This window comes from Streptomyces toyocaensis (assembly GCF_000725125.1).
Taxonomy (GTDB): domain Bacteria; phylum Actinomycetota; class Actinomycetes; order Streptomycetales; family Streptomycetaceae; genus Streptomyces; species Streptomyces toyocaensis.
This window is the reverse complement of sequence record NZ_JFCB01000043.1, coordinates 1-50214: the sequence shown is the minus strand read 5'-3', so window position 1 is coordinate 50214 and position 50214 is coordinate 1. Positions and strand designations below refer to the sequence as shown.

The 50214-nt window shown below is 68.9% G+C and carries 48 protein-coding genes, 2 pseudogenes and 2 CRISPR repeat arrays; of the genes and pseudogenes, 20 read left to right on the top strand and 30 right to left on the bottom strand.

The window, feature by feature from the left end:
* The first annotated feature begins 526 nt into the window (after window positions 1–526).
* The 3 genes from BU52_RS36630 (at window position 527) to BU52_RS36040 (ending at window position 2011) form a co-directional block, all read left to right on the top strand.
* Window positions 527–763, top strand: coding sequence for a hypothetical protein (locus BU52_RS36630; RefSeq protein ID WP_037940401.1), 237 nt, complete (start codon window positions 527–529; stop codon window positions 761–763).
* A 6-nt stretch (window positions 764–769) separates the two neighbouring features.
* Window positions 770–943: a hypothetical protein gene (locus BU52_RS36625; RefSeq protein ID WP_157847933.1), complete on the top strand. Its 174-nt coding sequence runs from the start codon at window positions 770–772 to the stop codon at window positions 941–943.
* Between the two features lie 480 nt (window positions 944–1423).
* Window positions 1424–2011, top strand: coding sequence for a hypothetical protein (locus BU52_RS36040; protein ID WP_200881347.1), 588 nt, complete (start codon window positions 1424–1426; stop codon window positions 2009–2011).
* A 780-nt stretch (window positions 2012–2791) separates the two neighbouring features.
* Here the strand turns inward: BU52_RS36040 and BU52_RS29965 are convergent.
* A complete protein-coding gene (locus BU52_RS29965) occupies window positions 2792–6412 on the bottom strand; it encodes an NACHT domain-containing protein (protein WP_051858714.1) in 3621 nt (1206 codons plus the stop codon).
* Between the two features lie 434 nt (window positions 6413–6846).
* Between BU52_RS29965 and BU52_RS29960 the strand changes: the two genes are divergently transcribed.
* The gene (locus tag BU52_RS29960; protein ID WP_037940396.1) at window positions 6847–7755 is read left to right on the top strand and encodes a replication-relaxation family protein; all 909 of its coding nucleotides are present in this window, start codon (window positions 6847–6849) and stop codon (window positions 7753–7755) included.
* A 1094-nt stretch (window positions 7756–8849) separates the two neighbouring features.
* On the opposite strand, the gene BU52_RS29955 is transcribed toward BU52_RS29960, so the two are convergent.
* On the bottom strand, window positions 8850–9887 hold the full coding sequence (locus BU52_RS29955) for a methyltransferase domain-containing protein (protein ID WP_037940394.1): 1038 nt from the start codon (window positions 9885–9887) through the stop codon (window positions 8850–8852).
* A 235-nt stretch (window positions 9888–10122) separates the two neighbouring features.
* On the opposite strand from BU52_RS29955, the gene BU52_RS29950 reads away from it, so the two are divergent.
* Entirely contained in the window at window positions 10123–10899 is a 777-nt protein-coding gene (locus tag BU52_RS29950; protein WP_037940392.1) for an isoprenyl transferase, read from the top strand.
* A gap of 43 nt (window positions 10900–10942) precedes the next feature.
* Here BU52_RS29950 and BU52_RS36620 read toward each other — a convergent pair.
* The 7 genes and pseudogenes from BU52_RS36620 to BU52_RS29915 form a co-directional block, all read right to left on the bottom strand.
* Window positions 10943–11490 (bottom strand): annotated as a pseudogene (locus tag BU52_RS36620) (site-specific integrase); the annotation flags it as partial.
* A 138-nt stretch (window positions 11491–11628) separates the two neighbouring features.
* Window positions 11629–12483, bottom strand: a complete 855-nt coding sequence (locus BU52_RS29940; protein WP_037940390.1) for a hypothetical protein — start codon at window positions 12481–12483, stop codon at window positions 11629–11631.
* A 26-nt stretch (window positions 12484–12509) separates the two neighbouring features.
* On the bottom strand, window positions 12510–13700 hold the full coding sequence (locus BU52_RS29935; protein WP_051858713.1) for a hypothetical protein: 1191 nt from the start codon (window positions 13698–13700) through the stop codon (window positions 12510–12512).
* A gap of 304 nt (window positions 13701–14004) precedes the next feature.
* Window positions 14005–14865: a hypothetical protein gene (locus tag BU52_RS32935; protein ID WP_051858712.1), complete on the bottom strand. Its 861-nt coding sequence runs from the start codon at window positions 14863–14865 to the stop codon at window positions 14005–14007.
* 750 nt (window positions 14866–15615) lie between these two features.
* The gene (locus tag BU52_RS29925) at window positions 15616–15840 is read right to left on the bottom strand and encodes a hypothetical protein (protein ID WP_037940389.1); all 225 of its coding nucleotides are present in this window, start codon (window positions 15838–15840) and stop codon (window positions 15616–15618) included.
* Window positions 15841–15959: 119 nt separating this feature from the next.
* Window positions 15960–16184 carry a hypothetical protein gene (locus BU52_RS29920; protein ID WP_037940387.1) on the bottom strand — a complete coding sequence of 75 codons (225 nt, stop codon included), beginning with the start codon at window positions 16182–16184 and terminating at the stop codon, window positions 15960–15962.
* 126 nt (window positions 16185–16310) lie between these two features.
* Window positions 16311–16760 carry a hypothetical protein gene (locus tag BU52_RS29915; RefSeq protein WP_157847932.1) on the bottom strand — a complete coding sequence of 150 codons (450 nt, stop codon included), beginning with the start codon at window positions 16758–16760 and terminating at the stop codon, window positions 16311–16313.
* A gap of 326 nt (window positions 16761–17086) precedes the next feature.
* On the opposite strand from BU52_RS29915, the gene BU52_RS29910 reads away from it, so the two are divergent.
* Together BU52_RS29910 and BU52_RS29905 are read left to right on the top strand one after the other, a co-directional pair.
* Window positions 17087–17887 (top strand): ParA family protein, encoded by an 801-nt coding sequence (locus BU52_RS29910; RefSeq protein WP_037940383.1) that lies wholly within the window; start codon window positions 17087–17089, stop codon window positions 17885–17887.
* Window positions 17884–18813: a hypothetical protein gene (locus BU52_RS29905; RefSeq protein WP_037940380.1), complete on the top strand. Its 930-nt coding sequence runs from the start codon at window positions 17884–17886 to the stop codon at window positions 18811–18813. The genes BU52_RS29910 and BU52_RS29905 overlap by 4 nt, the downstream gene beginning before the upstream one ends.
* Window positions 18814–18954: 141 nt before the next feature.
* Here the strand turns inward: BU52_RS29905 and BU52_RS29900 are convergent, their stop codons facing one another.
* From BU52_RS29900 to BU52_RS29885, 4 genes are all read right to left on the bottom strand, one after another.
* Window positions 18955–19206, bottom strand: coding sequence for a hypothetical protein (locus BU52_RS29900; RefSeq protein ID WP_037940378.1), 252 nt, complete (start codon window positions 19204–19206; stop codon window positions 18955–18957).
* 56 nt (window positions 19207–19262) lie between these two features.
* Window positions 19263–19940: a GGDEF domain-containing protein gene (locus tag BU52_RS29895; protein ID WP_235216457.1), complete on the bottom strand. Its 678-nt coding sequence runs from the start codon at window positions 19938–19940 to the stop codon at window positions 19263–19265.
* 198 nt (window positions 19941–20138) lie between these two features.
* Window positions 20139–20600, bottom strand: coding sequence for a Pycsar system effector family protein (locus tag BU52_RS29890; RefSeq protein WP_037940375.1), 462 nt, complete (start codon window positions 20598–20600; stop codon window positions 20139–20141).
* A gap of 19 nt (window positions 20601–20619) precedes the next feature.
* A complete protein-coding gene (locus tag BU52_RS29885; protein ID WP_037940371.1) occupies window positions 20620–21063 on the bottom strand; it encodes an RRQRL motif-containing zinc-binding protein in 444 nt (147 codons plus the stop codon).
* Window positions 21064–21371: 308 nt separating this feature from the next.
* Between BU52_RS29885 and BU52_RS29880 the strand changes: the two genes are divergently transcribed.
* Window positions 21372–21578 carry a hypothetical protein gene (locus tag BU52_RS29880; RefSeq protein WP_037940369.1) on the top strand — a complete coding sequence of 69 codons (207 nt, stop codon included), beginning with the start codon at window positions 21372–21374 and terminating at the stop codon, window positions 21576–21578.
* Between the two features lie 21 nt (window positions 21579–21599).
* On the opposite strand, the gene BU52_RS29875 is transcribed toward BU52_RS29880, so the two are convergent.
* The 13 genes from BU52_RS29875 to BU52_RS29820 form a co-directional block, all read right to left on the bottom strand.
* Window positions 21600–22151, bottom strand: a complete 552-nt coding sequence (locus BU52_RS29875) for a DUF6197 family protein (protein WP_037940365.1) — start codon at window positions 22149–22151, stop codon at window positions 21600–21602.
* A gap of 12 nt (window positions 22152–22163) precedes the next feature.
* Window positions 22164–22352, bottom strand: a complete 189-nt coding sequence (locus tag BU52_RS29870; protein ID WP_037940363.1) for a hypothetical protein — start codon at window positions 22350–22352, stop codon at window positions 22164–22166.
* Window positions 22353–22460: 108 nt separating this feature from the next.
* On the bottom strand, window positions 22461–24920 hold the full coding sequence (locus BU52_RS36615) for a DNA translocase FtsK (RefSeq protein WP_037940361.1): 2460 nt from the start codon (window positions 24918–24920) through the stop codon (window positions 22461–22463).
* Window positions 24921–25084: 164 nt separating this feature from the next.
* Window positions 25085–25489 carry a hypothetical protein gene (locus tag BU52_RS29860; protein ID WP_037940359.1) on the bottom strand — a complete coding sequence of 135 codons (405 nt, stop codon included), beginning with the start codon at window positions 25487–25489 and terminating at the stop codon, window positions 25085–25087.
* An 11-nt stretch (window positions 25490–25500) separates the two neighbouring features.
* Window positions 25501–27594 carry a hypothetical protein gene (locus BU52_RS35100; protein WP_157847931.1) on the bottom strand — a complete coding sequence of 698 codons (2094 nt, stop codon included), beginning with the start codon at window positions 27592–27594 and terminating at the stop codon, window positions 25501–25503.
* A 121-nt stretch (window positions 27595–27715) separates the two neighbouring features.
* Entirely contained in the window at window positions 27716–27934 is a 219-nt protein-coding gene (locus tag BU52_RS29850; RefSeq protein WP_157847930.1) for a hypothetical protein, read from the bottom strand.
* On the bottom strand, window positions 27934–28434 hold the full coding sequence (locus BU52_RS29845) for a hypothetical protein (protein ID WP_037940351.1): 501 nt from the start codon (window positions 28432–28434) through the stop codon (window positions 27934–27936). Before BU52_RS29845 ends, BU52_RS29850 begins: the two co-directional genes overlap by 1 nt.
* Before the next feature lie 142 nt (window positions 28435–28576).
* Window positions 28577–30097, bottom strand: coding sequence for a DUF2637 domain-containing protein (locus tag BU52_RS29840; RefSeq protein WP_037940350.1), 1521 nt, complete (start codon window positions 30095–30097; stop codon window positions 28577–28579).
* A gap of 332 nt (window positions 30098–30429) precedes the next feature.
* Window positions 30430–30624 (bottom strand): hypothetical protein, encoded by a 195-nt coding sequence (locus BU52_RS29835; protein ID WP_037940349.1) that lies wholly within the window; start codon window positions 30622–30624, stop codon window positions 30430–30432.
* A gap of 140 nt (window positions 30625–30764) precedes the next feature.
* Complete coding sequence (locus tag BU52_RS35840; protein ID WP_167343552.1) at window positions 30765–30941, bottom strand: hypothetical protein; 177 nt, start codon at window positions 30939–30941, stop codon at window positions 30765–30767.
* A 192-nt stretch (window positions 30942–31133) separates the two neighbouring features.
* On the bottom strand, window positions 31134–31589 hold the full coding sequence (locus tag BU52_RS36030; RefSeq protein ID WP_200881345.1) for a hypothetical protein: 456 nt from the start codon (window positions 31587–31589) through the stop codon (window positions 31134–31136).
* A gap of 160 nt (window positions 31590–31749) precedes the next feature.
* Window positions 31750–32103, bottom strand: coding sequence for a hypothetical protein (locus BU52_RS29825; protein ID WP_235216456.1), 354 nt, complete (start codon window positions 32101–32103; stop codon window positions 31750–31752).
* Window positions 32104–32283: 180 nt separating this feature from the next.
* Window positions 32284–32889 (bottom strand): hypothetical protein, encoded by a 606-nt coding sequence (locus tag BU52_RS29820; RefSeq protein WP_037940347.1) that lies wholly within the window; start codon window positions 32887–32889, stop codon window positions 32284–32286.
* A gap of 396 nt (window positions 32890–33285) precedes the next feature.
* On the opposite strand from BU52_RS29820, the gene BU52_RS29815 reads away from it, so the two are divergent.
* From BU52_RS29815 to BU52_RS29805, 3 genes are all read left to right on the top strand, one after another.
* Window positions 33286–34077: a GntR family transcriptional regulator gene (locus BU52_RS29815; RefSeq protein ID WP_037940345.1), complete on the top strand. Its 792-nt coding sequence runs from the start codon at window positions 33286–33288 to the stop codon at window positions 34075–34077.
* A gap of 164 nt (window positions 34078–34241) precedes the next feature.
* The gene (locus BU52_RS29810; protein ID WP_037940338.1) at window positions 34242–35279 is read left to right on the top strand and encodes an AAA family ATPase; all 1038 of its coding nucleotides are present in this window, start codon (window positions 34242–34244) and stop codon (window positions 35277–35279) included.
* The gene (locus BU52_RS29805; protein WP_107061302.1) at window positions 35276–35845 is read left to right on the top strand and encodes a phosphotransferase-like protein; all 570 of its coding nucleotides are present in this window, start codon (window positions 35276–35278) and stop codon (window positions 35843–35845) included. Before BU52_RS29810 ends, BU52_RS29805 begins: the two co-directional genes overlap by 4 nt.
* A gap of 7 nt (window positions 35846–35852) precedes the next feature.
* Here the strand turns inward: BU52_RS29805 and BU52_RS29800 are convergent, their stop codons facing one another.
* Both BU52_RS29800 and BU52_RS29795 read right to left on the bottom strand, forming a co-directional pair.
* Complete coding sequence (locus tag BU52_RS29800; protein WP_051858707.1) at window positions 35853–36692, bottom strand: NAD(P)-dependent oxidoreductase; 840 nt, start codon at window positions 36690–36692, stop codon at window positions 35853–35855.
* Between the two features lie 4 nt (window positions 36693–36696).
* Window positions 36697–37341 (bottom strand): HAD family hydrolase, encoded by a 645-nt coding sequence (locus BU52_RS29795; protein WP_037940415.1) that lies wholly within the window; start codon window positions 37339–37341, stop codon window positions 36697–36699.
* Between the two features lie 87 nt (window positions 37342–37428).
* Between BU52_RS29795 and BU52_RS36905 the strand changes: the two genes are divergently transcribed.
* The 8 genes from BU52_RS36905 to BU52_RS37200 all read left to right on the top strand — a co-directional run bounded on the left by BU52_RS36905 (window position 37429) and on the right by BU52_RS37200 (window position 46347).
* Window positions 37429–37722 (top strand): helix-turn-helix domain-containing protein, encoded by a 294-nt coding sequence (locus BU52_RS36905; protein ID WP_327151304.1) that lies wholly within the window; start codon window positions 37429–37431, stop codon window positions 37720–37722.
* 262 nt (window positions 37723–37984) lie between these two features.
* Window positions 37985–39043, top strand: a complete 1059-nt coding sequence (locus BU52_RS29790; protein WP_037940337.1) for a hypothetical protein — start codon at window positions 37985–37987, stop codon at window positions 39041–39043.
* An 83-nt stretch (window positions 39044–39126) separates the two neighbouring features.
* Window positions 39127–40521 carry a replicative DNA helicase gene (locus tag BU52_RS29785; protein ID WP_051858706.1) on the top strand — a complete coding sequence of 465 codons (1395 nt, stop codon included), beginning with the start codon at window positions 39127–39129 and terminating at the stop codon, window positions 40519–40521.
* Between the two features lie 139 nt (window positions 40522–40660).
* Window positions 40661–41215, top strand: coding sequence for a telomere-protecting terminal protein Tpg (tpg, locus tag BU52_RS29780; protein WP_037940335.1), 555 nt, complete (start codon window positions 40661–40663; stop codon window positions 41213–41215).
* 1273 nt (window positions 41216–42488) lie between these two features.
* Window positions 42489–42791, top strand: a complete 303-nt coding sequence (locus BU52_RS35420; protein WP_051858705.1) for a hypothetical protein — start codon at window positions 42489–42491, stop codon at window positions 42789–42791.
* Between the two features lie 333 nt (window positions 42792–43124).
* Window positions 43125–44492, top strand: a complete 1368-nt coding sequence (locus BU52_RS36605; RefSeq protein WP_235216455.1) for a hypothetical protein — start codon at window positions 43125–43127, stop codon at window positions 44490–44492.
* A gap of 779 nt (window positions 44493–45271) precedes the next feature.
* Window positions 45272–45406: a hypothetical protein gene (locus tag BU52_RS36900; protein ID WP_268747632.1), complete on the top strand. Its 135-nt coding sequence runs from the start codon at window positions 45272–45274 to the stop codon at window positions 45404–45406.
* A 5-nt stretch (window positions 45407–45411) separates the two neighbouring features.
* Entirely contained in the window at window positions 45412–46347 is a 936-nt protein-coding gene (locus BU52_RS37200) for a helix-turn-helix domain-containing protein (RefSeq protein WP_078903513.1), read from the top strand.
* Between the two features lie 65 nt (window positions 46348–46412).
* Here the strand turns inward: BU52_RS37200 and BU52_RS36895 are convergent, their stop codons facing one another.
* Window positions 46413–46547, bottom strand: coding sequence for a hypothetical protein (locus BU52_RS36895; RefSeq protein ID WP_268747631.1), 135 nt, complete (start codon window positions 46545–46547; stop codon window positions 46413–46415).
* Window positions 46548–47885: 1338 nt separating this feature from the next.
* Here BU52_RS36895 and BU52_RS29765 point away from each other — a divergent pair.
* The gene (locus BU52_RS29765) at window positions 47886–48359 is read left to right on the top strand and encodes a hypothetical protein (RefSeq protein ID WP_037940406.1); all 474 of its coding nucleotides are present in this window, start codon (window positions 47886–47888) and stop codon (window positions 48357–48359) included.
* Window position 48360: 1 nt separating this feature from the next.
* Here the strand turns inward: BU52_RS29765 and BU52_RS29760 are convergent.
* Window positions 48361–48654: pseudogene (locus BU52_RS29760) on the bottom strand (transposase); the annotation flags it as partial.
* A gap of 821 nt (window positions 48655–49475) precedes the next feature.
* Window positions 49476–49750: a CRISPR direct-repeat array (repeat unit 29 nt; unit sequence CGGAACACCCCCGCGTCGGCGGGGAGGAC).
* A gap of 91 nt (window positions 49751–49841) precedes the next feature.
* A CRISPR array of direct repeats spans window positions 49842–50176; the repeat unit is 29 nt; unit sequence CGGAACACCCCCGCGTCGGCGGGGAGGAC.
* Between the last annotated feature and the right edge of the window lie 38 nt (window positions 50177–50214).

Sequence of the window (50214 nt, the reverse complement as noted above, 5' to 3'; positions counted from 1 at the left end):
TGCGCAAGGCGGGTGACGCTCCGTTCGCTGCGCTCCCGGAGCTGCGGGGACTACGTCCCCGCGAGGTGGCTTTCGCTGCGCTCCAGCCACCCGGGGCGCTGCGCGCCCAGGAGGCCGGCCCCGCTGCGCGGGGCGGCCAACGGGCCTTCGGCCCGGGCAGCAAGGGGGAGGGGTGGCCTGGGTTGGTGAGTCTGCATCAGGTGATGCAGCATGTAGCTTTGGCAGAACCGGGCCACATCCGTGCTTCACATTGGAACCTGGATCAACTCTGGAGCCGGTCCACGCCCCCGCCCTGCGTGGATCACCTGTGTCCCTGCGCCGAGAAGTTCTCTTCGAGTTGTGGGTGTTTTTGGGTTTCATCGGGCCTGCTGTTGATTAGAATTACGGTGTCGGGAAGGGCGGCAACCCTTCCCCTCAGTGAATTCTCTGGTGAAACGAAGGGAAAACAGAATGCAGCTCAAGCCAGGTTTCTCTGGACGTCATCGCCGAGGCGCGCGAGGAAGCGCACGCGGTCCTGGCGACCCTCATGGCGCGGCTGGCGCCGGGTGAGCACGTGGTGCGGCTCGGGGTGGACATGGAGGGGCAGGAGCGTCCGCTGAGTGCGACTCTGCCGGTCACGGTGGAGGGTGACGGCGGCGCTGACGACCTGGTCGGCGCGGAGCCGAAGTGGCTGGACAACTTCGTCTTCCTGCTGACGTGCGGTCTGGCTCAGACGCTGTGCTCGGGGGTGATGTACCTGCGCTCCACCGACAGCGAGGGGTAGGCCACCGTGCGGGCCTGGCACCTGTGCTGGGGGGAGCTGAGCGAGTGCCCGGCCGCTGAGGCGGCCGAGCTGCTGGACGGCCGTGAGCCGGGCGTCTACGTGGACGCCTTCGGGCTCCACGCCCCCGAGGACGACGGGTGCGAGGCAGTGTTCCCGCCGGTCGCCTACACCGTCCTGTAAGCCCTGCGGGCCCCGGGGTGGCTCCCCGGGGCCCGCCTCCCGCCCCGCTGGCCCGCCCGGGGCGCGGCACGGTGTGTACGTGGATGGCGACCCGGCATCCCGTGCCGCACACAGCTCCCCTCCCCGGCGGTCAACCTGGGGAGGGGAGCGCAGCGGACCGTGCCCCAGTTGGGCGGGGAGCGCAGCGGACCGCCCACACCTCCTGCGGGTGGCGCAGCCACCCGCTTTTCACTTCCCCAGGGCGCGCAGCGCCCCGGGACACCCGCTCCGCGGGGGAGGAGGAAGAAAGAGAAAAGCAAATTACTGCTCATGGGTACATTGCTGCGCCCTGCTCGAATTGCTTTTCCGGTGGCTCGACTTTTTGGTAAATTGCTGAGGAAATGAGAACTGGCGGAGAATGTGGATGCAAGCGGGTCGGCAAACCCTCTCCGGCATTCTCCGCCAGCTGTTCTCTGGTGGAACTGTTCTAGTCTACGGGAGTTGGTGGTCATGATGCTGCGCTGCGCACAGGGCGAGGGAGTGTCGGTGATGGGCGAGGTGGGCGCGCCGCGTCGGATTGAGGGCGGCCGGTGGGTGGTGAGCCGGGCGTGGGTCATGGAGTTCACCGGGGCGTCGGCCGCCACCGTGCACCGCTGGTACATCCAGCGTGATCGGTACCCCGAGGAGCGGCGGTTCCCGGAGGTGGCGTGCACGGTGGACCGCACTCACTTCTACGACCAGGAGGCCGTGGAAGCGTGGTGGAGCGCCTGGCGGGAGGACGTCGGTACCGGCCGTCTCCGGGCCGCTGGACGGCGCCCAGGAGACGGGCGCGGCAACCAAGGCGGCGGGCACGGCCGCGCGCAGCGGGACCGTGCCGTCGCGATCGTCCTCGCCGAGCTCCGGCAGGCCGGCGGGTACCGGCGCGGCATGGCCGCACGACTGGCACGCGAGCACGGCGGCAGTGAGCGCAGCTGGCAACGCGCCATGACCGAGGCCCGCGCCCAGTACGAGGACGAGCACGGCCAGGACCCGGGCGGCCAGGACGACGGCCAAGACGGCGCCGAGCCCGTGCTGCAGCCCTCGCTCTGACATCCCGCGCAGCCGCGCCCCGGCCGGCGCCTGCTGGTGCGCCACCTCGTACAGCGCCGGAACGCGGAGGCCCCGGCCGACGCGCAACAAAATTCACGCCCGCCCGATCCCCCGGCCGCACACCGCACCACCGCCCGCCCGTCCCTCCCTTCCCTTTCTTCTTTCCGGTCCAGGACCAGCGCAGGGGTGTGCAGAGGGGGATGTCGGGCTGCCGACCATGCCAGCACAGGTGTGGTGACCTGCTGGTTCGGTACGCGAGGCCTTGCCGCCGGGGAACAGTTGTCGGCGGGGTTGTCGGTGGGGTTGGGGGCCTGGTCGGGGGCGGCGTTATCGCATCGTGACCGTGGTCGGGCTCTGGTGGTCGGCGTACTGGTCGGGGCCGGCTGATGCCCTGCCTCGTACCCGCGGCACCCGGACAAGGGGGTGGGACGGGACGGAGCCTTGCACCAGCTCCGGGGCTTTCATGTGTGTAGGGCAGCGAGGCGCTACGGTTCCACCCATGGAGATCTCAAGATGAGTCGGCCGCATCACGGCCGCAGTGGTCATGGGTGCGGCGTTGATCATTGGGCGCGCGCTCCAAGATGCTGCGTCGCGGTCGGATGTCTAGGACAACGGTTGCCGCAATGAGATGAATTGGCACTGGCAGTGCGAGTGCGGCGCTCAATCTCGTGGCGGCGATATCAAAGCCGACATGGTGTACAACGCCCAGCGGCACCAGCGGCGCACTGGTACGGGACACTCGATGCCGGAGGTCTATCCGGAGCCCTCGTAGGTCGAGTGTCAAGCCTGGAACCACCCGGCCTGAGCAGCCACATCCGCTAGATACGTTGCGGTGTCACCCCCGACACGCCTGTCCGCTGCGGTCACGGCCGACATCGGATATTCGAACGGGGAGTCGAGGATCGCAGCAGCGTCGTTCTCGGTGAGGGCGGGCGGGCTTGCGCATGCTTTGCTGCCAGGGCCGAGCGCCGTAAGCGCGCTGAAATCGAAGCCTTCGGGATCGCGGTACATGCGCGCCGAGAGGACCAGCTGCGCTGGCCAGGCGGCTGTCGAGTACTGAGCCATAACTGTCAGTGTCTCGATGGGCAGACAGGGCAGGTCCTGCTCCGTGATCTCACCGTGAGGCTGGCACACGTACTGGGCTACTGCCAGTGCCGTGTGCGGGGAGAGGGCGGCCGCCGCGGAGACCACGTCGAGGCTTAGAGACCGGGCGATGGTGGCACCCAGCCGGCTAGAGCTCATGAGCAGAGCCCGTCGCATGTTCTCTGGTAGAGCATTGAGGGTTTCATCCACGCGTGGCAGTTGTTGCATGACTACGCGCAGCTCTGCGACCGCGAGCAGGCCAAGTACCCACGTTGCGCGCGAGAGTGGGTCAGCGTGGGCGTCGTACTGTTCACTCCACCAGGAGACATCGGTGCGGTTGCGCCGGAGTTCGGCCAGGAGACGACCGTGATCGATGGCCGGTCCCAGAGGTTGAGAGCCCGGGGTGAGGTCCCCGCCAGTGGTGTAGTCGATAGCTGCAGCGCCGATCACCGTGATCTCTGCCGCCAGCCAGGACGGGCCCAGGATGGCGGTGAGAGCGCGGGCGGTGTTACTCCACGGAGAGGTGGTGCGCCTCTGGCCCTTACGGAATGTTAACGCGGTCTGCAGGTCGGCGAAGCGCGGATCGCGGTCCTTCAGTCGTGTAAGCGCTGTTTGACGCTGCTTGGCAGGAGTATCTGGGAGGAAGTGACCAACAAGATCGAGGTTTACTACATCAGCGCCGTCCGCCATCCTGAGAAAGTTCTGCGGACGGAGCACCCGCATCAAGTTCGCCGCATATGTATTAGCGGAACAGGGCAATTCGGATGCGTGCCCATTGAGCACAGCTTGGATCATCAGGAGTTCTTGGCGAGATCCCCGATCAGGTGACAAGCCGGCGTCCAGGGCTGCAGCGGCCGCGGTTTCGTCGGCAAGGGTGAGATTTGCGATCTCTGACCGCGTGAGCCGACTGGCACTGTGGTATGCAGTCCCCATGCGCAGCCATTCGGCCTCCCAACTACTGCCGATGGCACGTTCCATGTGCGGATGCCACCACTCATGGAAGGCGTCTGCGTCATCGAGGAGATATAGGGCCAGATCCAGTCGCTCTGGGGTGGCACGCGATACAGGGTTGTGGCTGACAAGCTCGAGAAGCTTGTCAGCCAGATACTGTGCGCCGCGGTCGCGCGTCGGGACGGGCAGGTCGTCCTGTGTCGTCAGCGCCCGGTGGATGAAGCGGACGCTAAGATCGTCCAGGAACATGTCCGCGGCCCTGTGCTGAGTCCTGGAGCGGCCGCTGAACACGCCGTCGGCAAGGAGCACCCAGGCGGACAGTCGCAGTTGCCGCGGTCGAGCACCTGCGTCACGCTCCTCTTCGAGGGCCTCTACCAGCCCAGCGAGCTCGTTGGGCCGGGAAAAGCCAGCGAAGAAGCGGCTTGTGTTGAGCCAGTAGCTGCGGCGAACGAGGTGCCGCAGGATCTCGGAGCGGTCGAAGGTCCGCTGGTCTGCGCCAGCAAACTCATACATGTAGCGCGCCGCAAAGTACTCGCGCAGAGGTTGTACGTCGAACTCGAAGGTTCCTTGCGCTTTGCTCGTCAGTGCCCACACTCGGTCGGTGACGCCGGTGAACAGATCGTCGACAAGCGTGACGTGCTTCTCGACGCTGAATAGATAGTTGAGGATCAGGCGCTTCAGCTCCCGAATGGGTAACTGACCGTTGCTGCTTTCCTTCTCCGCATCGGCCTGGAGCCTCCAGCCGAGGAAGGCGGTCACTTCTTCCAGATCGGTGCGGTGCTCGTCGACCGCTGGAGTCTTAGCGGCTTCCCGATCAAGAAACGTCTCCATGTAGGAGGTGTAGAGGTCGGTTCGATTGGCGGGGACAGAGTTGCCGCGCTTGTGCATCAGGTACAGCAGGATCGTCAGCTGCATCGGGTTGTTGGCAAGCTGAGCGATGTGAGGTTCAGCCGACCGCTGGTGAAAGATGCGTTCTAGGCTGCGACGCTCCTTCTCCGGGATGGACCGTGCGCTTGCCCATTTGTGCAGGTAGGCGGTGCGCAGGTCATCGCTGAGCCGGTCCAGGGCGATCGTTTCGAAACGATCTGGCGTGGGCTCGGCTAAGCCGCCGACATTGGGGCGGGTGGTGACGATCACCTGTGGTTTGTAGGTGTTGTGAAGCCGGGCGGTGAAACGGTCGATCTCATCGACAACGCGCTGGCGCGTTTCAGCGCGTGCGACTTCGTCCAAGCCGTCCAGAACGACGAGTACCGGCAACCGCTCGAGAATGTCGGCGACGGTAGCCGCTGTTGCCGACAGGCCGCCGCTGTGGGAGGTGAGAACGTGGGCAAGGAACTCCTCCACGGTCCCCTGACGACGCAGCGCCTTGCGGGGCTTTTGGACCACGGTGTCGAAGGGGTCGATTCCTGCGAGCCAGGCCGCGTAGTCATGCAGGTCAACCCGCAGGGGCAGCCGTGGGTCGCTGGCCGGCACGCCGTCAACCGGGACCCCGGCCGCGGCCGTGTGTCCGAGATAGGCGGCACGGTGAAGCTGGCATACATACTGGCCAAGGGTGGACTTGCCTTGCCCAGGCTCGCCTCTGATCAGGGTGAAAGGCTGTCGTGTGCTCAGCAGGTAGCTGGCTGCTCCGCCCAAATTGGCCATTTCGGTCTGCTCAAAGACGCGGTGCTTGGGCACGGCGCTGGGTGTGGCCAGACGGACAGCCTCAACGTCAATGAAAAGGTCTTCCAGGCGGTGTGAGGTGAGTTCCGCCTGCTTGAACTTGACCTTCGAGTCGTCCTCCCACTGGGTAGCGATCACGTTCATGGCCAGCTTCCGCAGAGCGTGGTCATGCGCTGCTGCTTCCGCCCCGTTGATGAGGTACCGGACCAGGTCGTGGCCAGCAAGCATATCGGAGTAGGCCCACTTGAGCCCGTCAGGGGCCGCATCCACGCGCGCATCGATGTCGGCGCGCCACCAGATGCGGATGGGTATCCCGAAATGGGCCTCGTGCTTGGCCAGCTCCTTGTCCAGGGTATCCATCGATCCGCGCTTCGGCACGGCTGTTCCGGTCACTGAGGTCAGAAGGTAGTAGGCCTTAGCGCCTTCGCTAACAAGTCGGCGGATGTTGTCGGCTTCGCCAGCGATGGCTTCGTTAAGCCAGGTCACCGGCTTCTGCTGCGGCTTGCTGGTCCACTTCACCTGGTAGATGACGAGCTTGCCGCCCACCTCACGGGTGGCGTCGCGGCCTCCGTCGGAATGCCCGACCGGGTAGCAGCGTGTGTCGGGGAAGACGTGGGCCAGCAGTGCATTGCACAGCTGCTGGAACGTCTTCTCATGCAGCCGTTCGTAGAGGTAGCGCCCATCAGCCTGCACCAATCCGCTCATGCGCCCCACCCTCTGTTCTGCCAGTCTGATCAGCGATCCACTCTAGGTGACGGCACTGACACAACGGCTCGGCGAGAGCGACCGTTGCTCGCGAAATGGAAACCAACCCGTGTTTCCTCTTCGTCGCCGTGCAGCTTGCCCCGGCCGGCGCGGCCGCCGGCCGGGCCACCCAGTTGCGGCCCGAACGTAGACGGTTGCCATGACCAGGAACAGGCCGGTACCAGCGTGGTGACCTGCTGGTTCGCTGGTCAGCCGCCGGTGGGGTGGGAACAGTTGTCGGCGGGGTTGTGGGCCTGGTCGGGGGCGGTGTTGTCGCATCGTGACCATGGTCGAGCCCTGGTGGTCGGTGTTGTGGTCGGGGCTGGCTGATGCCCTGCCTCGTACGCGCGGCACCCGGACAAAGGGGTGGGTGCCGCTGTACGAGGGAGTACGTCATGGCGGACGTCGACACGGGCAGCCGGGACCGGCTGGCGGTTGCGGTGCTCGCGCAGTACCGGATGGCGACCACTGAGCAGATGCACCTCATCCTGTCGCCCGATGTGCGGATCGAGCAGACACGGCGCCGGCTGATGAAGTTACGCGGGGAGGGCCTCATCGACCGGGTGACGCTGCCTCAGGCCGGCCGTACTCGCGTGTGGTTCGCCACCCGGTACGGGGCGCAGGTGGCGTCGGAATGGCCCGAGCTGCGCGGGCGGCGGCCGCCGCGGGGTGCGCACGACCGGACGGCGGTGCGGCTGGGTGTCGGGCACGGGCTCGCGGTCACGGAGACTGGGCTGGCGTTCCTGCAGGACGCCCGGCGCCGCGGCGACCTGTGCCAGCCCCTCGACTGGATCCCCGAGGTCCACCACCCCCTCGGTGGCGGCGAGGCCGTCATCCCCGACGCCCTCCTGTACTACCGAAGCCGCGGCACCCGCAGGACGGGCAGCGGCGAGGACGGCGGATTGATGCTGCGGGCCTTCGTCGAGGTCGACCGGGCCACCATGGGTCCTGAGCGCCTCGCCGCCAAACTCGGCGCCTACGCCCGCCTCCACCAGTACGTGCCCGCACCCCCGCCCGGCGCCCGCCGGCCCCTGGCCGTCCAGGAAGAGACCTGGCGGCGGCAGTACCCGCTGTTCCCACGACTGCTGTTCATCCTCGACGGCACCGGTCCCACTGGCATCCACACCCGCCTCCAGGCACTGGGCGCGGCCGCCCGCGACCTGGCGCTGACCGGCTTCCTTCGCGAAGTTCCCGTCCTGGCGGCAGCGATGACCGACCTGCTCCAGCACGGCCCCTCAGCACCTATCTGGCGGCCCGTCCAGAACCCCGAACAGCGGGTCAGCTGGACGCACTCACGCGGCTGACCACCCCGCCCACCACCCCCGAGCGCCGAGCCGGGCAAAGCCCCTGCTGGTAGGCAAACGGCACTGCTGGACCCATTCGGCCGTCGCCTACTGGCATAGGGATGCACTGTTGATCAATCTGAACGGGCGGGGCTCACCGGCTCACCTGTCGCCGACGCCGATCAGCCCCCTGGGTACCGCCCCCCGGCTGACAGGACCAGGGGCGGTACCCAAGAAGAAGAGCCTGCGCATGCGGACATTCCGACGGGGACGGCACGAAGAAGGCTGGCAGCTACGCATCCCAGCCCTCATTGATCTTCATCAGGTTAGGTAATGCCATTGCGCGGGCCATCGCCTGTGTTCCCCCGACCATGGACTGCACAGCCCCGACCATGGACCCGACCATCGCAGGTCACAGCGTTGCGCAGCCCCTGCGGCCGGATTGTGCAGACTGCCGTCGCGGTGCACAGTACGCATCCCGCGTCATCGCTGCACAGCCGGTTGCACTGGCAAGACGCAACAGTCAGAGATCACCTGCACAGAGGGGGCGAGGTTACGTGCCGAACAGCGGCACCGCCTCTGGGGACAGGTCAGGGCGTGATCGGTGAAGGCGTACGGGGTGACGCCACCGGCCGGCCCCGTCGCGGGCGACGTCCACTGCCACCTCCACCTTCACCGCCGGGTGGGGTGCGGCCGGTCCACGGATACCCGCCCACCGCCGGCGCTGGCACCTCCGCGAGCACGTCGGCCGCAGAGCGGGCGAGCGGGACAGTCCGGCCGGTGTAGCGCAGCGCGCCCATGCGGTCGTGGCGTCCGAGTAGGAGCGTGCCGGGGGCGGAGAGAGGGCCGGTGACAGCGCCGACGATGGCCTCAGTGGTCGCGCGGATCTACTGGCGAAGAGGCAGTGTTCCGACCTTGCACTATTCGATTCATGTGTCGGTTATGCCCACCAAGCCGGACGTCCCAGAGGGCTGACTTATCGGACCGCACGACTGAACCACGAGGGCGAACTCCAACTGACTGAGGGCATATCGAACCCGTTGGAGACCGAGCGCGTGTCGAAGGCCCGGGCAGCAGTCCCGTCCGCAGTGGAGGCGGTCGGCCAGCACCCACGACTACGAGGTGGCTTCCGCTACGACGACGTACAACGTCACTGTGGCGAAGAAGGGCCCCGTAGCGAGATGGTGAAGCCACCTCTGCGATGCCAGGGCGGGCAGGTAGCCCGCTGACACGGCGCGCTCGGTATTGCGCTGAAGGCCGAGGACCTGGTCGGCGGCCTGAACATCACGAAAGACCGAGGTGATCGGGACGACGGTCGGCACGGCGAATCCCGCATCCAGCGCGAGCCGGGCCAGCTGACGACCGATGACCCCGTTGCGTACGACCTTGTCCGTCACGTGGCGGGTGTAGGCACGCGAGATCTCGAGGTCGGGGTAGTCGATGGTCAGCGAATCCCAGTCGGGTTCGCCCATGACGAGTCTGCCGCCTGGGCGCAGGACACGCCGGGCCTCTGCAAGTGCCTGGGCCGGGTCCGCCACGTGCTGGAGCACGCGGTCGGTCCGGGCACGGTCGATGCTGCCATCCTCGTGCGGGAGAGTGTGGATGTCGCCCAGCTCTACCTCGACCGCGGGCAGATTCTCCGTACGCCTGCGTGCTTGCTCAACCATCTCCTGGCTGGAGTCGATGCCGATCACCCTGCCCGACGGGCTGACCGCCTTGGCGAGAGTGCTGAGATCTGTGCCCGGTCCGCAGCCCAGATCAAGTGCAGTCTCACCGGGCCGGGCATCCAGTGCATCGAGCATGACGCTCTTGTAAGAACGCGCCGCGTCCGTCGCGGCCAGTTGGTCGAGGTAGCCGACCTCGTCAGGAACAGCGCTTTCGAATACACGCACAGACAGGCGGGCCATGGAGTGCGCCTCTCGCTCAAGCAGCTCCCGCCCCGCGGGCGTGAGGCAGAACGGGCGTTGGCGGCCCTTTTCCTCCAGGGGCTTCACCAGCTGCTTCGCCTCCAGACGGGCCAAGGCTCCATACAGACTCCCGGGCCCGAGGCGGTGACCGGAGACCTGCTCGATGGCCGCGTTGATGGCGTACCCGTGCAGCGGCCCGTCGGCCAGTGCGCACAGCACGAGCATCTGGGCGTCGTGGGTGCGCATGACTTCTCCCGCTGTGGTCGGCCTCCGGAATGCGTTCCCATGATGCTACACAGCGCGTAGTACACGCCGCGTAGTATTCCGTAGCGGTGAAACGACGGACGCCGACTGCGCGAGTGCCCGCCCTGGTTCCTCCGGGCCGGTATCACAGGCGACGCCGGAGACCGCGACGAACCGACCTTTGCAGCGCCCCAAGAACTTCCGTCTTTGCCCTGGACACCATGCGAAAGGCCTCCCGATGCGCACCGCTGATCTCTTCTACGCCCTGTACGCCCGTCGGCTGCGGCGGCAGACGGCAGAGGGGCCGCTGCCCAAGCACATCGGCCTGATCATGGACGGGAACCGCAGATGGGCCCGCCAGATGGGCATGGCCAACCCAAGCATCGGCCATCGATACGGTGCCGAACACGTGGAGAACGTGCTGTCCTGGTGCGAGACGGCCGGCATCAAGCACGTGACCGTCTTCGTCTGCTCCACGGAGAACTTGCAGCGCCGCGGCGACACCGAGGTGTCCTTTCTCATGCAGGTGATTGAGCAGGTGGTGGCAGTTCATCTCGCTCGTCCTGACGCCCGCTGGCAGGTGCGCATAGCAGGAACCCTCGACGCCCTGCCTGACTCCACGGCCCACGCCCTCAAGGAAGCGGTGGAGGCGACCCGCGGCTGCACCACCGGATCACAAGTGACCCTTGCCATCGGCTACGGCGGAAGGCAGGAAGTCATCGACGCCATGCGCGAACTGCTCCACGAACAGGCAGCCGCCGGAACCACCCTCGAAGACCTCGCAGCACGCCTGACGATGGACGACATCACCCGTCACCTCTACACGGCAGGACAACCTGACCCAGACCTCGTCATCCGCACCAGCGGAGAACAGCGCATGTCGAACTTCCTGCTGTGGCAGAGCGCCTACTCAGAGCTGTACTTCTGCGAGGCCTACTGGCCCGCCTTCCGAGAGATCGACTTTCTGCGGGCCCTGCGCAGCTATTCGGCCCGGCAACGCCGATACGGCGCATGAGACAGGCACACAGCCTCGCCCGGACCCGAGCGAGAACTAACGTTCACCTGCTGCTGCCCGGAGCAGACACGCTCGTGAGCTCGGCGATCGCCTCCAGGGAGGGCTTGAAGTAGCGGCGGACATTCTCCGGCTTCTTGTGCCGAGACTTCGCCATCAGCATCAGCAGGCTCGCCTTGCTCACCGAGATGGGTCAGAGCGGAATGGGCACTCGTGCAGGTCTCAGCCCGCGCCCGCTCCGCGCACCGCAGTGTGGTGGTCCAGCAGCGCGCGGGCCTGCCCGTACGACAGCCGGGCGAAGCCGGTGTCCGGGCAGATGTCACATGGGCTGACGACCTTCCCCCGGGCCGGGGCGACGGTGGGTGACGAACACCGGCCCGCGGGTGCGGCCCTTGAGCAGCCGGGGCAGGAGCCGGGCGGTGCAGGCGTCCCAGTACACCTTCTCCAGCACGAAGTCCTCGCGGACCTGGCCTCAGCGGCGGGACTTCGACTTCGCCCCCTTGGCCTTACCAGGCAGCGGCGACCGGCGAAGTCCAGATCCTCGATGTTCACACCCAGGATCTCCTCCGAGCGCCCGGCGGTCCCGTAGAGCCGGGAGGCGTCCACCCTGGCCAAGTGGCTGGCGAAGCGCCCTGGAATCGAGGTCGTCTGTCGGGATCGAGCTCCGTTCTTCGCAGAAGGTGCAACGGCCGCGGTGTCGTCTTCGCCGCGATGGACGTATCGGTCAGCCGTTCACGGGCTGAGAGCATCAACGAAGGCAGGCATGAGGCCGCGGATTCGGTCCGCGGGTACATCACCGGCGAGCGCCTGGACGGCGAGGTTCGTTCCAGGCGTGGCGGCCGCGCCGAAGAGGGTTCGCAGAAGTTTCAGGCCCTGTTGTGCGGTGTCGCCGACCCGGGGGTCAGTGCTCAGTTCCGCGAACCTCTGGGCGAGGTCGTCGGCCAAGGCGGTGGTCATGATGCGGTAGACGTCGCCTGCGTCTTTGTTGCTGAGCCGGTCCGGCCGTTTCGCGGCGTCCTTGATCCGTTCGTCGATCTTGATGGCTTTGGCGACGAGCAGCGCAGCAGGTCCGGCGACGTAGGCGTCGACCTGCCGGGCGTCACCGGGGGTGAGGCTGGTGACGGTCATGATTGAGCGGTCCACGGCAGCAACTTCGAGGCCGGCGACTTTCTTGGTTGCCCATTCGTTGTGGGGTGGTAGTTCCGTGCGCCGTTTGGTGTTGGGGCGCGGTGCCAGCTGGTGCGGAACAAGCAGGTCGACCTCAACCGGGACGGTGAGGGCGCCGACCTGCTGGGGCCTCTCCCACAGACCGGACTGGTGGTCTCTGAGGGAGAATCCGGCGCCGCGCATGGCCTGCTCGATGAGCGGGTTTTCCCCCAGGCGCTGCGGATCGATGCTGATGTCGCCGTCGGCGGTGTAGGGAGCGCTGCGGATGGTGGCGTTCTGGGTGCGGAGGTAGACGGCCTGGGCGCCCACGACAGTCGTGGCGTCACGGTGGTTCTCCAGGGCGACCAGGGCGTCCAGCAGGGCGCTGCGTGCGGCCTGGTTGAGTTCGTCCTCGTCGACGCCGGCTGGTGCCTGAGACATACCGCCCCCTTGATCGTGGGGCGATCCTAGAACAGCGACGGGTCTCCTGCGCCGGAATGCGACGTTCTGTGACGGCCTGCTTCCTTGAGCTCGTTCAGGCGCCACGTTCCTTCCTTCTCGGCCATGTACTCGAGCACCTTCTCGCCCTCTGCCGGCATGCGTCCCGGTCCGGACAGGCAGTCCAGGGCGAGCTGGCTGAGGCCGACCTGCCAGTACCGGTCGAACCTGACGGGGCGATGGCTCACGCTCAGGTCCCAAGGAGCAAGGAGCAGGACGTCTGCTCCTTCGGACACAGGCATCAGGCCGAGGTGCTTGGCGATACGCACGCTTACTGCGTCGTCAGGGGCCGTGTAGAGCATGAGCTGTCCGCCGACGGCGACCGGGGCAACAGTGCGGGCCGCGTACGACCCAGTGACGAGTACCTCGTAGTCCGCAACGTAGCCGTCGAGCTTGACCAGGCGGTCGATGACCGCCGGGATACCCATCGGCGCGATCATGCCGAGCGGGTGCGTGTGATGCATCAGGTCCAGGCTGCTTGCGCGAGTGCGGAGCAACTGTTGCCAGTCGACGTGCACGACGACCTTGCCGTCGCGTTCGATGAGCAGCTGGTCCTCAAGAGAGTCCAACAGCTTGGACACGTAGGGAACGCTCAGGCCAGCACTCTTGGCGAGGTCGGTGGCCCGGTACGGGGGCTTCACGTCCGCGAGCAGGCGCACGAGCCGGCCAGCTCGCGGCCCGGTCAGCATGGGCTTGCTGCTGGAAGGCCGGTGGCTGGCAGGGGCCCGCTCCGCGCCCTGCGTGTGGACGATGATGGCCGGCCGGGTGACACGCAAGGACACGTTGCCCGTCAGATCAAGGTAGTCGATCTCCCGGCGCCGCAGCTCTTCCTGTGTCCGCGGGCTGATCCATGGCGCGAACACCATCAGGCGCGTGTTGTGGTTCACCCGGCGCACCAACATGGCCGTCGAGGCGATGTGCCCGGCGGCATCCTTCGGAGTGATGCGGGTACGCACATCGACCAGGAGTTCGGTGAACATGCTGTCGTGTCGCGAGGCGAGACGGACGACCGCATCCCAGCCCGGATCCCCTGTGTGCGGCGCAGGCGCTTGCTCGGGCTGGACAGTGACCTCCCAGTCCTCACCGAGCATGTCCCGCAGTGCTGCGGTCCCCAGCTCGAGGACGGTGGCAGCTTCAGCAACGGTCGTAAGGTCGTCCACGCACCGATCCTGCCACGGCAAGTCAAGCAACTCCAAGAGAACTTGCCGATTTCCGAAAGTTTCCAACCTGTGGAAAGTTATCCATATCGGCAAGATTTCTTGGGTGTGTAGCTTTCCAACGTTTGGAAACATCCCGATACCAGCAACAAAACAAGGGCAGAGACCGTCTGTGCCGCCCGATGCCGGCCGCCAGCCATCGAGCTCTGGGAGCTCCCTGTCCCGGCTGCTGCCCCGTCACCCGGCCGTGTGGCGTTTCTGCGGCACCCTTGATGACGGGCGGCGGCGATGAGTGCGTTCTGCTCGGTCAGGCGTGGCCTGACCGTCTGCTGGCTCCACGACGACCCTTTGCGGCCTGCTGGCAGTCGTTGTAGATGTCGAAGGTCGCATCGGCCAGGTCTGGGAGGTCAGTCAGGTCGATGTTTCTCGGGTTTGCGGCGTAGCCGATCAGGCCCAACAGGCGGTGCACGATGTCGGCCTCTTGCTGCTGGCGCTGATAGTCGGGGTCGTGGAGTCCGTCGTCGACCAGGAGCGGGGGCGTCCTGCGGAAGCGCTCGTCCTCGTCTACGCACTCCCGCAGGGCTTTGGGCCACACGAGCGGTTCCTGCGGCGGTTCCTGCGGCGGCGCGTCCTTACCATGGCGGATGGCATGCATGATCTGGGCCTCGTGTGAGCCGTCCACCCGCTGTTGCAGGTTGTCGATGGCTGCCAGTTGCGCGGCCACGCGGCGGATCCGCGCAGCATTGTTCAGTGCCCACTGCCGTTCGGCTCGGCGGCTGCGGAGGCCGCGTGCGTACTCCACCCGCTCGCTCTGTGTGGCGGGCACGGTGCCGTCGGGGTGGGTATAGGCACGTCCGAGCTGGAGGTGCCGTCGCTCGGCTGCTTGGCGCCCGCTCAACTCCTGCCATTCAGCGATGCGTGCCCATGTGATCCGCTTTGTGCGCGCCAGGGTGGTGAGTTTCAGCTCGTCATGGTCCAGCTTCTCCCGGAGAATGCGGATGGCCAGTAGCGCGGCCAGGACCTCGGTTTCCGTGGCGTCAGGGTGCAAGAGCCCCTCGGCCCGCCGACAGATGCGGTCATAGTTGCGAGCAATGTCCACCAGGCGAGCCGGTGAACTGCTGTTGTAGGACGCGAGTCGGCGGGCGCCCGACGGCTTCTCAGTCAGCAAGGCCCAAGCACGAGCTCGGTTGTGCTCCTTGTCAGTGTTCTTACGGCCGCCGGAGTTTCCTGTCGTCCTCATGACGACACCTGGCGTCGTCCTTCAGACGACGTTCCCGGAACCTGCGTCGTCCTGGTCACGTCGAGGTCGCCTTCAGATACGGCCGGCTCCCCAGGCCCGCCATCCAAAGCAGCAGTCGTTTCCTGGCCGTGACGACGGCTCCTACGCGTCCAGACCGCCCGCAGCCCGCCAGCAGCAAGCACTGTTAGAGCGAACAGCACCGAAGCCACGTACTGGGCACTGACGTCATGAATGAGGGATGTGGACATCGTGGTATTGGCACACGTCAAACGTGCGCGCGACGCCTCCTAACGAAAGTCGCTGGTACACAGAGCGGCCCACCCAAACGGTTCCTCGAAGTGAACACCGGTGAGGTACACGCCTCCAGGCGGAACAGCTAGCAACGGAGGCATGACGCTCCGTCTGCTACGGAAGTGTGCCGGGCGTACGCCACACTCGTATGCGCTCTCGATGGACCTTCGACAAGCGCCACCTCGCGCCACCCACCATTAAGGGGTGATACGCCGCATACAGACTCAGCGAACTGCAAAAGGAATGTCGTCGTCCGGCTGCACACCAAGCCGTCCGGCCCCGTAACAGCCGCACCTATCAACTCTCCCAGCAGATATGGCCTGCCTGCGGGACACCATCACCAAACGCGGTGGACCGCACCTGGCCCAGCTCTGGCCGACGGGCGCCTCAGTCGGGAGTGTCGGCAGGTTCGGTGTCCGGATAACCACCCGTGCAGAGTGCGCGGCGGGGGGCCGGTGGGCCAGCAGTGCGGGCGCCGAGTACTCCCCTGGCGCGCAGTTCGGCCAGGTCCGGCAGGCGGACGCCCGGGAGGTCGTCCAGCAGATCGGCCTGGGCTGCGCCGATGGGCGCGGACCTTTCGGGGCCGGAGCCGAGGGTGCGGCGGGCGGTCACGTGATCATCGTACGGGCCCCCTGCCCTGCCGTGCACAACTCACTGAGCCTGGCTGTCCAACCAAGTCAAGGCCGCGTTCTTTGACCAATTTCCGCAACTGCGTCGCGCGCCTCGCGTGCTTAAGCGGCGCTGAAGTCGTGGGCGGGGCCGTCGCGCCACTCCACCCACTGCGGCTGGTCCAAGAGATCTTCGGCATTGGCGATGCCGGCGCGCTCGAGGAACACCACCAGGTCGTGGTCGCTGTAGGCGGTGCCGAGGATCTCATCGCGCCCGTGACGATGCACTGTGACTCTCCGGCCGCCGGTGAGCGAGGGCCGGTGCACGACAATCGGCACACTGGTCACACCTCCCAGCGTGCACCGCCAGGCACCGTGAGGCGAGTGAAGGGAGCCGGGCAGGGAGCCGGGCCTGGACACTCTGCATGGCCTCCCTGACCGCCGCCACCGCTCTGGTCGCCTTCCTGGCCTGGGTCACCCAGGCAGGTGCGCTATCTGAAGGAGCCGGTCCGGCAGCCCAGGAATACCGACCGTGCGGACAGGGCGCTGACCTGCCGTGGTCGGGTCCATGGTCGGGTGCCGACGGCACGTGGCCGGGCCGGTCGGGGCCGGAGGCGACTGCGGGCGGCACCCCCCATGGCGGGGGTGCCGCCCGCAGGGCGGTGTCGTCTCGTCAGCGGTCGCTCTGGGGCCATAGGCGGTGGTCGGGGCGTAGCCGTCGGCCAGCAACTCTTGTGCCTCCTCGCGGATGTCCCCGGCCACGGTCCGGCCGACCGCCACCGCGGCCTCGATGTCCGACAGTGCGACGACGTCCACGTAGTCGGCGTGGCCACCGGAGGTCACGCCCATGCCTGCCACCTTGCGCGCCTTGCGCTGGCGCGGGGTGAGGCTGGCGTAGTCATCCGCCGTAGCCGCCTCCGCCATCGAAGCTAGCCGGGGAGTGGTCTCGTCCGTCGTCATGCCCAGCCCAACGAGGCATCCGTGCGATAGGACGTGCAGCTTCTTTCCAGGCTGTGCAGACGCGCCTGGCGTCAGCCATATCCGCGTGGAACAAGGCGCAGGTGGGCCGGTCGGCTGGGTGGTGCTTCGGGCTGCGGGGCGCGTGCCCAGCCGTGGGCGTGCCCTACGTGGCATACCGCCTCAGTCGTTTGCCGTCCGTGACGGTTCTCGCGTCGGTCGCCCCTGGCTATCGAGCCGCTTGTCGATACTCTTCCATCCGTGACTTGGGCGTTTCGACTGAGGGTTCTGACATGAGCAGAGTGCTGGCTGTGTACAGCGAGAAGGGCGGCGTGGGCAAAAGCGCCCTGTCTGCGGGGCTAGTGGCAGCCGCACGCAAACGGAAGCTTCCTGTCATCGCCGGGGATCTCGACCCTCGGGGGACCTTTACGGCGGAGCTGGGCATTCCTGAGGATGAGGCGCCGGCGTTCACGATGAACGACCTGCTGGCGCTCGATCCGCAGGGAGAAACTGGCCTTGCTGCGGATGCGTTCGCTGAGGCAGGCAAGGCCTGGTCCGGGGTGCAGGTCATCGCCGCGGAGCGGGCTCTTGCCAACCGGGAGACCGACAACGTGGCTGTCGGCCTGGAGTTCCGTCTGCGCCTGGGTCTCAAGGGTGCTGTCGGTCCCGGGGCGGTCGGCATTCTGGACCTTCCGCCCCGGGCGGGCGGGAAGCTGGTCACGTCCGCTCTCGTTGCAGCCACGGACGTGCTCATCCCTGCGACGCTCGATGAGGACGGCCGGATCGGCGCGAAGGAGGCGCTGAGTACGATCAAGCTCGTCAAGGATCTGGGCATGAACCCTGACTTGAGGGTGGTCGGGATCATCCCGTCGATAGTGCCGGGCGGGCGCAGCACGCTGAAGGACGCCATAGGGGAGTACCTGGCGGACACGTACGGCTCGCTGTATCGACATGACCTGGCGATCCCTCGCCACTCGGTGCGCCAGCAGACGCGGTTCGCCTGTGTACCGATCACCGACGCGCCGGGCCGTGAGGCGCAGGCGCTCACCGACGCGTACGACCGGATTCTTACGGCATCGGGAGTGGAAGCGTGAGCGGCAACAAGTTGATCGCGGCAGGCAGCAGTCGACTGCGGAAGGCTGCAGACTCGTCTGTCGACCCTGCGGTCCCGGCCGAGCTGCAGAAGAACGTAACCGTCCCCACGGCGCAGCAGGCATCGGTTGATGGCTCTGGGGCCAGCGTCTTTGCTCGTGGCCGGGTGCTGAGCGCCGACGACATCAAAGGCACTCCCGAGGAGCAGCTGGCCTTTGTCACAGAGCGGCTGCACGAAATCGACCTCGCTGGCAAGCGCGCCGAGGACTTCACCGTCCTGAACAAGGCGGTGCTGCTGGAGGTAGCGCAGCAGCGGGAGCTGCACCGTGTAGCTGGGCACACCAACTTCGCTGTATGGGCCGCGGGCGTGCTCGACATCGAGCCGAAGTATGTCTTCGAGCTGCTGCAGGATGCGGCTCGCATTCGGGCGATTGGCGAGCTGGGGCCAGACCTCGCACAGCATCTGACCCGGGCGTCAGCCCGCAAGGTGATGGCTGACGTGATCGCCGGCCAAGGGCTGGAGGCCGCCCAGGTTGTGATGACCGAAGGCCTTGCTCAGGCCGCGCAGCAGGGCAAGAGGCGGCCTACGGCGTCGCTCCTCGCGTCGATTGCGAAGGAGCTGACCAAGCCCTCCATTCCCGAGCAGGAGACGAGGTCAGAAATTTCTGACCCGCCTGCCGAGCCGCCCGCGCCTGTCACGCCCGCTGCTGTGGCGGCCCTGGAGCGGGCAGTCTCATCGCTCAAGGAGCGGGTCTACTCGCCACTGGCGCCCGGGGCGGTACAGGCCGCTCTGGACGCGGACCCGGTATCCACGCAGAACCACTTGGAGCAGTTGGAGAAGGACGTGCGGCGCGTGATGAAGCGGCTGACTGCAGCCACGCGGGCAGCTGCCGCAGCGACCGAGCGCTCCGAGGCACCAGCAGGCTGAATCGAGAGGGGTCAGAAATTTCTGACCCACCGCTCCCGAACGACGAAAGGCCCGCATTCCACGCTGCGGAGCGTGGAGTACGGGCCTTTGCTCTACCTCTGTGTGGTCGGTCTGGCCCCAGGCGACACCCAAGGACAGCACTCATGCGTGGTCGTCGTCGTCCTTGCCCTTGGGGCGCAGGTCAGAGGCGAACCTGCCCAGTCGAGCCTCGACGGGGTGGGCGGTGATCCAGGCTTCGGCGCACGTCTTGTGTACGGGCTCTCCGTGGTGGGAGCGCATTGGTGTGGGGTGCTCGCACAGCACGCAGGGCAGGTCTCGGAAGCGGTCGAAGTGCCGGGCGTCCCGCCAGTCCAGGAGCTGGCAGGCAGTGGGGATGAGGCCCGGTTCCCACAACGGTTTCCTGCGGGAGCGACCCGCACTGTGTGCGCGGGCTTGTGCCGGGTGCGAGCTCATGCGGCGGGCAGGTGGGTGCCGGGGCGGCCGGCGCGGCGGCCGTTGACGGTGCTGGTGTGCGCGTCGGCGTGGGTGGCCAGGTAGGGGAACACCTCGGTACCGGTTTTGATCTTGTACATGGCGGTGTCGGCGGCGCGCAGGAGGCGGGTGATGTCTCCGCCGGGCAGGTCGGTGGCGCGGGCGATGCCGACTGACATGCCCAGATGCAGGATCTGCCCGTCGTGGGTGAGGGGCTGTTGCAACTGGTCACGCAGTGCGGTGATGTCCGACAGTGCTGTTGCCGTGGGCAGGACGGCGGCGACGGCGAATTCGTCGCCTCCGAGTCGGGCGGCCAGGGCCTGTCGTCGCGTGGTCCAGGTGGCGAGGCGCCGGCCGGTGGCGGCGATGACGGCGTCACCGGCGGCGTGGCCGTAGGTGTCGTTGATGACCTTGAAGCCGTTGCCGTCCAGCAGCATCACGTATACGCGGTCGCGGCGGCCGGTGCGGAGCAGGCGGTCGCCGTAGGCGGTCAGGTCGTCGCGGCCGGGCAGGCCGGAGAGGGGATCGCGGCGGGCGGCGTGCAGCTGGCGGCGTACGCGGACGTTGTCAGCGAGGACGGCCAGGGCGAGCGGGACGGCGGCCGCGGTGATGACGAGGGTGCGGGACCGCTGACGTAAGACGGCGGTTGCGGGCATGATGGGATCTCCGTTCTCGCCCATGCGGGCGGAATGAGGGAGGCGCACCCCGGGGCTTGCCGGCGCATGGGGTGCGCCTCTTCCTTGATGTGCTGCTGCGGTCGGCTGGGGCCTGCCGCATGCTGTGAGTACTTCCGTTCCGCGACTGACGGGGGGACGGAAGTGCCCGGGGCGTCCCCTGTGGCCGTCCCGGGCCTGTCAGAGCAGGGCGGTGACGGCGGCCGAAGCGAGGAGCGCGAGGGCTGTGAGGGTGCAGTCGACGGCGCGGCGCAGCCTCGTGTACTTGGCGACGGCGATGGTGGACAGGACGCGGATGCGGGCGGCGCGGGTGTCGCCGTCCATGCAGGCGTGGATGCCGGTTTCGTCCAGGCGTGCCCAGTAGGGGAAGGATGCGCGGTCGTGGCCGCCGATGCGGGGCCGGACGACCAGGAGCAGGAGCACGGCCGCCGTGCCGAGGGCGGTCACGGCGAGGGCGCCGAGTGTCTTGGTGGCCGTGGGTAAGTCGTGGTCGGCGAGTGTGGTCAGGCCGGCCAGGACCGCGCCGGCGAAGGCCAGCAGCAGGGAGGCCTTGCCGTCGGTGCGGGCGATCTCGCCCGCGACCGCGGTACAGGCCGCATCCAGATTCTTGTCCCTGGTGGTTGAGGTGGTCGGCGTGGTCATGCCGGGTGTCCTTCCATGGTCAGGCGGCCAGAGTGTGGGCGGGTGGGGTGATGTAGGTGGCAGGGTCCGCGGGCGTCCCGTCGTGGCACTCCAGGCAGGATCCAAGGGTGCGCAGCGGTAGGACGTGGTGATAGCGGCGCCGGCACTTCGGGCACGTGCTCCGCGCCGCCATCGCCTTGTCGAGCGCGGCTTCCTTGGCGAGCGTCATCGGCCGCACGGGCAAGGCCAGGTCGACTCGGTACAGGTAAGCGGCGCGGGTGCACGCGCGGTGTGGGCGCGTCGCGCAGGCCTTGCAGCGCAGGATCGCGACGGGCTCTTGTCCGCCGGGCCGGAGTCCCGCAGCGCGCAGCTGGCGGCGCGTGGCCAGCTGCGCGGCTGGTGCGGTGCCCCAGTCGTACTCCGGTAACCCGTGCGCGGCGCGCGGCTGCGCCGTGGTCCGTCGGCGCCGGGTGCGGATGGTCACCGCGGCTCCCAGGCGGGGGAGAGGCGTCGGGGACGCTGCGGGTAGCGGGGGCCGGGGCGCTGCGGGCGGGGTCGGCCGATCCGGCGGCGGGGGCGGGGGATGAGCACGGTGTGTCCTCCAGCAGGGTGATGGCGGGCAGTGCTGCGCCCCGCCGGTGGACGGTCCGCTGACGGGGCGTGGGGTGAGGCGGGGGGCCGGGCGGCCTGCCCCGGTCCTCGCCAGCGTGGGGAGGGTGAGGACCGGACAGGGCGGCGGGTCAGCGCTGAAGCGTGCCGGAATCGGTGGAGCACTGAGGTGGTTTCCCGGGCATGCTGGCCGGCAGGGGCGAGGCAGTGGGGAGGGCGTTCGTGGACTTCGTCTTCGTGTGCGGCTGGTGTGGTACCGAGTGCGTGGTGTGGGGTGAGCCCGTCGTCTCGTGGTGGGCCCAGAAGTACCGGGTGCCGGACGAGTTCGAGTGCTGGAACTGCGGTGGGGAGAGCACGAGCCCGCCTCCGCCCTGGACGCCGGCCGACTAACCGCCGTAGCCGGACCGGGGCTTACTGACCGCGGGCGTCGGCGAGGCCGGCAGCTTGGTCGAGCATGCGTAGCGGGATCCGGCCTGTGCCGTGGGCGTCGTTGAAGTCGGGCACGGATTCGATGTGGTCGCCGAAGCGGCGGCGGATGGCGTCCAGTACGACGGATGCGGCGTCGGCCTCCAGGCCGCGGTTGCCACCGGCCTCCTTACGGATCGCTCCGAGCAGGCAGACCGCGCCGGATTCGTCGGTCAGCGCCCCCGCGCACCACCCGTCGGCTTCCATCCGGGCCCGCGCCCGCTCGAGGAGAGCGGCGACCGGAGTGGCGGGGAGCTGCCGCGGCTGCGGCTGGAGTGTCGGTGTGAGTGGCACTGTGATGACGTCAGTGAGGTCGACGGGCTTGGTGTTGATGTGTGCGGTGCGCACTTCGTGTGCGACGGCGGCTTCGTCCAGCCGGACGGTCATGGCCGCCTCTACAGCGGCCAGCCGGGCGTCCAGGCTCAGGCCGTCGGCGGGCGTCGTCCGGGGATGCTGGTCGGCCTGGACGGCGGGCGCGGTGCGCAGTGAGGCGAGCATAGGAAGCTCCCGTCAGCCCAGCGACGCGAGGCCGACAAGAGCGGTCAGGAACGCCTCGATGGCGGGGGCGATGCCGGTGGAGGCGAGGCAGAACCCGAAGGCGGCGCACGCGAGGGCGGAGCCGATACCGACGGTGCGCTGGCGCAGCAGCACGGTCACGACGATGGCCAGGAGCAGCGCGGCAGACACGGAGACGATCACGGGGTGATTCCTTCCACGGGGCGGGACGGGATGGTGTAGGCCGGACGGATGCCGGGCGGGACGCCGTCGCCCCTGGCGGTGGGCTGGGGGCGACGGCGAGGGGGCGGGTCAGTCGTCAGCGGCGAGGGCAAAGTCGGCGCGCAGCTCGCGCAGAACGTCGTCCTGAACGTCCGGGGTGACCAGGACGTCGCGGGCCTTGCTGCCGTGGGCGGGGCCGACGATGCCGCGCTGTTCCAGGGCGTCCAGGAGACTCCCGGCGAGGGTGAAGCCGACCCGTAGCTTTCGCTGCACCATCGACTGCGAGCCGAACTGGCTGCTGATGACGAGGCTGGCGGCCTCCACCACGAGGGCGCCATTCACACCATCCGGGGCGGGGGCAGGCTGAGCTGCCTGCCCTTCCTGATCGGTGCCACTCGCGGCGCCGTGGTCGGCGGGTGCGTAGACGCCGTGGTCGACCTGACGCAGGCGGCCTTCGGCGACCAGATCGGACAGGGCGTTGCGGACACTTCCGGCGGCGGCGTCGACCCGGGCGCGGATCTCCTTGGCGGTCATCTGCCGGTCGACTGCTGCCAGCACCTTGTCCTTGACCGTGGTCTTCGGCTTCTTCTGTGTGGGCAGCAGCGGCAGGGAGAACGACCCGACGTCGCTGAATCCTGGGGTGCTGCTGTGGCCCTGGTCGTCGTCCTTGCCGGTGGGCGGCGGCATGGTCCAGTCGTGCCACAGGCCCAGCTCGGTCAGGGCGTCGATCTCCCGGTCGGTGAGGCAGTTGATGGAGCCGTCCGCGGGGAAAATGTCGCCGAGGCCGTCAGGGCTGCCGTCCTTGGGCAGGTGGACGTACAGGGTGCGCATCATGGTCGCCGCGGAGCCGGTGACGGTGTGGCCGACCCCTTGTGTCGTCTCGCCGGGCGCGTCGTCGAGGACGCCGTGCATGCGGTCCATCAGCGAGGTGGAGGCGTTGAACCGGTCAGGGATGTCGGCCAGGTCGACGTCTCCGGCGAGTCCTCCGGTGGCCTGCCGGGCGGCGATACCGCCAGAGGACGCTGCGATGCGCAGCACCACGCCGATACCCCCCTGCACCTGGTCCCGCAGGGAGGCTTCGCCACCGAGCTTGGACAGGTTGAGGGACTGGCCGGCGAAAACGACGCCGATGCCAAACTTGCGGCCCTCGCGGGCGAGGACGTCGGTCATGTGGGCGATCTCGTCACCCAGCGCCTCATCGCCGACGAGACTGTTGAATTCGTCGAGGACCAGGACCAGGCCGGGGTAGGGGGAGTGGGCGGAGAAGTCGTGGCCGACTTCGGCGTTGATCTGGCCCCGGATGTCCATCAGGGCGATGGCGGCCTTGAGCATCCACCAGGTGAAGACCGGGCCCGCGCTCTGGCGGTCGATGTGCCGTCCGACGGCACTCATCTGCGCATCCGGGCGGGCGGAGGTCACCCAGTTCGTCAGGCCGGCCAGGGCCCACGCCGCGCACATCAGCGCCAGCGCCACGGTCTTGCCGGAGCCGGTGACGCCGACGAGGAAGCCGTGCAGGGTGCCGGCCGCGGACTGCATGTGCACCTTGGCATCGGATCCGTCGTGGGCGGTGCCGATGGTGTAACGGCCGTAGGCATCCAGGGTGAGCAGTTCCCGGGTGGCGCGGCGTGCCCCCTTCAGCGGCGCCGTCTCGTACAAGGTCACCAGGGCCTCGCGGCCGCGGGACTCGGCGACCAGGCGCAGTTCCTCGGGCTCCACGCCGAACGCGGAGCAGAGCTGGCCGTGGTTGATGCGGGCGACCTCGCCCGCGTCGACCTGGGCGAGGACCATGCCCCGGGCGGGGAGGTCACCGCGGGCGGGCAGCTGCTCGACGCGGACGATTTCGCTGCCGGGGATGGCGCCGCCCGGGCGGGCCACCTTGGCCGCCCACATCTCCTCGATGCTGCCGCCGCCGCGGCGGGCGGTGGGGGCGACGGTGAGGCGCATGCGGCCCGGGCCGGTGCCCGGGATCTCGTCCAGGCCGGCGCAGCCGACGGGGTAGCCGAAGCAGGCGGCGACGTCGACCAGGTCGATGCGCGGCACGGGCTTGCCAGCCGGGGCCACGACGTGGGCGGTGAAGTCGGGGTGTGCGGCGTCGATGGTCTGCTCGATGTTCTCCAGCCAAATGCCGGGGGCGACTTCGGCGGTGTCCCACATCTGCATGACCAGGCCGGCAAAGCCGGGCGGGTAGGCAGCGGTGATGGTGGCGGGCGGGGTCCAGGTGGAGCGGGTGATGGGCAGGGCGGTTGCCATGAGGCCGCCCCATGCCAGTGCGGCGACCGGTTCCCACCAGGAGTGGCCGGGCACGATCGCGGCGGCCGCGTAGACGGCGCCGCCGGTGACCGGTCCCAGGACGCGCTGGGCGGTGCGGATCGTGCGACGGAAGTCGCGGGTCTTGACCTTGCGGTAGAGCCACCACACGCAGCCGCCGCTGATCGCGGCGGCGGTGGCGTGGGCGGGCAGCAGCTCCATCGAGGGGACGTAGGTGAGGGCGGCGGCGGATGCCCCGTAGGCGGCCATCTCTGCCTTGGCGCGGGTGGGCAGCGTGCTCATGGAGTGAGGGGTCCTTCCGTGCGGTGGCTGGGGGCCGCTGGTCGTGCTGGGCGCGGTACCGCCCGTAGGGGCGGTGCGGCGTCCGGCGTGGCCAGTGGGCGGAATGGAGGTGGGGCCGCACCCGGTGGTCGGGGGCAGCCCCACGGTGGTGGTGTGCCGGGCGGTTACTGCGGCCGGTAGAAGCCGGGCTTGGCCTGGCGTGCCTTGGAGGCGGTGACGGCGGCGTGGACGCCGCCGTACTCGGCCTGGTGCTCGGTGCGGAGGTGGCCGGCGGCCTGGTGCATGGAGTCGGCGGCGCCGCTCAGGCGGCGGGCTCCTCCGACCACCCGGCCGAAGGAGGTGGCCACCTCGTTGATGGCGGCGACGTGCCGGGCATCGACTTGGGCGGCGGCGCTCAGGTCGGCCACGGTGACGGCGGCGTTCGCGTTGGCGCGCATGCGCTGGGCGACGCGTTCGGCGTGTTCCATGAGCTGCGCGGCGGCACGCTGCAGCGCGGTCAGCTTCGTGTGGATGGCGGTGTAGCCGTTGGCGTCTCCGTCCGCGCTGACGGCGGGGGCAATCTCTCCCACGGGCGGTCCTCTCAGTTTTCGTTGTGGATGCGGGCGCTGGGCGCGGCGAGGCCGGCGTCGACGGTCGCGGCCTGGGTCGGCCGGTAGTCCCGGGCCATCGCCGTTTCCTCCGCTTCGGCGGTCTCGGCGGCGGCCAGTGCGGCACGGGCCATCCGTTCGGCGTGTACGACGAGTTCGCCGACGCTCTCCATCAGCACGGACAGGGCGCGGGTGGTGCGCTTGCCGCTCACGTTGTGGGTGGTCGCCAGGTCGGCGGCCATCGTCTCCAGGTCGCTCAGCAGGCGGCGGGCCTGGCGGGCGAGCTGGGCGCAGTCGTCGTACGTCTCCATCCCGGCCGTGGTCAGCAGGGTCAGGGCCTTGAGCGCGTCGTCCAGGGTGATGTCGGTGGTGTGTTGGGCGGCCATGCCTCCCGGCGCCGGTACCGAGGCGGTGACCGGTGCCGGTGCGGTGGCCGTCCTCCTTGCGGGTGCGGGCATGGGGATGGGGTCCTTTCTGCGGGTGGTGCCGGGGCGCTGCCCGGCCGGTCGCTGCGGGGCGCGGGGCAGGGTGGGCTGGCTCTGGGCGGGCAGCGCCTTGGGGGCGGGGCCGATCGCGTCGGGCTGCCACCGCTTGGCGTGGGCGCCGGGCGGGTCCACCTGCTCAACGGTGATCGTGACGGCGGGGCCGGTGTCGGCGTCGAATGGTGAGGACCGCGGCCCGTATCCGCCGGGCGTAGGACCGGTCCCGTCTGGGTCGGGGGCGCCCGGGTCGGACGATGGCCCCGGGTTGGTGGTGCGGTCCGTACTCCCGCGTTTGTGGGACGTGGACGGGTTCGGCTTGGGACGTGGTCCGCCGTCGGTCGTCCAGCGTTCGCGCCGCTTCTTCCACCGGTCGTTCACGGCGTCGAAGACGGCCTCGCGGAAACCGGTCCGGTCACCGGGTGGTGTCCAGCCGTCGTTGCCGGTGCTGCGGCCCTTGGTGTCTGCTTTCCCGCCCGCGCCCGTGGTGGGGGCTTCGGTGCGGCGCTTGCGCCACCGGTCTTCGAGCCGGTCGCCGGCCTTCTCCCAGAACGTCGGCCCAGGCTTGCTCGCCTTGACGGCCTTGCGAAGCGCGGCTTTGGTGTCCGTCGCGCCGGATCCGCCCTTCCTGCCCTTGCTGCCGGAGTCCTTCTCACCCTTGTCCGGGCCGGTGCCGTCGGGCTTCTTCTTGCCCTTGCCCCACCAGTCCGCGACGGCCTGGCGGGCGGAGCGGCGTCCGCTCCCGCCCGTGCCCGCACTCCCGCGACTGCTGCCCGCACCGGCGGGGCCCCGGGTGCCGGATCCGCCGGAGCTCCCGGGGCCGTCCTTTCGGCGGGAGCCACCTTCGTTTCGGCTGCCCCCGCCGCTGTTTCGGTCCCGCAGGGAGCCGTTTCGATCCGAGCCAGGGCCGTTTCGGCGGCCGTTTCGGCGGACGCCTGGCCCGGTGCCCGCATGGCCATCGCTCCGGCCGGGCCCGGGAGTGAGCGGGCCGCCGGGCCCCGCCCCGGAACGGTGCTGCGTGGAGCCGTTGTGCAGCCCTGTGCGGACCGTTCCGGCCCTGCCCGGGCCGATGCCGCCTGCGCCCCGTCCCGGGCCGCCAGGGCCACGTCCGAGGGCGCTGCGGCCGTAGTCGTGGCTGGAGGGGACACGGCGGGCGCGGGAGTGTTCGCGGTCGGCCTCCGCGTGGTGCCGGGTGGCGTCCGCGGTCGCCTTCGCGGCCAGCAGTTCCAGCTCCCGCTGGTGCGCTGCCGCTTCCGCCCGGCGCGGCCCGGATTCCTGGATCCAGGTCTGCAGTCCCTCGAACGCGGCGAGAGCGATAGCGAGGATGGCGGCCAGGGACAGCGCGCCGGTGCGCGGCGGTCCGGCGTCGCCGGGGGCTTGCGGCTCGCTCAGCCCGTCGCTGCGCAGCGCCGCCGGCACAACATCGGGCGGGGGCGGTGCGTGCGGCACGACGGGTGCGTCAAAGGCACTGATTCGAACAACGCCGTCCCCGGCAGCAGGCTGCTCCTGGTCGCCGTCGAGGGTCGGCGGCGGGGGGACGGGCGGGGGTGGTGGGGAGCCGATCCGGGGCATCTGGAGCACGTTGTCCGGGCTGTCGTCGTCGGCCACGCGCCCTCCTCTCCTGGTGACTGCCGGTGAGGGAAGGGGGCCGCCTCGCACGCGTACGCGTACGCGTGGTTGGGACCCCCGTCAACCCCCATTTCGGCGGTGATGATGATGACGATGACGATTACTGGCAGTGATCCCGGTAGAGCCGTTCCAGCTCGGCCGACAGGGCGTTGAAGGTGGCGTGGTCGCCGGTCCGCTTGACCTTCTGCAGGGCGGAGACCTTCACCAGGTCGAGCCAGGCCCGGAAGAAGGCTTCCGGGCCTTTCTCGCCTGCCGCGCCGGCCTGTTCGAACCGGGCCTTCCAGTGGGCCGCCTTGCGCGGGGACATCGGAACGGGCATCAGGCGCCCCGCTGCTGCTTGCCGAAGTAGTCGCCCAGCAGCTTCGGCGCGCCCGCCTGTCCGTCGTCGCTGTCAGCGGGGGCGAGTCGCTGGAGTGTGGCCTGCGCGCTGTTGTGTGCGGCCGCGCCGAGCTGCTGCTTGCGCTGCGCCTTGCGCAGGGCCTTGTCCTCGCGGCGCTTGAGGACAACCTCGGGCTGGGTCTCCTCGTAGGCGGCGACGGTGCCGTTGATGGCTTTGGCGGCCTGCCGCATGGCCTTCGCCGCGTCCCGCAGCGGCTTGACCCGCTTGCGGGCCCGGGCCGCAGCCGAGATCCCCCAGGGCAGGTCACCGTCCAGGCGGCGGGCCTTGAGGTCGGCCTGGATGGCGTCGGCGAGAGCGTCGTAGGTCTGTGCGTCGGTCAGCAGGGAGCCGCGGTGCTGGGCCTGCCAGCCCTCGCGCTGCCCGGGCAGCGCCAGTGCCTGCACACCGGTCGTGACCCGGGTGGCGATGTCCTTGCTCATCAGGATTTCTCCTCGGGGTGGTGGGGTGATCCGGATCGGTGGGAAGCTGCGGGTTGGCGTCTCGGCGCCTTCGCCGTGTCCCCGAGCTGTCGTCAGCAGTTCGGGGGCCGGCGGAACCGTCGGACAGTCCGTCGTGCGGTGGTCAGGGGCAGTAGCCCTGGTGGAGCAGTTCGGCCGCTTCCTGGCGGTACTCGGACGCCGTTGCGGGCGAGGAGACGGCCAGTTCGTGCTGGATGTCGGCCAGCGGCAGCCGCTCGGCGACACCGTCGGCGGCGAAGAGGATCATCCGCGCGACCCTGCGGACCGCGCGCTCGCGCGGCTTGAGCCGTGCGACGTCCTCGGCTTCGACCGCGCGTCGCTCGATTTCGGCAGCGGCCAGACGCGTTTCGGCGGCGCGGTACTCGGTTTCGGCTTCGCGCTCCCGGGCGGCCTGCGTGTTGGCGCGGGCGGTGGCCGCGCGCTCTTCTTCCTCTGCCGCCAGGCGGTCGGCTTCGGCAGCGGCGCGGCGCGTTTCGGCAGCGGCCCGCTCCGTTTCGGCAGCGTGCCGGTCGGCTTCGGCAGCGGCCGCGCGGGCTTCGGCGATGGCCTGTGTTTCGACTGCCTGTGCCTCCGCCGCGGCCGCCTGGTCGGCCTCCGCCGCCGCCTTCCGCTTCTCGGCAGCCTGACGTTCCAGCTCGGCCGCGCGGGCGTCGGCAGCAGCCTGCGCCTCGCGCTCCTGGGCTTCCTTGCGCTGCGCCTCGGCCTCACGGGCGCGGGCCTCAGCGACCAGCGCCGTCTCCAGGGCTTGTTCCTCCAGCTCAGCGGCCCGCTCAGCAGCGGTGGCCTGGGCGCGGGCGTGGGCTCGGGCCTGGGCGGTCTGGCCTTCCACCCGGGCGCGGACGGCCTCCAGCTCGCCGTCGGCCTCCAGCCGGTCGGCCTCAGCCTTCTTCTGGGCGAGCTCCCGGCGCGTCTCGGCGTCCAGGCGCCGGCGCTCGGCTTCCTCCGCCCGCTTCTCCGCTTCGCGTTCCTGCTGCTCGGGCAGCGCGAGGGCTTCGGAGACGGTGTAGCCGTAGGCGGCCATCGTCATCGGCAGCCGCTCATCGTCGGTCGCCTTGCCCAGGTCGCCGTTGTACTTGCGCTTGAGCCACTGCTCGTAGGCGATGAGGTCCTGCTGGCGCCGGACCATCTCCTCGTAGGAGGCGACCGCGTACAGCCGCATCCGGCGGTAGAAGCGCGGCGTGTCGAGCGGGGCGAGGATCCAGCGGTGCAGCGGGATGCGGTCGACCGCTGTACCGGCCTCCAGCCTGGCCTTTTGGATGATCAGGCGGCGGGCGGCCTCCACACCGATCACGAACAGGACGGGCATGACGCCGTGGCTGGCTGCCTTGACCGGGTCGTCACCGATGTGGCCCTGTGAGCTGGCGTTGAACCACACGGTGGCGGCGGTCATGCCGTGCGCGGCCATGCGCAGCAGCGGCCACGGGGTGTCCTTGCGGATCAGGTACAGGTCCAGCGCGAGGAACGCGATGATCGACGCGTCCACGCCGACCGGGAACCAGGGCGCCAGGTCCTCACTGAACCCCCAGGCCAAAGCAACTTTGGCGAGGGTGCTGTAGGACATGGCGAAGCCGATGACGCCGACGAGCGTGCCACCGATCGCGGCGGCCACCGACAGGGCAGTCATCAGCCGGTCACGCCGGGGCTTGATCGGCTTCCACTTCGGTGCTCCCGAAACGCTGCCCGCCGCTCCCGAAACAGGGGCGGGCGGCTCCGAAACGGCGGTCGGCGGTGCCGAAACGGGGGCGTCGAGAGGCGCCGTCTGCGGCGTCTCAGTGATCGTCACGGAGGCCTCCAAAATGAGGTTGGACGGGGGTGGACGAAACGGTGAGGGCCGCTCCCGAAACGGAAGCGGGTGGAGCCGAAACGGGCGTCGGCGGAGCCGAAATAAGGGCGCCCGCACCGACGGCCAAGGTGTGCAGCGGTCGGTGCGGGCGGGATCGGGCAGCCGTCAGGCCGTCAACGCTCCAGCTGGTGCTTGAGCCGCTGCAGGTCGGCGGTGGACATACCGGCCACAGCGCGGCGGACCGCGTCCTCACCACCGGAGGCGGCGGCGTCTATCACCGTGCGGGTCTGGGTGCTGGTGGCGGCGGCGCGGGCGGCCTGGGCGGTGATCTGCGACAGGGCGGCGGCGAAGTCGTCGAGGTTGCGCATGAGGTGGTTCCCCTCCTTCTTGTGTGTGGTCCGGGCTGTCCGGCTCCCCTGGACCGCGCACGGCCCCCGTCTGCGGGAGGCGGGGGCCGTGCGGGTCAGGCAACCGACAGAGGTGGCGATGTCGGCTGAGCGGGGGTGGCTCAGCGGGTGCGCTTGCGCTGTCGTGCGAGGTAGGCGTCTTGCAGCCGCTCGAACGCCGACCACAGCCGTGTGGCCTCGGGGCACCGGACGCGGTCGGTGCAGTGGGTGCAGTCGGTGGTGTGCGCTTGGTGGGCGCGGGCGGCTGCCTGGTAGCGCCGGTACAGATCGTCAGGCACGAGTCCGTCTCTCTTGGTGCTGGCGGTTGGGGTGAAGGTCGGCGACGTGGTGCCCGGCCTCCCAGGCCGCAGCGGCCGCCACCGCGGCGGCGGCCAGCAGCAGGCGGGCGAGGGGATGGCCGGGGCCCACGATGAGGGCGGCCCGGGCAGCGCGCTGTTGTGCTGCCCGGGCCGCGTGTATGAGACGGGATGTCACCGTCCGATGGCGCGGCAGACGTCGCACGTCCAGGCGGTGGCCGGCGCCTGCCGGGCGCCGGTGACGCCGAACCAGCCGCCGCAGGTGTCGCACTGCCACTTGCCGGACGCTGTGGCCGGGGCCGGCGCGGGGGCCGACGACGCGGGCGGGCAGGTGCTCGGGTCGCACGACCAGCGCCCGCACAGCGGGCAGGCGTCGTCAGCCATGACCGGCTGGTGCAGGGTGAGCACCGGCTGACGCTCATAGCCGGGCATCATTTCCTGCAGCGTGCGGCGGGCCCGACGGCCGTCCGGGATCCGGGCGTCGGCCTCGAGCACCATGCGCGCCAGGAGCACGCCGAGCTGACGGTGCGCGACGATGGGGCAGGGGCCGGTGTGCCAGTTGCCGCACTGTCCGCACGCGTACTCCGGGTTGGCCGCGGCCTCTGTCGTGCGGGCTGCGGGTCGTGTCATGATCGCTGTGGTCAAGGGGATCTCCTATGCGTTCCGTTGACCGGACAGCCCCGGAACTCTCACCTTCCGGGGCTGTCACCGTGACTGGCCGGATGGCCAGCCACGGCCCCTCTCCCACCCCTGACGCTCTGGTGGGTGGGAGAGGGACCGTGGCGGGCCGTCAGGCGGCGGGCGCGTAGGCGGTCCTGGCCGGTCGGATCAGGTAGTCCGACGTCGTCCACACCGAGCCGACCGCGAAGGGCTGGCCGTCCGGGCGCAGGGTGTCGCGGACGATGACGGCCCAGCGGGCGCTGTCACGGCGCAGCAGCTGCGCCGCGTCGGCGGGGTCGGTGACCAGGGCCAGGACCTCGAAGCGGCCGTCCACGTTCTGGTAGATCGCGCCGGGGCGTCGCGGGCCGATCTGGTCGGCGATGTCGGCGAGGCAGTGCGGGTGCGGGCGGCCCGTGGTGGGCGTGCCCTTGCGGCCGTCGTGCTCGTGAGGAGCGGCGGTGTGCAGGGGTGCGATGCTGGGCATGTGGGTCGTCCTCTCCGAAAGGGTGACCTGCGACAGCGAATCCCCAGGGATGTCGCCCCTGGGGATTCGTTCTTCGTTCCTCCCTGGCTGGGGAGCTGACTGCTTGTACGAGCAGCCAAGGCCCTGGCCACCCCCTATCAACAGGGGTGGCCAGGGCCTTGGTCGTTCGTCCGGAGGAGGTCAGCTCACGCGGCGCTGGGGGTGCAGGGTCTTGAGCGGGACCGGCGGTGCACCCAGCGGCGCGTCACCGTTGGGCAGCTGCGCGCGGCGGGTGTCAGCGTCGCGGACCGCAGACTCGGTCGCCGCCCACTGCTCCTTGCGCAGCATCCACTTGGGCTGGCCGTCGCCGGGCTGGGCAACCGTGGTCGTCTGCTTCTGCGCGGCGATCTGACTGACGGCCGGGGCGGGCGCGACCTTCGGCTTGCGCCGCACGGTGGTCTTACGGCGGTGAGCAGTCTCTGCATGACCGTCCACCAAACGCTCCTCCCACTTCGTGACTCGGACGTTGACCGTGACCAGGCGGTTGCTGCCCTGGCAGCGGACGGCCGCGCCCTTGCCTGCCCGGCCAGTGTCGTGCGGCACGAGTTTGGGCCTCCTGGCCTGGATACCGGTGATCGGCACCCACGTCGTGCAGTCGGGGCAGACCAGCGACGCACAGGCGGGGCGCAGGTCGTACTGGTGGGGCCGGAGGGTGGAAAGGGCCAGCGCCGGGCGGCCGTTGACGTTGCGGGAGCGGGTCCGGCTCCGGCGGGGACGGGCAGTGCGCTCAAGGCTCGAACCAGACATGTGAACTCCTCACAGACGGAGCGGCAGAAGGCGCGGGTCGCGATGCTCTCTCCGCCCTCCAGGCCGCACGGGCACAAGGCCGGCGTCCCGCAGGACAGACAGCGCACAGCGCTGCGACGTGCACACAGTCATCGCGGCCGTCAGGCTCCGGGGGAGTTTGATGGAGCTCTCAACCCCGGCCACCCCGAAAGGCGGACGACTACTGCGGTAGTGCTTGGGCGTAACCCCTGCTCAGCAGAGCGTTAGGGCTATCGCTATCGCCTAGTAGAGACCACGTCGGGCCGTCGAGTCAATAGCGATAGCTCTATTCGGGTTGATCGGTTGTGTTCGCACATCACCGACTGATAGAGCTAGCCCTAGAATCAGATCCGCGCAGCACTCTGAAAGGTGGCTCCGATGCCCGTCTCGTATCGCGACATCGCCGCTGACCTGCGACAGCAGATCAGCGAGGGGCGATACATGCCGGGCGACAAACTGCCGATGCTCACCGAACTCCAAGCCCAGTACGGCGCCGGCTACCAGACCGTGCGAAGCGCCATCTCGCTCCTGGAGCAAGAAGGACTCGTCGTCGCGGTGCGTCGCAGAGGGACTATCGTGCGAGAGCGCCCTGAGAAGCGGCGCATTACCCGATCCCGTCAAGTCTTCCGCGACAAGATCGGCTACTACTTCGACCCCACTGCCCAACCGTGGGTGGCTCTGGAGCCTCCCACCCTGCGATGGGGTGTCGTGCCGGTCGATCTCGCTACCCTCATGGGACTCGCCACCGGATCCGAAGTCCTCGTTCGTGACCGCGTAATGGGTGACCCCGAAACCCGGAAGCCGAAGCAGCTGGCCACCAGCTACCTCCCGGCCGACCTCGCTCGGGGAACTCGACTCGCAGAAGTCGACACCGGGCCGGGGGGCATCTACGACCGCTTGGAGGAGATGGGCCACCGCCCGCTCCGCTGGAGCGAAGGCGTCTCCGCCCGCATGCCCTCGCCCGAAGAGGCGGAGGCCCTGGATCTGCCGGCCGACGTCGGCGTCCCACTCCTGCGCGTCGTGCGAATCACGACTTCCCCCAACGGCGACGTCGTCGAGCTGAACGACACCAGGATGAGCGCCGAAGAGTTTGAGATCGGTTACTCCATCCGACGCCACGCAAGTGCTCGACTCGCTGATGAGGACGGAGACGGCGACGACGACCACTGACTGCACCTCACGCCTGGCTGCTGATCTGGTGAGGGCCATCACACTCGGACCGGACGGGGTGAACCATCACAGGGGCTTGTCGAAGCTCGTACGCACCGCTATTCACGCGTTTTCAACATCCGCGTATACATGCGATTTGCAGCCCGAGCCCTAGGCTCGCGGCCATGACGATGGCGGAGGGGCACAGGGTGGCGAAGCAGCGCGCAGGGTGGAGGCCAGACCGGTTGCGAGAACAGCGCGAGGCCCACGGCCTGACCCTGGAGAAGGCCGGAGAACGTCTGCGGGAAGTGGCCGAGCAAGCCAAGCTCAAGGGCATCCCAGCTGCAAATCCCCAGACTTTATGGCAGCACGAGCAGGGCGAGGTCTACCCGGGCCCGCACTACCGGCGCGCATACTGCCTGCTCTACCGCGCGACCGAGCCGGATCTCGGCTTCCGGACTGCCCTGCCGGGCGAAGAGACGTCGTTCAAGCTGACGCCGATGGACGACCGTCTCAACGGCGCGCACGTCCTGGCCGTCGAACGGGCGATTCACCGCATCTCGCCGGGCACCGAGGACGCTGGCCACTTCGCTCTCCAGCAGCGCATCATCGACGCGTGGAAGCGCCGGCACACCGGCGGCGACCCGCACCGTCCAGTCCTGATCCTGGTGGGCGGATTCGCAGGCAGCGGAAAGACCGAGCTCGCTCGCTTCTTCGTCCAGCTCACCGGTTGGCCTCTGCTCGATAAGGACCCGCTCACCCGGCCGCTCGTGGAACGGCTCCTGGTGGCGCTGGGAGGCGATCCGAACGACCGGCACACAGAGCTCTACAGGGAGCGTGTCCGGTCGGTCGAGTACGACTGCCTCATGCAGTCGGCCATGGCCAACATCAAGTGCGGAATCAGTACCGTGCTTTCGGCGCCGTTCATCTCGGAAATGACCGACCCGAACTGGATGCAGCGCCTGTCCAACCGGGCCGCGTCCATGGGCGTCGACATCTTCCCGGTGTGGGTGCGCTGCGATGAGGAATCGATGCGGGAGTACATCACCTTCCGCTCCGCAGCCCGGGACGCGTGGAAGCTCGCCCGGTGGGACGAGTACATGGCGACCATCGACCTGGAGCTGCGCCCGGCGGTGCCGCACCTGGTCGTGGACAACAGATTGGGGACCGCGGTGACGCTCGCGGACCAGGCCCGTCAGGCGATGGGGACGGTTTACGCGTGATCGGACGTCAGGGCGTGATTCTGTACGGCCCGCCGGCAGCGGGCAAAGATACCGTCACCACGGCACTTACCGAGCTGCGCCCGCAATACCACCAGTTCGAGCGGCTCAAGGTCGGGTCTGGTAAGTCAACCGGCTACCGGATGGGTACGGCGGAGCAGCTGCGCGAGCTGGAGGCCGCGGGCGGCGTCGTCTACGCGAACAGCCGCTACGGCAACACCTACGTCATCGACCGGCCCGGCGTCGACGCGGCCTTCGCGGCCGGGGTGCCGGTCGTGCACCTCGGGCAAGTCGACGGCATCAAGGCCTTGATCGGCGGCTACCAGGCGGACTGGACGGTGGTGCTGCTGTGGTGTCCGCGTGAGGTGACCGCGCAGCGATCCGGGCGACGCGGCGACGCCGACACTCCGGCGCGCCTGGCGGCGTGGGACGCGACCGGGAAGGACTTGGACGCACACCCGGACATGGTCTGGGACCTGACCGTGGACACCACGGTGGCGGCACCGCAGGACGCGGCGCGGCTCATCGACCATCTGCTGATGCGGCGGGCGGGAGCGGCGACGGCATGAGCGCGGGCTACGGCTGGGCGAGTCGGTCCAGCGCGTCGGCGAGCGTGAGCTCGCTGTCGTCCTTGGCGTCGTTCCACCGTGCCAGCGTGGTCGCGGCCGCGCGCAGCATCTCCGGTGGGAGGCTGGCAGCCGCGAGTGTGTCGGCAGCTTCCTCCAGTTCCGGGCCCCAGCGCCAGGCGCGGGCCGCGGCTTTGGCGATGTACTGCGGCTCGGAGAGGTACGAGTCAGTGCGCCGGGAGGCGACCTCGATGAGCTCCTGGTCGACGCCGTGCTCGCGCGCCATGCCGACCGCGAGCGCCACCAAGACCCGCGACGTCTTCTGGAAGCTGGCGTACGCCAGCTTCAGCGCGGATGCTTTCCCGACTTCCGTTCCCAGCACCGCCGTGCGAACGGCGGTGCCCGCGAATAGCACCTCGAGGCGCTCAGTCGCGTCGGCCGGGCCGGACAGGTACAAGGTCGGCGCCTTGCCACCGACCGGCGGGGAGCCGACAACACCACCGTCCACGATGGTCGCGTTGGGTTCGAGCAGCGCGGCGATTCGCTTCGTTCGCTCGGGGTTGATGGCGTTCGCCTCCACGTACACCCCGGCAAAATGGTGCCCGGCGACGTCGCGGGCCAGGTCCTCGGCAGCGGCCGGAGGACAGAGGCTGATGACGATGTCGCTGCGGTCCAGCAGCTCGGCAAGCGTGGTCACGGGCGTCAGGCCGAACCGGGTGGCGCGCTCTGCTGACGCGGGGCTGCGCCCGACCTCGCACCACAGGACCGCGGAGGCGTTCCTCGCGGCGCAGGCTGCGACGGCGGCGCCCATGCTGCCGGGGTGAAGGATGCCGACAATCGGCTGGTCCACGGTGCTACTCCGTCTCTGCGAGCAGGATGGTGATGGCATCGGTGACGTCGTCGACGACGTGGTACGCGGCGGGGAGTCCGTCGGGCCAGGGGCGTCCACGCAGCCAGATGGTGCGCAGGCCGGCCTGGTGACCGCCGCCGATGTCTCCGGTCGGGTTGTCGCCGACCATCCAACCGCCGTCCGCGAGGCTGACGCCGCACCGGGTGGCCCCGAGTTCGAAAAGGCGCCGGTCCGGCTTGCGGATCTCCAAGTCGCCCGAGGCTGCGACGCCGTCGACCAGGGAGGCGAGGCCTGTCCCGGCGAGTTTGGCGCGCTGGATGTCGCCAGCTCCGTTGGTGATGACGCCGATCGCCCATCCGGCCGCGCGCAGGCGAGCCAGGCCCTCAAGGACCTCGGCACGACAGGTGACGGCGGCCACCATGAGGTCGATGTACCCCCGCCAGAGCTCCGCAGCAGACGGTTCCAGGTCGAAGACTTCGCACAGGCGGAAGAAGTCGACAGCGTTGGCCCGGTCTGCAAGCTCGGAAATCAGCCAGGCTTCAGCCTCAGGCCCCAAGCCGTACCTGTGGCACAGATCGGCTACGGCGCCGCCGTAGGCCAGCTGACGGTCGACCAGCGTGCCGTCAAGGTCAAATAGAACGAGGCGCATGACGCCGACACTAACCCGGCGGATCTTCCGGAAACTCGACACCAACTCCCTGTTTCAAATCAAGACTTGTGTATAGTTTTGGATCACGTGAGGAGAGGGGGACCGGTGTCCGACCTGTTTGATGCGGTCGACGCTCTTGCTGCCCGACCTGAGCTTCTACCGCCACCGGAGGTTCGCGCACGCCTGCGCAAGGCTGACGGTTTGACTCAGCAAGAGGTGGCAGAGGTCTTCGGCGTCACCCGTGCCGCGTTCAACCGATGGGAAGTCGGGGCCGCAAAGCCGCACCGACGCCGCCTAGAAGCGTACGCCCGGCTCCTGCGGCGATGGGCTGCAAAGCATCCCCAAGCGGCTGAAGGCTTCGAATTCGCGGAGGTCAGCTAACCATGTCCCGCCCCACCTACCCGCCGTAACGCGAAGCGGCCCCCGTCGCCACAACGGGAGCCGCTTCCAAGTCCGACTCAATCGAGCTTGCCAACCCTTGAGTCGTGATCCGGTGAGGTGACCTCGCCGGGGTGATACCCGCGGGCCTTGCAGCCCTCGTGGTCACCTCTACCCAGAGTATGCGCAACAGATAGCGCAACGCCACTACTCCGGGTTCCTGCTTAGGTCACATGCGCTGGTCACGGCTCCCCTAGCTGGGGAGATGACCCCCTTGCACAACCCACACCGCCCACAGTCGCTCGACGACTTCGGCGCCAGCTTCCTCGAGCGCGGCTGGGAGCCGCCTGAGGAAGTCGTGCTGCGCCGCGAGCTGGTACGCACGCCGGGCTTGCAGCCCGAGGACATCGGCGTCCTCGCGGAACTACTGCTTCGTGACCCTCGCCTGCCGTCGACCATGGAGGCCATCCGCCGGGACCTCCAGGCGCAGGGCTGGAAGATGGGCAAGGACCGCTACAACGCCATCCAGGCCCGCCTGACGAAGGCCGGCCACCTCGCCCGTGTCTCGGTCTACGACAACACCACCCAGCGCCCTACCTGGGTGACTCGGGTCTACCGGAACCCCGCGAACAACGAGCAGTACGTCGATCTCGGTATCGCGGCATCTCAGCAGGTCAGCAGCGAAGTGCGGGAAACCCGTGATTCCCAGCCCTCCGAACCGCGGGAAACCCGCGTTTCGCCTGGTCAGAGCCGGAATGCGGAAAACCCGCGATCCGGCGCCGGATCGCGGAAAACCCGCGATCCGGAAACCCGCGTTTCGCCTGGTCAGAGCCGGAATGCGGAAAACCCGCGATCCGCTTCGCCCCCCCCACACCCCCCGGAGGAGGTAACTACCTCCTCCCCCTACCCCCTCACTGACTCCTCGGGGTCGCTTCCGTCACAGCGGGAGGAGGGGGAGGGGGGCTTCGCCGGGAAGGACCTTCACGCGGCGGAGTCGTTCTTGCAGAAGCTGCGCCCGCCGCATCACATGGGCGCGGCGTCGGCCCGCAAGTACGCGCCGCTGCTGCTGCGGTCGATGGCTGAGCAGGGCTGGCCGTCGATCTTCGAGGTCGAGCCCCTGCTGCTGATGCGGGAGGTCACGCGGGATCCGGAAGGCTTCAAGCGGCCGTCGTCGCTGGTTCCGACGCGGATCAGGGATCTTCCGCGCTACACCATCGTCACCGGTCCCAGCCGGGGCCAGGGCGCCACCGCTGAGCGGTGCCCGGAGCACCCGGCGCGCTACCGCAGGGGCTGCGTGGACTGCGCGCTGACCGTGCCTGCCTGACCAGACGGCAGTGCGGGCCGCTCCCGTGCAGGGGAGCGGCCCGCGAAATCCCCTGACCACTCTCACCGACCAGGAGACATCCAGTGTCTACCAGCATCCCCGCCCAGAGCCACGACATCCCCGGTGACGACCTCGACGCACGCGAGGACAAACAGCCGGCCGCGTTCACCCGCGTGCCGCCGCAGGACCTCCAGGCCGAACAGTCGGTCCTCGGATCGCTGCTGCTGTCCGGCAGCCCGAAGAGCGCTTCCTACCGGTTCTTCGGCGAGATCCTGGACACAGGTCTCGTCGCTGAGGAGTACTACCGGCCCGCCCACCAGGCGATTCACCACGCGATCCTGGAGGTGCACCAGGCGGGCGAGCCGGTGGACCCGGTTACCGTCGCCCATGCGCTGACCGAACGCGGGGAGCTGACCCGGGTCGGCGGCGTCTCCTACCTGCATGTGTGCGTGCAGGCACCGCCCACCCCCGCGCACGGCCCGCGCTACGCCGAGATCGTCCGCGCCAAGGCCTACCGGCGCTCGGTCATCGAGTCGGCCAACCGCATCCTCGAGTACGCCTTCAGCGAGGCCGGCGACGAGGACGAAGTGCGCGCCCTGGTCGAGCAGCAGCTCACCGACATCATCGCCGGCACTCCGGGCCTGCGCGAAGCACCGCCCGCGGTCGGTGACCTCTACCTCGACTTCGTCGCGGAGACCGAAGACATCCAGAACGGGCGACGGGCCGGCCTGACGTACGGGTTCGCCGACCTCGACAGCCTCACCTCCGGCATGCAGCCGGGCAACGTGACCGTGGTGGCCGCGCAGTCCGGCGTGGGCAAGTCCACGCTGGCACTGAACATGGCCGTTGCCGCCGCCAAGACGGGCGCCCCCGTGATGTTCTCCTCGCTGGAGATGAGCAGCACCGAGCTGATGCAGAAGATCGCCGCTGCCGAGGGGAAGATCGCCCTGCACCACCTCACCCACCAGGGCGGCCTCACCCCTGAAGGATGGGAGACCATCCACGCCCTGGGACCTGAGCTGTTCCAGAAGCTGCCGCTGCGGGTCTACCGGCCCGACGGCGCATCCCTGGGCGACATCGCCTCCGCCGCCCGGGCTAGTGCCCGCGCCGAAGGCCTGGGCCTCCTGGTCGTGGACTACGTGCAGTTGGTCGAGACCGAGCAGTCCCGCAACATCACCCGCGAGCAGGCCGTCGCCGCCGTCTCCCGTGGCCTGAAGAACCTCTCCGTCCAGCTCGGCTGCCACGTCATTGCCCTGTCCCAGCTCAACGTCGACGGCCTCATGCGCGAGTCACGGGCCATCAAGAACGACGCATCGGTGGTCATCAAGGTCGAGCGGCCCGACGCGGAGGACAAGGAGTCCCCGCGCGCCGGTGAGGTCGACCTGATCATCGAGAAGAACCGGTTCGGGCCTACCGCTTGCGTGACCGTTGCCAGCCAGCTGCACTACTCCCGGTTCGTCGACATGGCCCGCACCTGACCCGCCCCCAACGCGCCTCAAGGGTGCAGGAAACAGCCTGAGCGCCGCTGTGCGGCGCGATCAGCCCCAGGCCGGACAACTTCCCCCCATGATCGCCCCACAGCGGCCCACACAGCCGATCAAGAACGGAGAGCCCCACATGGGCATCGTGGACGACGGCCTCAACCGGGCCGTGCAGCAGGCATTCACCCGCCCCATCCCCAAGAGCGCCGGGGCGCAGATGCGTTACCTGGTCAAGCAGCTCAAGGGCACCCGCGCAGTCGCCGACGCGCTCGGCGTCTCACAGCGCACCGTGGAGCGCTACGTCAAAGACCAGATCCGCCGGCCCCGCGCCGACCTCGCCCAGCGCCTGGCGGACGCCGTACGCGCACGCTGGCAGCCGAGGGTGCGCGCCCAGGCCCGCAAGCAGGCAGCCACCAGCACGGGCGTCGTCATCGACGTACGCGCTCGGTTCGGCTTCACCGCGGCGCCCGGCACCACCGACGACGCCCGCCTGCGGCATATCACCCTCGCCCTGCCGCCGCAGTACGCGGCCCGCCTGTTCGACGCCCAGGACACCGGAGCCAGCGAGCAGCAGCTGCGCGACCTCGCAGGCCAGGCGCTCGGCGAGGTCTACTTCCAAGACGGCGGGCGCCGCGCCCAGGGCCTTGCGGTGGAGTTCACCGACATCGAGCAATTGGAATTCGACCTGTAACGGGACGCCCGGGGCCACCCTCCTTCTTCGCGCCGGGGCGCGGCCAGCAGCAGGGCGCAGAACTCTCGCCGCCAGGCATTGGCCGCTTGCCTGGAGTTGTGGGCACGGTTGTTGCCGGAGGTTGTGGTGCTACTGCGTACGGTCGATTGCACTGGCCGGTGGCCTCGAGGCGCTGTCAGTGGCCTGCTCTACTGTCTCGGTAGGCTGCTGTCGCGTGTCACGGATGTCCCGTTGTCAGACCTTGCCGGTAAAGTACCTCCGCTCACAGGCGGAGCCAGATATTCCGGCCTGCTCTCCCTAGCGAACCCCTGGCAAAACGCCCAATGCGACCAGTGGTCGCCGCACCACACTCACCCATCCAGGGGTGTGATGTGCCTCACACTTATGTAGGGAAATGCCTTCCAAACTAGGCTCAAGCTGGGGTGTTACCCGTATCAAAGGTCCGATCCGCGCAGATCAACATGTGACCAGTAGTCGCACGATCACCGCGATGTGAGGCAGGATGGGGAAGTCGCCGCGACCGGGTGTGAGGAACGCCACAGATGCGCGTATCTGCTTGCCTTACGCGGCGGTAACCGCATTCGGATGGACGGAAGGCCCCACCCCGGCAGGCCAAAGCACAGGATGAGGCCTTCCTCAGCGCACCGTCTGCAGCGCGGCCCCGACCGTTAGGTCGGGGCTTTTCGCGTTACCAGGGCCAGTAGTCCCGCACGATCCGGTAGGCCGGCCCCAGCCAGCGGGCGGCCCGTTGGGACCGACTCCGCTTGCTGCAACAACGGCAGTGCCCCTCCGGCAGTTGCTGCGTTGCCATCAGGATCTATCACCCCACTTCCTGTGGAGCCTGCGGATTTCGCAGGTCCCCAGGAGAGACCCACGGCCTTCGTGGACTCCCCGGGGAGGCACGACATGCACGAGCCCCTGGGGGTGACAGATGGCCGAACGATACCGGAGCGCCGCAGCATCCGCTGTCGCGTCATCCTTCGGCCCTTGTAGGGGGTATAGGCACCCCGTGCCATGAAGGGGTGACAGTCGGCCCACTCAGACGGTCCGTTGCGGATTCCGTAGGCCCCTAGCTGCGGAGCATCCTGACGGTACGTCGGGTACGGCGTGCCAGTTCCCTTACGCTGCGTGCCCAACATCACACAGGAAGCACGCGTTCCAGGTGAACGCGCCCCCCTGTAGTTCTAGTCTCAACAGCATTGGTGGGTTAGCGAGTTGTGACCGCTACTCACAGACCACTCGACGCTGGCCCCGCGCCGACCTCGCCCAGCGCTTGGAGGCCGCGTTACGCGAGCGCGCCCGCCGCCAAGCCGCCACCGCCACTGGACTCGTCGTCGACACACCTGCGTCCGGTTCGACTTCACAGCCGCGGCGCGGCACCACCGACGACGCCCGCATTCGCCACTTCCCCTCGGGCCCTCGAGCACGCCTTCTCGCCACCCACGACGCCAGCGAACAGCAGCTGCGCACTCTCGCCGGAGAGGCCCTCGGCGAGGTGTACTTCCGCGACGGCGGTCGCGCGGTCGACCTGGAAGTGGAGTTCACCGGCGTTGAGCGCGTGCAATTCGACTTGTAGGGGTGCAGCGCGTCGCCCTGCGTGCTGAAGCGTGACTGAGCAGGCAGGTGTGTTGTCACCTGGGCCACCTGGCGGCGAGTGCTGAGCAGAGTTCTGGACCGCGGTGCAGTCTCGGCTGTCCACCCCGGCTTCCCACTTGCGTCGGCGCAGTATGTGGTCGCTGAAGAGGTGTCGGCTCCGGTCGAGCAGTTGACCCACCTCGGGGTCGCCGCGCCGCCCGTCCGGGGACGGCCGGTTGTCGGGTTTTGTGATGGCTGATCCGGCTCCTGCCGCATTGTCAGTGCCTGGTCTTACCGTCGAAGTAGTGACCTGCGATGGTGAGGGCGGTGTGAGTTGGCGAATGTTGTCTGGCACAAGAACTTCCGGATTCTTCTGGATCTGACCCGGGACGACTTGGACCATCCGGAGTTCCCCGGGCTGTGGGATCTGATCTATGCGACGGACCGCTTCTATGGGCGCCGCGGTGTGCCGGTCAGTGAGCGGGATCTGCAGTGCGGGGGAGTGTGCCGCGACATGGGCGTCGAGGCCCCGATGCACCTGCGTATGCGCGGCGGCCGGCGCGAGGCCGTCCACGAACGTCGCGAGGACGAAGAACGCCACAGCGTCCCCATGAGCGATGAGCACAAGGCCTACCAGGAACGTATCCTGCGCGCCGCGCAGGAGGGCGGCTTCGGCGGCGACAGCGAGGTCCGCACCCGGGTGGGCCGCACCTGGATCCAGACCGACACCCTCATCGAAGGAGCCGACGGCCGCCGCATCGGCTGGGAAGTCCAGCTCTCCACCATCGACGAGCGCGGCCTGCGCGGCGTACGGGCCCGCGCGGGCAAGGCCGCCAAGAACGGCATCACTCCGGCCTGGCACACCGACCGCCTCGCCTATGCCCAGCGCAACGACACTCACTGGACCCGCAGCGACCGCCTCCCCGCCCATGTCATCGCCCGCAACGGTGACCTGCGGATCGTCTCCGGCTTCCGTGTTCTGGACTTCTGGCACTGCGACACCGGCGCTCTCTACCCCTGCCCCCACGGCGTCCGGCGCTGCGGCAAGGCCCATGCCACGGCCAAGCCTCGCGACGTCCTGTTCGACGACATGGTCCGCCAGACCGCCGCCGGCACCATCGTGCCCATCCAGTTCCGTGCCGGGAAGACGGTGCACCGCTACTGGGTGACCAACGTCGACCGCGACCGCTTGGAGGATCTGGACAGCGACGACACCCGCCTGCCGCCCGAACGCGAGGACACCCACGCGACCGGCGCCAGCCGCAACCGCCCCACCTGCCAGCCGGCCACCGCCCCGCCCACCGCGCAGGACTCGCCCCCTCCGGACGACTTTCCGGCAACCCGTCCCCTCCTGACCGCACTGCCGCTACAGCCTGCTGCCCCGGCCGCCGAGACCACACCCCCGACCCTCGAGACGGCGCCTCCAGCCCTCACACAGCGCGAAGCCCACACCCCGCAGGCCACCGACACCACGACGGGACTGCCCAGCGAACTGATCACACTTCAGCAGGCCGCCGACGCCGCCCACTTGAAGCTGCAACAGCTCGACGACCACTCCGAGCGGAACCTCCAACGCCAGGTATGGCTCCAGGCCGCGGAAGCCACGCAGGCCGCGGTGACGCACTACGCCCGCACCAAGCGACTCAACCGGTACGAGGTCGAAGCACGCCTGCGCCGGCTTGTACGGCACCCCGCTCCGTAGACGGGTCTATACAGGTACGGGCCACGACAACCAGCGACGGCATCACAAGCCCTGTCTGATGCCTTGGGCGCAGACCCTCCGCAGGACTGGCGCAGGTGCGTGGGAGTAGACGCGCCAGCAAGCCAGGCGGCGTTCGGGCTCCTGGGAGAACCGGACGATGAGCGCGGATTCAAGCAAGATCAGCAGCCGGCTCCGCGCTGAGTCGGAGCCGGCTGTCGGATCGGCCGTGCGTCAACACGGGCGACCAAATCCGTGCGGAAGGTTGTTGGAGCCAGTCACGTACGGAACTGAAGGAATCGTGCCAGCGGTGGTCCCACCGCGGCAAACAGAAGTGGGACGTGGTGCAGGAAAGTGGTTCGCTGTGGTGGCCGAGTGCTTCATCGGCCCGGTCAGGCGCGGCGTATCCCCAGGTGGAGCCGCTCACCTGCTTTGAACACAAGGCGTCCCACGACCTACGTGCGTAGAAAAGTAAGTCCTCGACCAATCGGATGACGAGACAATCCTGCATGAATGGGCTGTCGACGACCTTCTGTAGTGGCACCATGCTGTCCAGTCGCGACGCAGCGTCAACTGCCCGTGGCATAGGACCAGTTGTTGGAGCCAGCCAGTCCACGGCTCGAAGGCCGTGGCATTACGTCAGGAGCTACCTCATGCCTATGGAGGTTCGTGCACCTCTGTGCGTCTCTCACGGCAGTCCTGCTCATCGCCGTCTTGCCGGAGCGGAGGCGCTCGTCATCGTGGTGGTCGTTGTCGTGGCCGCCATGTTGACGAAAGGCGGGATGCCGATCAACGAAATGATGTCCCGGCTGGCCGCCGCGGGACTGCTGGCCGTGGGGCTGACGCAGTTGGCCACCGGGGCAGTGGCCACAGGGCTGCGCCGCCTCGCTGGGACACCGTCGTCGTCGATGCGATAAGTGACATGGGGCGTACCGAGAATCCGGTTCCTCGCCCGAGCAGCCCTCTTGGCAAGCTTGCGTTGCACCTCCGCTGGTGTCGGGCCCGTGCCGGCCTCACCAATGCTGCGCTGGCGACCCGCACCAAGATCGGTGCCACCACCCTGCAGCGTGCTTCAGGAGGGGTCATCCTGCCCACACTGCAGGTGGTCCTGACGTACGAGGAAGGCTGCGGTGTAGCCGTCGGTGAGGGCGAAGCACGCGAGTTGTGGGAGAAAGCCCGTGAAGCTGAAGGAAGGCGGGACCGGCGACGCGCATTGACGATCACACCCGGGAAGGCGCCTCGTCCTGACTTGATCGCGGACCGGGCGGATATGGGCAGGGCACTGCTGGATCTGCGTGAGCGCAGCGGGTTCAGCTATCGCATTATGGAAGCCAGGGTGGAGCAACGGCCCGAGCTTGGACCACTGTCCCGCTCTGCCGCCCACCGCATACTCACCCGGCAGTCCTTCCTCACCAGCCAGCGACAGCTGATGGCCCTCCTGCACGCCTGCGCTGTACCCGAGCGTTCGTGGGGGGACTGGGTTCGCGCCTGGAAAAAGGTTCAGCGGGCCGAGGAGCGGCACGAACCTGCTGTCATCCCGGCCCGGAAGCTGGCAGCTCGCGAAGCTGAGGCGGAGCTCGTGAAGTATGAGCTTGAGGCGGTGGAACCGTTCCGCAGTGCTACCGCTGCATGGACTGTCTGCTGTGCTCTCTGCGGAGTCCTTTTCCGGGTGCGGCTCAGTGATCTAGGCAGTGATTGGGGCGGATGCCCCAATCACTGCCCTCGAGAACTCATGCGGCATGTCGTGGCATCACTGGCAAACCAGCTCTACCCGTCGCAATGTCCCCGCTGCGAGGTGACGGTAGGTGCGTCACATGATGGCTCATGCAGCCTATGTAGAGGAGCTAAGCGGCCCTGAGAGTATGACCCGAGCAGAGCGAGGGCCCGGCAACCGTCACAGGTTGCCGGGCCGTCGTGCGTTCGTCAGTCGACGAGGTAGTGGGCTTCGATGTAGGCGACGGTGGAGTCGTACGGCTCTCCCACCGGCTTCAGCGTGTACCGGCGGAAGACCGCGGCGGTGGCGGGGAGGACAGGTCGGACAGAGCGCCATGACGTCACATCTCCGGAACACCCCCGCGTCGGCGGGGAGGCCCCGCCCCTCAACGTGACGTCCACCTATGTCGACGGAACACCCCCGCGTCGGCGGGGAGGACCGCCACATGTAGGGCGCGAGGGTCCCGGCCGCCGGAACACCCCCGCGTCGGCGGGGAGGACTGCGCGGGCGTCATCCACCCGTCCTTGGCCTGCGGAACACCCCCGCGTCGGCGGGGAGGATACGACGTACCCCGGCGGCGCCTCCCCGATCACCGGAACACCCCCGCGTCGGTGGGGAGGACCGAGCCAGGCCGCAACTTCTTCCGGGAGCGGGCGGAACACCCCCGCGTCGGCGGGGAGGACATGGACGACGCGACGGGCAGGCCGTACCGCAGCGGAACACCCCTGCGTCGGCGGGGAGGACCCGGGCCCGCAGTTCGTCCCCGAACGCTTCGACGGAACACCCCGCGCCAGCGGGAAGGGCCCGCGCCACCTCCGCCAATGCCTCGGCCTGCTGCGGAATACCCCCGCGTCGGCGGGGAGGACGCGCACCACCAGGTCGAGGCTGAGGCAGAGTTCGGAACACCCCTGCGTCGGCGGGGAGGACCCGACGGCCCGGCCGGTGGTCGGGTCGTGCGCCGGAACACCCCCGCGTCGGCGGGAGGACACGGAGTGCAGAAGGTCCCAGTCCTCCGCGTACGGAACACCCCCGCGTCGGCGGGGAGGACACGGCGACCGGCACAGGGTACGCCGCGAGGGCCGGAACACCCCCGCATCGGCGGGGAGGACTCCACGGTGCGGACAGTGAGCTCGCGGACCGGCGAAACACCCCCGCGTCGGTGGGGAGGACCGCTGCCTGAGCGAGCACAACCACCGCGACTACGGAACACCCCCGCGTTGGCAGGGAGAACGGCGGGAAGAACCTGGGCCGTCGCCCGGACTGCGGATTACCCCGCGTCGGCGGGGAGGAGGCTACGCCGAGCATGTCGCCGACTGGATCGCCGGAACACCCCCACGTCGGCGGGGAGGACCGGTCGCCTCCCTTGATCCGCACTGACCGCCGCGGAGCACTCCTGCGTCGGCGAGGAGGGTCCGTCCCTGTACGTGTAGAACTCGCCCTCGTCCGGAACACCCCCTGCGTCGGCGGGGAGGCGGTGTTGTCGGAGTAGTGCGTAAGGGGCAGTTGGCGGGTGTGGTTTTGGTGTGTTGTTGAGTCAAGGTGCGGGCGGTGCGGGGATCGCTGGTTGTGACTCTATCGGCCGGTTGTGGCTCGGGGTCGTGGTGTGTGTGGGGGGGTGCCCCTATGGGTCTCGTCAAGGGAATCGGGCTGCGTTTCGGTGAGTGGCAAGGCAGCATGGCGTGATGCCTGACCTGCTATGGGATGACGTCAAGAGCTTCTTTGCTCCCGAGTTGATGGGGTCGCTGCCGGACGTCCGTGTCCCGGATACCTCGGTGGAGGACTGGCAGGCGGTGCTTGATCTCGTTCGGTCGCAGGGGTGGTCGTGCGAGTACTCCGAGGACGGTGCTGTGGCCCGGCTGCCGAGGGCTGCGGAGATGCTGGCCCGTGGTGAGGGCGCCGACGTGGTGCTGAGGGTCTGGCCGGTTCCTGGATTCCTGGTGATCTTTCGTCCGTATGAGACTGGCTCGATCGACTTTGACGTTGATCTGCGGGAGTTGCAGGGGCAGTACGGCATGAATGTGCTGTGTCGTCTGCTGCGGGTAATCGGGCGTCGGCTCGGCAAGCCGGTGTTGCTGAGCCCGGAGTCCGATCCGCTCCACCCGGTTTTAGGCTTCGGCGTCGAGGCCGACCGTGTGCTGCTGCTGGCCGGCCCGTAGGTCATGTGACCGCTGCTGGCTGCGGCTCGTAAAAGGTGCCGTCGCGGAGCATGGCGAAGAGGACGTCGGCCCGGCGCCGGGCGAGGCAGAGGAGGGCTTGGGTGTGGTGCTTGCCCTGGCTGATCTTCTTGTCGTAGTAGGTGCGGGAGGCCGGGTCGGCCAGGGCGGCGAACGCGGAGAGGAAGAAGGCCCGTTTGAGCTGCTTGTTTCCGCGGCGGGAGGGTTGTTCGCCGTGGATCGAGGAGCCCGAGCTGCGGGTGGCGGGAGCGAGGCCGGCGTAGGAGGCGAGGTGGGCGGGGACGTTCAGACGGAACACATAGTCATCTCCGGAACACCCCCGCGTCGGCGGGGAGGACGGCATCACGAGCACCCCCGAACAGGTCGCCGCCGGAACACCCCCGCGTCAGCGGAGAGGACCCAGCACAGCGGCGGGAGCCGGTGCTCCTCCGCGGAACACCCACGCGTCGGCGGGGAGGACGAACCCCTCGCAGGGCCTGGTGGACCCCCAGCCGGAACATCCCCGCGTCGGCGGGGAGGACCTGCTTCACATCATCGGCCTCCACGACAGACCACGGAACACCCCCGCGTCGGCGGGGAGGACAGAATGACCGCAGCGACGACAGAGAATACGTGCGGAACACCCCCGCGTCGGCGGGAGGACCACGGCAGTGGTGCCGCCGAGCTGGCGAAGGTCGGAACACCCCCACGTCGGCGGGGAGGACCGCCCGGGACCGAACATCATCACCGGGGACTACGGAACACCCCCGCGTCGGCGGGGAGGACCTCGCCACCGAACTGTCCGCGATCGACCTGCGTGGAACACTCCCACGTCGGCGAGGAGGACACCGGGTCTGGGCACGGGATCCGGAAACAGGGTGGAACACCCCCGCGTGGGCGGGGAGGACGTGACGCGCAGGCGGCCCTCGGAGCGGATCCGCGGAACACCCCCACGTCGGCGGGGAGGACACCTCCAGCACCACGTTCTCGCGCATGGCGAACGGAGCACCCCCGTCGGCAGGTAGGACCCGGACAACACGCCTTCTATCATCTCGCGCGCCGGAACACCCCGCGTCGGTAGGGAGGACTGGTGTTCTCGGCAACGACCTTCCCGGAAGGTTGGAACAGCCCCGCGTCGGCGGGGAGGACGCTGGTGGCGCGGACGAGCCCGTAGCAGTGGTCCGGAACACCCCCGCGTCGGCGGGGAGGACCAGGCCGGGGTGTCGGTGAGGGCGTCGCCGAGCGGAACACCCCCGCGTCGGCGGGGAGGACTGCCGCCAGGCCCGCTCCCACTCCGTGCGGGCCGGAACACCCCCGCGTCGGCGGGGATGACGGGTTCCAGAAGGGCGCCGACAAGGGCGGCGACGGAACACCCCCCCGTCGGCGGGGAGGACGGCTTCGACCCGACGTCGTGGGACCTGGACCGCGGAACACCCCGCGTCGGCGGGGAGGACGGTGAGGCCCAGCGCAATGAGGGAATCACCGTCGGAACACCCCCGCGTCGGCGGGGAGGACCTGGGCGGCGTGGAGACGAACACCGCAAACGTCGGAACACCCCCGCGTCGGCGGGGAGGACATACACGTGGCCGCGCTGCTCCGGCTGATCGCCGGAACACCCCCGCGTCGGCGGGGAGGACCGCACCCGCATACCGCGCCCGGCGCTGAGGCGCGGAACACCCCCGCGTCGGCGGGGAGGACGCAGGGACCGAACTGCCCGGTCACGAGTCCGCCGGAACACCCCCGCGTCGGCGGGGAGGACGCGAGCAGCGCACCGCCTCTCCTACCTACTGGCGGAACACCCCCGCGTCGGCGGGGAGGACCGTCTCGGGCGTCATGAGGCTCATGGCGGGGCCGGAAC

Coding starts and splice junctions, on each gene's coding strand:
- BU52_RS36630 (WP_037940401.1), top strand. CDS start 527: ATGGCGCGGCTGGCGCCGGGTGAGCACGTGGTGCGGCTCGGGGTGGAC.
- BU52_RS29965 (WP_051858714.1), bottom strand. CDS start 6,412: ATGAGCGGATTGGTGCAGGCTGATGGGCGCTACCTCTACGAACGGCTG.
- BU52_RS29960 (WP_037940396.1), top strand. CDS start 6,847: ATGGCGGACGTCGACACGGGCAGCCGGGACCGGCTGGCGGTTGCGGTG.
- BU52_RS29955 (WP_037940394.1), bottom strand. CDS start 9,887: ATGCGCACCCACGACGCCCAGATGCTCGTGCTGTGCGCACTGGCCGAC.
- BU52_RS29950 (WP_037940392.1), top strand. CDS start 10,123: ATGCGCACCGCTGATCTCTTCTACGCCCTGTACGCCCGTCGGCTGCGG.
- BU52_RS29940 (WP_037940390.1), bottom strand. CDS start 12,483: ATGTCTCAGGCACCAGCCGGCGTCGACGAGGACGAACTCAACCAGGCC.
- BU52_RS29915 (WP_157847932.1), bottom strand. CDS start 16,760: ATGGCGGAGGCGGCTACGGCGGATGACTACGCCAGCCTCACCCCGCGC.
- BU52_RS29910 (WP_037940383.1), top strand. CDS start 17,087: ATGAGCAGAGTGCTGGCTGTGTACAGCGAGAAGGGCGGCGTGGGCAAA.
- BU52_RS29895 (WP_235216457.1), bottom strand. CDS start 19,940: ATGCCCGCAACCGCCGTCTTACGTCAGCGGTCCCGCACCCTCGTCATC.
- BU52_RS29890 (WP_037940375.1), bottom strand. CDS start 20,600: ATGACCACGCCGACCACCTCAACCACCAGGGACAAGAATCTGGATGCG.
- BU52_RS29880 (WP_037940369.1), top strand. CDS start 21,372: ATGCTGGCCGGCAGGGGCGAGGCAGTGGGGAGGGCGTTCGTGGACTTC.
- BU52_RS29875 (WP_037940365.1), bottom strand. CDS start 22,151: ATGCTCGCCTCACTGCGCACCGCGCCCGCCGTCCAGGCCGACCAGCAT.
- BU52_RS36615 (WP_037940361.1), bottom strand. CDS start 24,920: ATGAGCACGCTGCCCACCCGCGCCAAGGCAGAGATGGCCGCCTACGGG.
- BU52_RS29850 (WP_157847930.1), bottom strand. CDS start 27,934: ATGCCCGTTCCGATGTCCCCGCGCAAGGCGGCCCACTGGAAGGCCCGG.
- BU52_RS29845 (WP_037940351.1), bottom strand. CDS start 28,434: ATGAGCAAGGACATCGCCACCCGGGTCACGACCGGTGTGCAGGCACTG.
- BU52_RS29840 (WP_037940350.1), bottom strand. CDS start 30,097: ATGACTGCCCTGTCGGTGGCCGCCGCGATCGGTGGCACGCTCGTCGGC.
- BU52_RS29835 (WP_037940349.1), bottom strand. CDS start 30,624: ATGCGCAACCTCGACGACTTCGCCGCCGCCCTGTCGCAGATCACCGCC.
- BU52_RS36030 (WP_200881345.1), bottom strand. CDS start 31,589: ATGACACGACCCGCAGCCCGCACGACAGAGGCCGCGGCCAACCCGGAG.
- BU52_RS29825 (WP_235216456.1), bottom strand. CDS start 32,103: ATGCCCAGCATCGCACCCCTGCACACCGCCGCTCCTCACGAGCACGAC.
- BU52_RS29820 (WP_037940347.1), bottom strand. CDS start 32,889: ATGTCTGGTTCGAGCCTTGAGCGCACTGCCCGTCCCCGCCGGAGCCGG.
- BU52_RS29815 (WP_037940345.1), top strand. CDS start 33,286: ATGCCCGTCTCGTATCGCGACATCGCCGCTGACCTGCGACAGCAGATC.
- BU52_RS29810 (WP_037940338.1), top strand. CDS start 34,242: ATGACGATGGCGGAGGGGCACAGGGTGGCGAAGCAGCGCGCAGGGTGG.
- BU52_RS29795 (WP_037940415.1), bottom strand. CDS start 37,341: ATGCGCCTCGTTCTATTTGACCTTGACGGCACGCTGGTCGACCGTCAG.
- BU52_RS29790 (WP_037940337.1), top strand. CDS start 37,985: ATGACCCCCTTGCACAACCCACACCGCCCACAGTCGCTCGACGACTTC.
- tpg (WP_037940335.1), top strand. CDS start 40,661: ATGGGCATCGTGGACGACGGCCTCAACCGGGCCGTGCAGCAGGCATTC.
- BU52_RS36900 (WP_268747632.1), top strand. CDS start 45,272: ATGCCGATCAACGAAATGATGTCCCGGCTGGCCGCCGCGGGACTGCTG.
- BU52_RS37200 (WP_078903513.1), top strand. CDS start 45,412: ATGGGGCGTACCGAGAATCCGGTTCCTCGCCCGAGCAGCCCTCTTGGC.
- BU52_RS29765 (WP_037940406.1), top strand. CDS start 47,886: ATGCCTGACCTGCTATGGGATGACGTCAAGAGCTTCTTTGCTCCCGAG.